We start from the raw sequence: 56,112 nt of genomic DNA, 5'->3' as shown, positions 1-56,112 counted from the left end.
CCCGTCCTCGAGCTCGACCCCTTCACGCAGCCGTTTGCCGACGTCACCCTTGACCGGGCCCCGGATCGTGGCCACGTAGGTCTTCAGCACGCCGTACGACGGGTGCTGCAGCCGGTGCGCGAGGTCGCCGTCGTTGGTGAGCAGCAGCAGGCCCTCGGTGTCGGCGTCGAGACGACCGACGTGGAAGAGCCGCTCCTCGCGGTTGCCGACGTAGTCCTCGAGCGAGATTCGCCCGAGCTCGTCGTGCATCGTGGTGACGACACCCTTGGGCTTGTTGAACGCGAGATAGACGCGATCCTCGTCGAGGTTGATGCGCACACCGTCGACGTGCACGGTCTGCGTCTTGGCGTCGATGCGCACACCGAGCTCGGTGATGACCTGCCCGTCGACCTCGACGCGACCGTCGGCGATGAGGTTCTCGCACACGCGCCTCGAACCCACGCCGGCAGCGGCCATCAGCTTCTGCAGGCGCACGCCGTCGGGGTCGTGCACGTCGACGGGTGGGGTCGACGAGGCTCGGCGCTCGGGCAGCCGGGTGGGCTGGCTCGGTTTGGTGGAACCGGCGAACCGGGGCCCGCTTCCGGCGCGTCCGGTCTGGCGGTCGGCGGGCTTGGCGTGTTTGCCGCCCGTGCGACCGCCCGTACCGCCGCCGGCTTGGCCGGGTCGACCTGCCTTGCGCGGTTGGCGGGGTGATCTCGAGTGCTCGCTCATGCGTGTCCTTCCTCGATGAGCTCGTCGATGACGTCGACGTCTGGCAGATAGGGAGCGAGGGCCGGGAGGTCGTCGAGCGAGTCCAGGCCCATGCGCTGCATGAAGTAGGTGGTGGTGCCGTAGAGCACGGCACCACTCTCCTCGGGCTCACCGACCTCCTCCACGAGGCCCCGCGAGAGGAGGGTGCGCACGACGCCGTCGACGTTGACGCCGCGCACGGCACTGACCCTCGAGCGTGACACGGGTTGCCGGTAGGCGATGACCGCCAACGTCTCGAGCGAGGCCTGGGTGAGCTTGGCCTGCTGCCCGTCGAGCACGAACTTCTCGACGACCGGTGCAAACTCCGAGCGGCTGTAGAAGCGCCAACCCCCCGCGACGTGCCGCAGGGTGAACCCGCGCAGCTGGGCGGCATACTCGCGCTCGAGAACCACGAGATGGTCGTGGATGTCGTCGACGGGCTGCTCGAGCACGGCGGCGAGCTCCACCTCGGCCACGGGTTCGTCGACCACCATCAGCACGGCCTCGAGCGCCGAGCGCACACCGCCCGGGAAGGCGTCGATGTCGAAGGCGAGCTGATCGTCGGGGTCGACCTCGCCGGACTGGGGTGACGCTTCAGTCACCGGCTGACGAACGGCTTCGGCCTGCTGTGCTGACTCAGTCATCAAGGCCCCTGCTCTGGTTGGTCGCGTCGTAGACCTGGTCATCTCCGGCGTCGCTGGGCTGGTCTCTCGCGTCGTCGCCCGTCTCGGTTCCGTCGTCGGCCTCGGTGCTGTCGTCGGCCTCGTCGCTGTCGTCGAACTCGTCGTCGATCGCGACCTCACCAGCGTCGGCGCCCGTCCAGCGGATGTCGAGCTCGCCCAGGGCCTCGGCCTGCTCGAACGCGATGGCCGACTCCTTGAACAGCTCGAGCACCGCCAGGAAGCGGGCCACGATCACCAAGGTGCTCTCGGCGTCGGCGACGAGGCTGCGGAAGGAGGCATGACCGCGAGAACGGAGCCGGTCGACGATGATGGTCGCCTGCTCGCGCACGCTGACCTGCGGAGCGTGCAGGTGGTCGAGCCCCACCGTCGGCGGAACGCGCGGCGTCATGGCGCGCGCTGCGATCATGGCGAACTGGTCGGGCGTCACGGCGATCACCAGCTCGGGCAGCAAGGTGGCGAACTGGGGCTCCAGCCCGACGCGTCGCGGCGTGAGCCGGCCGGCTGTCACCATCCGATCGGCGAAGGTCTTCGCGATGAGCTTGTAGGCGCGGTACTGCAGCAGGCGCGCGAAGAGCAGGTCGCGGGCCTCGATGAGCGCGAGGTCTTCGTCGTCCTGCGGGCCGGCGCCGGGCAGCAGGCGGGCGGCCTTGAGGTCGAGCAGGGTGGCCGCGACGAGGAGGAACTCAGAGGCCTGGCCGAGATCCCAGTCGTCGTCGATGGCCTGCGCCGCCTTGATGTGGGCGATGAACTCGTCGGTCACCTTGGCGAGAGCGATCTCGGTGATGTCGAGCTTGTGCTTGCTGATCAGGCCGAGCAGCAGGTCGAAGGGCCCGGAGAACACGTCGAGGTGCACCTCGAAGGGCGCGCCGGTGCGCCTCGTGATCACTCCCCCCGGCACCATCGGCGCTGCCTTCGGACCGTCTATGGGCCGGGGCGGGGCGCTGGAACCGTCGTCGAGGACACTCCGCTCGGCGACGGCCACGGGAGAGTCGGCGGCGTTCTGGCCCGGCATGAGGGTCAGGCCGCGCCACCACGCGCGATGAGCTCGCGCGCGAGCTGCCGGTAGGCAGCGGCCCCGGAGTGCTCGGAGGAGTAGGTGGTGATGGGTTCGGCGGCCAGAGTGGCGTCGGGGAACTTGACCGTGCGGCTGATGACGGTGTGGAACACCTGGTCGCTGAAGTGGTCGACGACCGAGCGCACCACCTCGCGGCTGTGCAGGGTGCGGCCGTCGTACATGGTCGCGAGGATGCCGTCGACCTGGAGCCGTGGGTTGAGCCGGTCGGTGATCTTCTCGATCGTGTCGACGAGCAGCGCCACGCCGCGCATCGCGAAGAACTCGCACTCGAGCGGGATGATCACGCCGTGCGACGCGGTCAGGGCGTTGACCGTGAGCAGCCCCAGCGACGGCTGGCAGTCGATGAGGATGACGTCGTAGTCGTCGACGACCGGGCGCAGCACCCGCGCGAGGATCTGCTCTCGGGCGACCTCGCCCACGAGCTGCACCTCGGCGGCCGACAGGTCGATGTTGGCGGGCACGAGGTCGAGGTTCGGCGTTCGGGTGTGCTGGATGACGTCGGTGATCGAGTGGCCGCGCTCGACCAGCAGGTTGTAGATCGTCAGGTCGAGCTCTTGCGCGTTGACCCCCAGGCCCACCGAGAGAGCGCCCTGGGGGTCGAAGTCGATGACGAGCACCCGCCGCCCCAGCTCGGCCAGCGCGGCACCGAGGTTGATCGTCGTGGTGGTCTTGCCGACCCCACCCTTCTGGTTGCACATTGCGATGATGCGGGCCGGCCCGTGGCTGCTCAGCGGAGCCGGCTGCGGGAAGTCGGGCAAGGGTCGACCGGTGGGCCCGTTGGCCCCGACCCCGGCTCGCTCGGTGCCCGGCAGGTGCGCCGACGGCGACTCACCGGTGAGGGTGGGTTGGTTCGACGCGGGCGCTGGAGTCGACGCGGCCATTGGAGTCGACCTGGTCGACGTCGTCGGCTCGGCCTCGGCCGGCACGCTGTCGCGCCCATCGGCATCCGTGACCGGGGAACCTGCGGGGACACCCTGCGGGTCGGGTCGGTGATCGTGCATGTTGTCGTGCGACTCCTCGTTCACCGGGTGCTCCAACTCCGTTCCGCCCAGGCACCGTCGTGCTCCGACCAGCCTCGCGCTGATCAGGTGCGACCTTATCAGCGGGCGCGCGGGTGGGCCTCGGCGTACACCTCGCGCAGGCGCCCGACCGAGACCATCGTGTAGATCTGGGTGGTCGTCACCGACGCGTGCCCCAGCAGCTCCTGCACGACGCGCACGTCGGCGCCGCCGTCGAGCAGGTGCGTCGCGAACGAGTGGCGCAGGGTGTGCGGCGAGACGTGCTGGCGCAGGTCGGCTCGCTCGGCGGCCTGCGAGATGACGGCCCACGCAGACTGTCTCGACAAGCGGGAACCACGAAGCCCGAGAAACAGGGCCGGGCCCCCAGGGCCCTTCGCCGCGAGGGCGGGTCTGCCCCGCACGAGGTAGTCGCTGACCGCCGACGTGGCGTAGCGCCCCACCGGAACGATGCGCTCCTTGTTGCCCTTTCCGCGCAGTCGCACCAGACCGGTTCGGCGGCGGTCCCCCGCCTCGGCGTCCGCCCCGCCGACCGGCTCGCGCTCGCGCTCGAGCTCGAGGTCGAGGTCGTCGACGTCGAGACCGACCGCCTCGCTGATGCGCGCCCCCACCCCGTAGAGCAGCTCGAGCAGGGCCCGGTCGCGCAGCGCCGACGGGGTGTCGCCGACCGAGGCCGCAGAGATCAGGCGCTCGACCGCCTGCACCGAGATGGCCTTCGGCAGCCGGGAGGGAGGCTTCGGCGGGGCGACGTTCGTGGCCGGGTCGCCGACGGTGTCGCCCTCGAGCGCGAGAAACCGGTGGAACCCACGCACGGCCACGAGGGTGCGCGCAGCCGAGGATGCCGCGAGCCCGCTCTCTCGCAGCCCGGCGAGGAAGTCGGCGACGTCGGCCTCGGTGACGTGGGTGGGATCGCCGACTCCGCGGCCGGCCAGGTGTGCCACGTAGCGCCGCAGATCGCGCTCGTACGCGCTCACCGTGTTCGCGGCCGCCCCCTTCTCGACCCGCACGTGCGCGATCCAACCGCGCACCGCGCGCTCCATGGCGCTGGGCGGGTCAGCTGCAGTGGACGGCGCCCGGCCTGGCCCGTCGGAAGTCGCGGCGTCGGTCAGGACAGTGCCTCCGCCAGGGTGATCGAGGTCATCCCGTGGGCCGCGGCCACCCCGTCGTAGGTGACCTGGCCTGCGTGGGTGTTGAGCCCGTAGCCCAGGGCCCGGTCGGCCGAGACGGCGTCGCGCCACCCCAGGTCGGCCAGGGCGACGGCGTACGGGAGGGTTGAGTTGGTCAGGGCGTAGGTCGAGGTGTGGGGCACGGCGCCCGGCATGTTGGCGACGCAGTAGAACACGGAGCCGTGCACCATGAAGGTCGGGTCGTCGTGGGTCGTGGGGTGCGAGTCCTCGAAGCAGCCGCCCTGGTCGATGGCGATGTCGACCAGCACCGAACCGGGCTTCATCTGCGAGACCAGCTCGTTGCTGACGAGCTTGGGCGAGGCGAACCCGGGGATGAGCACAGCGCCGATCACCAGGTCTGCCTCCTGCACCTGGTTGGCGATGGTCAGCTGCGAGGAGGCGAGCCCGTGCACCCGGTTGCCGTAGCGCCAGAACGACATTCGCAGCTTGTCGAGGTCGGTGTCGAGCAGGGTGACGTCGGCGCCCATGCCGAGCGCGATGTTCGCCGCATTCTGCCCCGAGACGCCGGCACCGATGATGACGACCTTGGCGTTCGCCACCCCACCGACGCCTCCCATCAGCACACCGCGCCCCCCCTGGGCCCGCATGAGCGAGTGCGCACCGACCTGCGGCGCCAGGCACCCGGCGACCTCTGACATCGGGTAGAGCAGCGGCAGGGCTCCGGAGGGCAGCTGCACCGTCTCGTAGGCGATCGCGGTGACCTTGCGCGCCAACAGCTCCTCGGTGAGAGGCTTGTCGGCCGCCAGGTGCAGGTAGGTGAACAGGGTCAGGCCCTCGCGCATTCGGTGGAACTCCTGCTCGACGGGCTCCTTGACCTTGAGCACCATCTCGGAGTCGGCCCAGACATCGTCGGCCGAGTCGACGATCGTCGCTCCCGCCGCCACGAAGTCGTCGTCGCTGATCTGCGAGCCGACGCCGGCATCCTTCTCCACGAGCACCTCGTGCCCGTGCTGTGTCAGCTCGTGAGCCCCTACCGGGGTGATGGCGACGCGGTACTCGTGGTTCTTGACCTCGCGAGGGATGCCGACCTTCATAGGATGCACTTCCTTGGCTCGAGTGACCGGTGCACGGCCCCGCCGGCTGCTGCGGGAGCGCCGCTGGATGATGCAGGGCCGGGCGACGGGCCCGATCCTGTTGCCACTGTAGCCACGCCAGGGGTGTGAATACTCAGGTCGCGAGGATCGCCCTCATGACATCGTGGGCGCATGCACCCCGTCCTGGTCGAGCTCGCCGGTCTGACCATCGGGACGCACGAGTTCTTCGTCGCTCTCGGCCTGGTCGTCGCCATCGGGGTGTTCGCCGCCGAACGGCGTCGACGTGGCGAGACCGACCCCCGACTCTGGGCGGTGGTCGCGGTCGGGCTCGCGTGGGGTGGCGTCTTCATGTACGCCGGCACCTGGTTCCAGCACCTCGATCTTCGGCAGAACGCGGGCTTCGTCGAGCAGTTCCTCTACGGCAACCGCAGCATCATCGGTGGCCTGGTCGGGGCCTATCTCGGAGTGCTGCTCGGCAAGCGTCTCACCGGCTACACCGCTCGTACCGGCGCCTACTTCGCGCCAGCGGTCGCGGCCGGGATGGCGGTTGGCCGGTTCGGCTGCCTCTTCACCGAGAACCCGGGCACCCCCACCGGGCACGGCTGGGGCGTCGTGCTCGACCAGGCGGCCGCTGACCGCACCGGCGCCGTGGCCGGCGTGGCGCTGCATCCGTCATTCGCCTACGAGATCGTCTTCCACCTCATCGCGCTGGCACTGCTGCTGCGCTGGCGCGACCGCCTCGCCGAGCCGGCCGGCTTGTTCACCCTGTACGTGGCCGGCTATGCCGTCTTCCGTTTCTTCGTAGAGTTCGTGCGAGGCAACGAGGTGGCCTGGCTGGGCCTCACCCGTCCTCAGCTGGTGCTGGCCGTGCTCGGCCCGCTCACCGTCTGGCGGGCGCTCGTGGTGCTGCGCAGCCCACGACCCGCTTCCGTGCTCCAGGAGGTCTCATGAGTCACCCCGTCATGGCCGCGCCGCCCTCGGCCGGATCTGGGCGCGCCCTGCGCGGCGATCGGATCCACCGCTACGTCAACGCCTTCTGCCCGCTGTGTCACGACGAGCAGCCCGAACGCGAGCTGGCTCAGGTGCCACGCCTCAGTGGTTGGCTCGTCGAGCGAGACGGCCGGGTGTGGCTCGAACGCGGATGCCGTGAGCACGGTCTGGTGCGCACGCTCTACGACGAGTCGCCCGAGATCCTCAGCTACCTCGAGCAGTGGACCGCGCCGACCAAGACGCACGGCCCCGATCGCACCGGCAACTTCCTGCCGGCTCCGGAGGCCTACGCGTACGGACTGCCGGCCATGCAGACCCAGCACACCTGCATCCTGGTGGAGGACATCACCGAGCACTGCAACCTGCGCTGCCCGACCTGCTTCGCCGACTCGGCGCCGTCGCTGTCGGGGGTGGCCTCGGTGCGTGACGTGCTGGCCAACGTCGACGCGCGGTTGGCGCGCGAGAACGGCCGGCTCGACGTGCTTATGCTTTCGGGAGGTGAGCCGACCCTGCACCCCGACCTGCCCGAGCTGCTCGAGCAGCTCGTCGCTCGCCCGATCGTGCGCATCCTGATCAACACCAACGGAATCAGCCTCTCTCGTGACGACGATCTGGTGGCCCTGCTGCACCGTCACCGCGAACGCGTGGAGGTCTACCTCCAGTACGACGGTGAGAGCGCCGAGGCGTCACGACACCACCGCGGCGCCGACCTGCGCCGGTTCAAAGACCTCACCATCGACCGGCTGGCGGCGGCCGAGGTGTTCATGACGCTCACCATGACCGCCGCTCTCGGGGTCAACGACCATGAGATCGGGCACGTGGTGCTGCGAGCCCTGCAGACGCCCTACATCGGGGGCATCTCCATCCAGCCGCAGTTCGGCAGCGGCCGAAGCGGAGCGATCGACCCGATGAACCGGCTGACCCACACCGGCGTGCTCGCCCGCCTCGACGAACAGACCGGCGGCGTGGTCACCTGGCGAGACCTCACGGCGCTGCCGTGCTCTCACCCGCACTGTGCGTCGGTCGGCTACCTGCTGCGTGACGACGCGGGCGACTGGACCTCCCTCACGCGGGCGGTCGGCCACGACCGGCTGCTCGACTGGCTCGACCTGGCCCCCGACCTGCTCGCCAACCGGGTCACCGACCAGGCCCTGCCCAAGGCGATGCGCGGCATCGTCAAGGAGTCGGTGCTCGGCCTGCTGAGTGAGCAGTCGTCGCTCTCACACCCGGTCGTGGGCGACCTCTGGAAGGGCATCTGCCAGAGCTGCGACCTCGGGGTGGGCACCCTGGCCACGCTCGCCGGCTCACGGCTGCCGGGTCAGCAGAAGCGGTTGCGCAAGCTGCTTGCCGAGCGCGTGGTGCGCATCACCGTCAAACCCTTCATGGACGTCTCGACGATGATCGAGGAGCGGCTCACGCAGTGCTGCGTCCACGTCGGAACCCGTGGGCCCGACGAGGCCGACCAGTGCGCGCCGTTCTGCGCCGTGCAGGCCTGGCCCCGGCTCGCGCGGCAACGTCTCTCCTCGAGTGCGGGGCGACAGCTACCGATCAGCGCCGTGCCGTCCGTGGCCCCCGCGGGTCCAGCGGGTCCAGCGGGTTCAGCGGGTTCGGTCGATTCGGGGACGCCGCCGGCCACGACACCTGCGCCGGAGGTGGCGACATGACCGTTCCTCCCCCCAACTATCCGCCACCGGGGTCACCGCCTCCGCCGCCGCAGGGACCACCGGTCGGTCCCCCGGGCAGCCCCTGGGGCGGTCCGCCGCCTCCCCCGCCGCGTCGACCGGGTCGACTCGTGGGTGGGGTGCTGGCCGTCGCGTTCGTGCTGCTCCTGTTCGTGGTCGCCACCAACACGGGCACGGTTCTGGAGGTGCTGATCGGTGGTCTGCTCCTCGGGGTGGTCGTCGCCACCGTGGGTGTCGCCTTCGAGAGGTACCGCCCGTACGCCACCGGCTTCCTGCTCGGCCTCGCGATCATCATCGTGGTCGGGGGTGGAGCCTGCATCGGGCTGATCGCCGCTCTGAGCTCGAGCCTATGAGCCCGGCGGGTGGCGAGGGTGACCACGATCCGACCAGCGGCGACGCCCACGACGGGTCCGTTCAGGATCAGCCGGTCGGTGCTGACCGCGCCGTCGACCTGACTCCGACGACCGGCACGGAGGGCGTGGCTGGTGGCGACGAGGCGCACCAGGGTTTCGATCCCCTCAGGCTGTGCATCTTCGCGACGATCGCGCTGCTCGCCTGGCTCGCCGGGCCGTGGGCTCTCGCCTTCTTCGCCGGCCTCGGCTTCGTCGGTTACTGGCGTGCCAGGCGGGCGGGTCTGCTGAGGTCGAGGTGCCTGCTCGGTGACACCCGCATCGTGCTCGTGTACCTAGCGGTGCTCTTCCTCGTGGCCGCTTGGGGTATCTGGAGCCGTCTCAGCGCCTAGTTTGGTCACCGTCGCGATGATCGGTCGAGTGAAAGGTATGGAGCCTACGGTGACCTTCTACGCACACAGCACGGCCAGGCGAACCCGTCAGATCCTCGCCGACGTGATGGCGGTGCTGTGGATCGGCGTCTGGGTCTGGGTCGGACGCCAGGTGCACGACACGGTGCTCGCACTGCGGTCGCCCGCCGACGCCATGACCTCGGCCGGGACCACCGTTCATGACTCGCTCACCGGTGCCGGAGACACCGCTCACGGCGTTCCACTGGTCGGCGACCAGCTCGAAGGCTGGCTCGACCAGGCGGCCGGCTCCGGCACCACTCTGCGTGAGGCCGGAACGTCGATGGCCGGCACCGTCGAGAATCTTGCGCTGACGCTGGGCCTCACGACGGCGCTGGTGCCGGTTCTGATCGTCGGCGGCGCCTGGCTCGTGCTGCGCGTGGGGTTCATCCGGCGGGCAACGTCCTCGCAGCGGTTCGTCGACGCCAGCGCCGACCTCGACCTCTTCGCCCTGCGCGCCATGGCGCGGCGTCCGATGACCCAGCTGGCTCGCATCGACCCCGATCCCGTCGGGGCCTGGCGCCGCGGAGACACCCAGGTGATCCACGCCTTGGCCACCCTGCAGCTTAAGGAGGAGGGCCTGCGGCCGCCCAGGCTCCACCAGACGCCGCAACACACCGAGTAGTCGCGAACCCACCGGGTAGCTACTCGGTGGGTTGGTGACTACTCGGTGTGTTGCGCAGGTGGCGGTTGGGCTGGGCGGCTCAGGAAGAGCGGGTGACCAGTGGCGTGAGGTCGGCGCTCGGCGGCATCCAGTCGTCGGCGTTCGCTGGTGTCTGCTCGCCCGAGCGGATGTCCTTGACCTCGTCACCAGACTCGCCGGCATCCGGGAACCACACCCACGGAATGCCGCGCCGCTCGGCGTAGCGGATCTGCTTGCCGAAGCGCGCAGCCGAGGGCGCCACCTCACACGCGATGCCGCGTCGGCGCAGGGCGGTGGCGGTGGCGACGGCCCGCTCACGGGCCGCGTCGTCGGGGAGGGCTACGAGCACGGCCGACGGAGTCGAACGTGAGGCCGAGACCAGGTCGTGGCCGATCAGCAGCCCGAGGATGCGGGTGACGCCGATCGAGATACCCACGCCGGGGTAGGTGTTCTTGCCGTCTGAGGCGAGGGCGTCGTAGCGACCGCCGGAGCAGAACGAGCCCCACGACTCGTGGCCCACGAACTGGGTCTCGTAGACGGTGCCCGTGTAGTAGTCGAGGCCGCGAGCGATGCGCAGGTCGGCCACCAGCTTGCCCGGGGCGTGCGCCATTCCGGTGCGGATGACGTTGGCGAGCGACTCGAGCCCCTCGTCGAGCAGGGGGTGCTCGACGCCGAGGGCGCGCACCTGGTCGACGAAGCCGAGGTCGTTCGACCGGATGCCGGCCAGCTCGAGGCACTGGTCGGCCTGCGCGGGTGTCGTGCCCGACTCGACCAGCAAGGTCTTGACCTTCTCGGGGCCGATCTTGTCGAGCTTGTCGACGATGCGCAGAGTGGCCATCACGTCGGTGATGCCGATGCCCTGGTAGAAGCCGTTGGGGATCTTGCGGTCGTTGACCTGGATGACGAAGTCACCGACCGGGAACCGGCTGAACACGTCGGCGATGACGAGCGGCATCTCGGCCTCGAAGTGCGGCGAGAGTGTGCCGACGTCGACGACGTCGATGTCGGCCTGGGTGAACTCGCGGTACCGGCCCTCCTGCGGCCGCTCACCCCGCCAGGCCTTCTGGATCTGGTAGCGGCGGAACGGGAAGGCGAGCTTGCCCGCGTTCTCGAGCACGTAGCGCGCGAAGGGCACAGTCATGTCGAAGTGCAGGCCCCAGCGAGCGTCGTCGCTGTCGCCCGCCAGCCGCGACACGGCGTAGATCTCCTTGTCGGCGTCCTCACCCTGCGCGCTCAGCCGTTCGATCGGCTCGATCGACCGCGTCTCGATCGAGCTGAAGCCGTGCAGCTCGAACGTCTCGCGGATCACGTCGAGAAAGCGCTGCTCGACGATGCGGCCCTCCGGCAGATACTCGGGGAAACCGCTGATCGGGGTCACTTTGCCGGTGGGGCGGGACTTCGGTGTGCTCACGTGGGCAAGTCTTTCAGGAACGGGTTGGTCGCTCGTTCGTGGGCCATCGTCGTGGCCGGGCCGTGGCCCGGGAGCACGAGCGTGGTGTCGGGCAGGGGCAGCACGACCTCGCGCAGGCTGCGCTGCATCGCGTCGTGGCTGCCGCCCGCCAGGTCGGTGCGGCCGATCGAGCCCGCGAAGAGCACGTCGCCGCTGATCATGGTGCGGTCGACCTCGACCTGCTCGCTGAGGCCGTCGGGCACGCGCTGGAGCCCGAACATGACCGATCCCTCCGTGTGGCCCGGGGCGTGCAGCACCTCGACGTCGAGGCCGGCGAGCGTCAGCTGCATGCGGTCGTGGATCTCGACGACGTTGGTCGGTTCGGTCCAGGTGGCCCGTTGCCCGAACTGCTGCTCCAGCATGGCGATCAGCCCGGGGTTGGTCTGGGCCAGCAGGTCGGTGAGGCGGTAGCGGTCGTCGGCGTGGATGTAGGCCGCCGTGTCTGACCCGCAGACCGGCGTGACGGAGTAGACGTGGTCGACGTGGCCGTGGGTGAGCAGCACCGCAGCGGGACGCAGCCGGTGCTCGGTGAGCACCTCGCGCAGGGTGTCCTCGACACCGATGCCCGGGTCGACGATCAGGCACTCCTCCCCCGCCGCCGGGGCCAGCACGTAGCAGTTCGTGTCGAAAGCCTGGGCCGGGAACGCGATCGTCAGCACGCGCCCGAGCCTAGCCGGGCTGCGCAGTGCGTCAGCGCCAGAATCGGGCCGCTGCAGGACCCCAGTCGGTAGAAGGAAGGGGAGTTGTCACGGACTCGTGACCGATCCCGTGACATGCTCCCTGTCGGCATTGCCTAAACTGACCGGACGCCCGGGGTCGCTCCCGCATGTTCTAGGAGAGGTTCGTTGACCAAAGAGCAGGAACGCGCTCGTGCGCGCCGTCGCCACGAGGCAGCGCAGAAGACCCAGAAGCCGCCCGTGGGTGACTCTGCCCGCGACAAGCAGGTCTTCGGCGTGATCCTCGCTGTCATCGTCATCGTGGCCGCGGTCATCGCGGTGCCGCACCTCATCGGCGGCCGCTCCGACGACTCCCCGACGCCGGCGGCCGCCTCGACGGCAGCGGCGACGGGTCAGGCGACCAACGCGGCTGGTCTTGCCGAGGGTCAGAAGCTGGCCGCGGGCTGCGTGAAGCCGCCAGCCCTGCAGGCGTCGCCGAAGCAGTTCGCCAAGGTGCCCGACAAGGCCGCTGCCGCCGGCAAGACGTTCACGGCCACGGTCACCACCACCTGCGGCGAGATCGACTTCGAGCTCGACGGGGTCAAAGCCCCGCAGACCGTCGCCTCCTTCAACAACCTCGCCACCGAGGGCTACTGGGCGCCGAGCCCGTGCCACCGGGTGACGAGCGAGGGCATCTACGTGCTCCAGTGCGGCGACCCCACCGGAAGCGGCTCGGGTGGCCCCGGCTATACCTTCGGCATCGAGAATGCCCCCAAGGACGGTGTCTACCCGGCCGGCTCGCTGGCCATGGCCCGGACCCAGGACCCCAACAGCAACGGCGGCCAGTTCTTCATCACCTACGAGCAGAGCAAGCTGCCCACCGACGGAGGCGGGTACACCATCTTCGGCAAGGTGACCAAAGGCCTCGACATCGTCAAGAAGATCGCCGCGAACAAGGCCACCGGCGAGAACCCGGCCGACGGGGCCCCCGTCTCGCCGATCAGCATCCTCAGTGTGAAGGTCACGGAGAAGAAATGACGGACAACACGACCACCGGTCCCGCCGAGACGATCGAGGTGCAGGCCCAGAACCCACAGGCCGACGCAGCACTCTCGGATGCCGTCGAATCGGTGGCCACACTTGAGGGGTCGACGGTGCCCGACGTCGAGCCTGTCACCTCCGAGCCTGTCACCTCCGAGCCTGCTGACGTCGAGCCTGCTGACGTCGAGGCCCCCGCGTCAGAGATCGACCCCGAGCCAGCACCGGTCGAGGCCACCGTCGAGGTCACTGGAGCCCCGATCGCTGCCGAGGTTCAGGTTCAGGTCGAGACGCTCGGCGCCGACGAGCAGGGCGAGCCGCAGCCCTCGGCTGCACCTGCTCACGACGAGCCACCGACAGCCGATACCCCACCCGCGGTCGAACCCGCTACCACCGAGCCGGATGCCGTCGCAACCGAACCCGCCGAGCCGGATGCCGTCGCAACCGAACCCGCCGAGCCGCCCGCCGTCCAGACAGCCGATGTAGAAGCGTCCGTGACCAGCGAGACCGGCTCGGAGGTCGACGCCTCCGCAGAGGTGACCCCGGCCACTGCTGACGCGCCGACCGAGTCCTCAGACACCAGCACGCCAGCCACCCTGCCAGCCACCCTGCCAGCCAGCACCCCTGGGCCCCCCAAGCCGAGTGCCGTGCCACGTCCGCCGATGCCGACACCGGCTGCGCTGGCCAAGGCTGCACCGCACCCGCCGGCCGTGGTCGCTCCGCCCACCATCACCACCGACCACTCGGCCTCGGCCGCCCACGGGCGGGTCGACGAGCAGGGTGTGGTCTACGTGCGCACGGCCGACGGTGAGGAGAAGGAGGTCGGCTCGTACCCGGGTGCGACCTCCGAACAGGCACTGACCTACTTCGCCCGCAAGTACGACGAGCTCTTCGCTTCGGCCGTGCTGCTCGAGCAGCGTCTGGCTCAGCCAGAGGTACCGTCGAAAGACGTGCAGGAGGGCCTGAAGACCCTCAGGGCCCAGACCGATGACGCCGCGGTCGTCGGTGACCTCGACGCCCTCGCGGCCAAGCTCGACGAGATCCAGTCGGGCATCGCCGCCAAGCGGGTCGTCGAGCAGCAGCACCGCGCCGAAGCGCGAGCGGCGGCCAAGGTGGAGCGCGAAGCCATCGTCGCCGAGGCGGAGTCGATCGCGGGGCAGCCCGAGAGCCGTATCCAGTGGAAGACGAGCGGGGCGCGCATGCGCGAGCTGCTCGATGACTGGAAGGCGCACCAGCGTGCCTCCACGCGACTCGACCGAGAGTCGGAGACCGCCCTGTGGCAGCGGTTCAGCACAGCCCGCAACGGCTTCGACAAAGCCCGCAGAACACACTTCGCTGGTCTGGATGCCGCTCACTCGGAGGCGAAGTCGGCCAAGGAGCGTCTTGTGGACGAGGCGGAGAAGCTGGCGACGAGCACCGACTGGGCTTCAACGGCCGGGGCGTTCAAACGTCTGATGGACGAGTGGCGTCAGGCTGGTCGCGCCAGCCGCAGCGACGACGACAAGCTGTGGGCGCGCTTCAAGGCCGCCCAAGACTCGTTCTTCGCCGCGAAGGACGCCCTGGTCGCGCAGGAGGAGGAGGGCTTCAGGGGCAACCTGACGGTCAAGGAGGCTCTGCTCAAGGAGGCCGAGGCCATCCTTCCCGTGACCGACCTCGAGAAGGCCAAGGGCCAGCTGCGCGCCGTGCAGGACAAGTGGGACGCGGCTGGCAAGGTGCCCCGCGCCGACATGGAGCGCATCGAGAAGACCCTTCGGCGCATCGAGCAGACCGTGCGCGACGCCGACGAGAAGCGCTGGAAGTCAAGCAACCCGGAGGCCGCTGCACGCGCCCAGGCCATGGTCGACCAGCTCGAGCGAACCGTCGCTGACCTTGAGGCCGACCTCACCAAGGCCGAAGCATCGGGCAACGCCTCGAAGGTCAAGAAGGCCACCGAGGCCCTCGAGGCCAGACGGGCCTGGCTCGACCAGGCCCGGGCCGGGGTCGCCGAGTTCGGCGGCTGACCTCGACCGGGCCCACCGTCAGTTCACCAACACCTCCTGACCCGGCACGAACTGGGTGGCCCAGGGGAAGACGATGGTGAACAGCATCAGTACGATCAGCGCCGCGATGGCGATCAGGGTGAGCGCCCTGACGGCGGTGGGCCCAGGCAGCATCCGCCACAGTGCGGCATACATCTAGCGGCCTTTCACGAGGGTGCCGACGACGATCAGCCGCCGTTCGTTGCCCCACCGCGGGTCGCAGGTGGTGAGCGTGAGCAGTCGACGGGTGGGCTTGGCCGTGGGTTCGCCTGGCACCGGGTCGAGCACACCCACATCGCTCGGGTCGGTGAGGAAGCTCTTGTCGACCCGGTAGGTCCACGCCCGGGCGCCGAACGAGAACCTGACGAGGTCACCCGGCAGCATCCGGTCGAGGTAGGCGAAGGGCTCACCGTGGGTGGAGCGGTGTGCGGCCACGGCGAAGTTACCGACCTCCCCGGGCCCGACCGTTCCCGGATAGTGCCCAGGACCCAGGGCCAGCTGGGTGAGGCCGACCCCCTGAACCACGACCCACCGCCAGTCGTCGCCCAGCCGTGGGATGGTCAGGTCGAGGTAGGGCTCTCCCGTGGCGGGCACGGGAGGTGGTGGGTCGATGCCGAGTGACGCAGCGAGACTGCCCGGAACCTTTGTCGGCGCCGGTGCGCTCGCCACTGCGCGACCGAGGTCGTTCGTGAGCCGTGACTGCGCGGCGCTGGTCTCGACCCCGGTCCACCACAACAGGTAGACGACGAAGAGCAGCACCACGACTCCGAGCGTCAGCAGCACCTCACCGGTCGCTCGCAGGGCCGTGCCGCTCGACCTACCGCGATGCAGCGCCCGATGCCGCCTCGCAGCGTCAGGCGGTCGACTTGCCACCGTTGACCCGGTAGACGTCGAACACCCCGTCGATCTTTCGCACGGCCTTGATGACGTGGTCGAGGTGCGCTGGATCGCCCATCTCGAAGGTGAACCGCGAGATGGCGACGCGCGCTCGGGAGGTCTGCACCGAGGCCGAGAGGATGTTGACGTGCTGGTCGCTCAGCACGCGCGTCACGTCGCTGAGCAGCCGGTTGCGGTCGAGCGCCTCGACCTGCAGCTGCACGAGGAACACGCTGGCCGAGCTGGGCGCCCACTCGACCTCGATGAGTCGGTCGGGGTTGGCGGTCAGCTGGTCGGCGTTGGTGCAGTCGACCCGGTGCACCGACACGCCGCTGCCCCGGGTGACGAAACCGAGGATCGGGTCGCCCGGCACCGGGGTACAGCACTTTGCCAGCTTGACCCAGACGTCGGCCGCGCCCACCACGACGACGCCAGGGTCGCCGTCCTGTCGGCGGGCCCGGCCCCGGTTCGGAACCGTGGCCTCGGCCAGGTCTTCGGTGGCGCCGTCGACCCCGCCCATCGACGCGACCACCTTGCCGACGACGTGCTGCGCCGAGACGTGGCCCTCGCCGACAGCGGCATACAGCGCCTCGATGTCGTGGTAGCGCAGATCGGTCGCGACGGCCGTCATCGACTCGTGGCTCATCAGCCGTTGCAGCGGCAGGTTCTGCTTGCGCAGGGCCTTGGCGATGCTCTCCTTTCCGGAGTCGATCGCCTCTTCTCGGCGCTCCTTCGAGAACCAGGCCTTGATCTTGTTGCGGGCCCGCGGGCTCTTGACGAACTGCAACCAGTCGCGGCTCGGTCCGGCCCCATCGGCCTTCGAGGTGAGCACCTCGACGAGATCGCCGTTCTCGAGCGTCGACTCGAGCGGAACCAGACGACCGTTGACCCTGGCGCCGATGCAGTGGTGCCCGACCTCGGTGTGCACGGCATAGGCGAAGTCGACGGGGGTTCCGCCGGCGGGCAGGGCCACCACCCCGCCCTTCGGGGTGAACACGTAGACCTCGCTGCTGCCCATCTCGAAGCGCAGCGAGTCGAGAAACTCGCCGGGGTCCTCGGTCTCGCGCTGCCAGTCGAGCAGCTGACGCAGCCAGGCCATGTCGTTCTGCGGGGTGATCTCACCGGGGCGGGCGACGCTGCCGCCGTTCTGGTCCTTGTACTTCCAGTGCGCCGCCACGCCGTACTCGGCGCGGCGGTGCATGGTGTGGGTGCGGATCTGGATCTCGACCGGCTTGCCCTCCGGGCCGATGACCGTGGTGTGCAGCGACTGGTACATGTTGAACTTCGGCATCGCGATGTAGTCCTTGAACCGGCCGGGCACCGGGTTCCAGCGCGAGTGCAGCGACCCGAGCGCGGCGTAGCAGTCGCGCACGGTGTCGACGAGCACCCGCACGGCGACGAGGTCGTAGATCTCCTCGAAGTCGCGGCCACGCACGATCATCTTCTGGTACACGGAGTAGTAGTGCTTGGGGCGACCGGTGACGGTGGCCTTGATCTTCGCGGCGCTCAGGTCGTCGGTCACCTGGGTACGCACCCCAGCGAGGTACTGCTCCCGCGCGGGAGCACGCTCGGCCACGAGGCGCACGATCTCGTCGTACACCTTGGGGTAGAGGGTCATGAAGCTGAGGTCCTCGAGCTCCCACTTGATGGTGTTCATGCCGAGCCGGTGCGCCAGCGGCGCGTAGATCTCGAGGGTCTCGTTGGCCTTGCGTTTGGCCGACTCGGGGCTCACGTAGCGCCAGGTGCGGGCGTTGTGCAGCCGGTCGGCCAGCTTGATGACGAGCACGCGAATGTCGCGGGCCATGGCGATGACCATCTTGCGTACGGTCTCGGCCTGCGCCGCCTCACCGTAGGTGACCTTGTCGAGCTTGGTCACCCCGTCGACGAGCATCGCGATCTCTTCACCGAAGTCGCGCCGCAGCTCATCGAGGGCGTAGGCCGTGTCTTCGACCGTGTCGTGCAACAGAGCCGCGGCCAGTGTCGGGGGGGTCATGCCGAGCTCGGCGAGAATGGTGGTGACCGCGAGCGGATGGGTGATGTAGGCATCGCCGCTCTTGCGCATCTGGCCCTCGTGGGCCGCCTCGGCCACCTCGTAGGCACGCTCGATCACCGACAGGTCGGCCTTGGGGTGGGCCTGGCGGACCGCAGTCATCAGCGGTTCGAGAACCGGGTTCCCCGCCGGCCTGGTGGCGCCGAAACGTGCGAAGCGCGCTCGAACCCGCGAGGGGGTCGACAGCTCGTTCCGCACGTCCTCACTCATGACGTGAGTCTAGGGCCTTCGCCTGAGTCCACGGCCGGAGGTCGGGCCGGTGCCGCCGTGCCTGACGCCGCACCACCGCACCACCGCACCACCGCACCACGATGGCGACCACGAGGCGCGACCGCGTCACCGGCCCGTTCGGTCGTTCAGGTCGAGGTTATGACCTCGCGGCCTGCTCGATCAGTGAGGTGACCGCCTTGGGGGCCGAGACCATGGGCAGGTGGCCGCTGCGCACCGTGCTGATGTGGGCGCCGGCCCGGTTGGCCATCGACCGTTGCACAGCAGGCGGTAGAACCTTGTCGATCGTGCCGATCTCGTACCACGAGGGGATCGTCTTCCAGGCGGGGGCCGTGGACGGCTCCGTCAAGGCTGCGAACGTGACCGGACGCTGGGTCGCGGCCAGCACCTGCCCGCGCCAGCGAGGTAGGTCGTTCGCGAAGTACTTCACGAACGCCTTCTGGTCGACGAACAGCTCGGTGGTCGGCGTGGGGGCGCCGAGCGGCACCGGGCTCAGCACCCCGGGCAGGTTGAGGGCCGAGTCGGGGCCGGCCAGGGCGATGGCGGGCTCACCCTCGTCTGGGGCGAACGCGTCGAGGTATACCAGGGCCTTGACCTGGCTGGAGCCGGCGGCCGCATCGGTGATGACGGCGCCGCCGTAGGAGTGGCCGACGAGAACGACGGGGCCAGAGATCGAGGCCAGCAGGTCGCGCAGTGAGCTGGAGTCGCCCGACAGACTTTGCAACGGCGTGGCGAAGGTAGTGACGGGGTAGCCGTCATGGATCAGTCGCCGTATCACGGCGTTCCAGCTGGAGCTGTCAGCCCAGGCACCGTGCACTAGCACGACCGTGGGCTTGGTGGTCGCGTGGGTCACCGACGAGGGGGATGCCGCTGACGCTGGCAGGGTGCTCGCCCCCGAGAGAAGCGCTGCGACCGTGACGACGATGGCGCCGACGCGGGCCGGACGTGACGACAGGATGGGCTGGGTGGGCACGAGGGGCTCCTTCAGGGGGTGGTTGTTCTCCCGAAGGCTAGGACGAAGCACGAGGCCGTGACTTCAGTCGGGTGACTGCTTGTCACCGGCAGTCCGGCAAGGCTCAGAGGGTCAGCACCGCGTTCACGACCCGGCCACGGAGGCGGTCTCGCCCCCCGAGAAACCCGAGTTCCAGTACGACCTCGACGGCGGCCACCTGGGCTCCCGCCCGCTCGATGAGCAGACAACAGGCGTGTGCCGTTCCGCCGGTGGCGAGCACGTCGTCGAGCACGAGCACGCGTTGACCGGGGGCGAACGCCTCGGTGTGCACCTCGATCTCGGCCGTGCCGTACTCGAGGGCGTAGCTCTCCTTGAGCACCTCGCCGGGCAGCTTGCCGGCCTTGCGCACGAGCACCATCCCGAGACCGAGCTCGTAGGCGACGGCTGCGGCGAGCACGAAGCCGCGCGCCTCGATGCCGACGACGACATCGACCAGCCCGTCGTAGCGGGTTGCGGTGTCGCGCACCAGCCTGGCGAACGCGGGGCCGTCGGCGAGCAGGGGGGTGAAGTCCTTGAACAGCACACCCGGCTTCGGGAAGTCGGGGATGTCGCGCAACCGGCTCGAGACCATCGCGGCCACAGACTCGACAGCGTCCTCTCGGCCTCCCGCCGTGAGGTCGGCACCGGCCTCGGTGTTCATCGACTCGGTCGGGTCGCTCATACCCTTCAGCGCTTCGACTTCGGTGGCCGCTTGGGCTGGTTGCGTGGACCGGGCTGCGCGTACTTGTGCACCGGGCGAACCTCGAGACCGGCAGCCCCGGTGTGATCTGCAGGAACCGCTGCCGCACCCGTCACGTCGGCGCCGACCCGCATCGGCACAGGCGCGCCTTCGAGCTCGCTCGCTCGAGCATTCTGGCGGTCGCCGTGCTTGGCCACGTACTTCTCCAGCTCGACCACCGCCTTCTCGCCACGGCGCAGGTCGACCAGCAGGGGCGTCGCGATGAAGATGGAGGAGTAGGCGCCCACCGCGATACCGATGAACAGGGCCAGCGAGAGGTCGAGAAGGGTCCCCGGTCCGAGCAGGGTGAAGCCGACTACCAGCACGGCGGCGATCGGCAGCAGCGCCACGACCGTGGTGTTGATCGAGCGCACCAGGGTCTGGTTGACCGCGAGGTTGGCGGCCGCGGAGTAGCTCATCCGCTTGGTGCGGAACGCGTCAGCTGTGTTCTCACGCACCTTGTCGAACACGACAACGGTGTCGTAGAGCGAGTAGCCGAGGATGGTGAGGAAGCCGATCATCGACGACGGGGTGATCTCGAACCCGAACAGGGCGTAGATGCCGACCGTGACGACGAGGTCGTGCAGCAGCGCGACGAGGCCGGCTACCGCCATCTTCCACGTTCGGAAGTAGAGCGCCATGACGATGGTCACGAGGATGAGGAACACGATGAGGCCCTGGATGGCCTGTTTACTGACCGACTCCCCCCAGCTCGGGCCGATGAGGGAGGCGCTGACGGCCGTGGGGGCGACCCCGAAGGCACTGCTCAGTGACTCCTTGGCGGCCTCGGTGCGTTCGCTGGCCGACTCGGTCTGCACGCGTACCGTGCTCTGGCCGATGACCGTCGACTCGACGTTCCCGCTGATGCCGGCCTTCGTGGCGGCCTGCTGGGCCCGCTGCTCGTAGTTCTGGGTGTTGTTCACGCCCGACACCCGGAACTCGGAGCCGCCGCTGAACTCGATGCCGAAGTTCAGACCGCGGGCGAAGATGCCGACGAGGGCGAGGGCGATGAGCACCGCCGACATCGCGTACCAGGTCTTCTGGCGCTTGATGAAGGCGACCGACCGCTTGCCGGTGTAGAGGTCGTTGCCGACCTGCGCGAAGTTGATCATGCCTTGGCCTTCCCCGCCGTGAATCCGGTGGTGCCCGTGACGGGTGCGCCTGAGCCCTTGCCGATGCCGAACTGTCCCCGACCGCGGTAGCGGGGGCTCTCCTTGGCGCCGAGACGCTCAGGGTCGAGCCCCGACCACTTGTGACCGTTGCCGAAGAACTCCGTGCGGGCCAACAGCTGCACCATGGGGTGGGTGAAGAGCACCACGACGACCAGGTCGATGAGCGTGGTCAGTCCGAGGGTGAAGGCGAAGCCGCGAACGTTGCTCGAGGCGAGGAAGTACAGCACGGCGGCCGCGATGAAGTTGACGGCGTCGGCCGCGATGATGGTGCGCCGAGCGCGCTTCCACCCGGCCTCAACCGCGGCGACCAGTGGCCGGCCGTCTCGCACCTCGTCGCGGATGCGTTCGAAGTAGACGATGAAGCTGTCGGCGGTGACACCGATGGCCACGATCAGGCCGGTGACGCCGGCCATCGTGAGCCGGAACCCGACGAGAGTGCCCAGCACGGTCACCGACAGGTAGGTCAAGGTGGCCGCCACGACGAGCGACAGCACCGTGACCAGACCGAGAGCCCGGTACTGGAAGAGGGAGTAGACCACGACGAGCAAGAGCCCGATGGCGCCCGCCAACAGGCCCAGCCCCAGCTGCTCGGCACCCAACTGGGGGGTGATGTCGTCCTGCGTCTGCAGCGCGAACGAGATCGGCAGGGCGCCGAACTTCAGCTGCTGAGCAAGAGCCTTCGCCGAGTCGGTGGTGAACGAGCCCGTTATCGATGCTCGACCGTCGGGGATCGCGGCCTGAGACCGAGGCGCCGAGATCACGACCTTGTCGAGCACGATGGCGAACTGGTCGAGGGGCGTCTGACCCTGCATGTCGAAGAGCCGCTTGGTGACCTCGGCGAACTTCTTCGCGCCGGTGGCGTTGAACGTGAGCGAGACTTCGACGATCGAGGTCGGCTGGCCGTTCGGGCCGGCTTGGAAGCCGCTGGAGGCGTCGGAGATCTCGCTGCCCTTGATCTCGACGGGGCCGAGAACATACTTCGTGACCCGGTCGTCGCCACAGGTGGCGATGGGCAGGGCAGGGTCGTCGACGATCTGGTCGACCGCGCCGGGCTTGCTGCAGTCGAGCTTCGCGTAGTCCTGAGCGACCTGCTTGGCGGCAGCGGGCGCCTTCGCCGCGGCGAAGCCCATGCCGGTGAGCGAGGTGGTGACCTGCTGCTCGATTGCTGCGGCTTCTTCCGCCGCAGTCGGGGCCGTGGGCTGGGGCGCTGGGGTCGTCGCGGCGGGAGCCGAGTTGGCTGGTGTCGACGTGCCCGTGGCTGTGGGGGTGGGGGTGGCCGGGGTGGTCGCGGCCTTGAAGGCATCGGGAACGACCCCGTTTGCGGCCGTCGAGCTCGGTGCCGGCGTGCCACTGGAACCCGTTGCCGTGCCCGATGCCGATGGAGTCGTTGCAGTTCCCGTCGCAGTTCCCGTCGGAGTGCTGCTCGAGGGCGCTGTCGGTGAGGTGGCCGGCGGGGTCACAGTGGCAGGGATGTTGCCGGCTGCTTCGACGAAGACCGCGCGGAAGCTGAGCTGGGACGGCTTACGGATCGCCTGAAGCTGCTCCGGGGTGGGTGTGCCCGGGATGGCGACCACGATGTTCTGCCCGCCGAGGGTGGAGATCTCGGCCTCGGCCACCCCGTTCGCGTCGATGCGCTGGCGGATGATGTCGACGGCCTGGTCGATCTGGCCCGGGCTGACCTGCTGGTTGCCCACGAGCACGGGTTCGAGCACGATCTCGGTTCCGCCCTCGAGGTCGAGGCCGAGACGTGGGGTCAGCTGTGCGCCGCCCCACAGTGCGAGACCTCCGGTGAGAGCCCCGAGGCCGATGATGAACGCCACGAGCAGCGCCAGGCTGCGGGTCGCGATGCGTTTGGTGGAGCTACCAGCCACGGGCGGGCCTCACTGACCGGCGGCGCGGTTCCCGAAGGGTCCTTCGCCGTTGGAGTCGTCGGCGACGTGGTCGCTCGTCTGGGTTTCGGTCACGGCGCTGGGCGTCTCGGTCTGCTTCATGGCCACGGCCCGCCGGTCGACACGAAGGGTCACGCCATCGGCGACCTCGAGCCACGCACTGCTGTCGTCCATGTGCCGGATGGTGCCGTACAGCCCCGACGAGGTGATGATCTGGTCGCCGACGTTGAGCGCCGACGCGAACGCCCGCATCTGCTTCTGACGACGGCTCGAGGTCAGGAAGAGCCAGCCGAGCAACAGCAGCGGCAGGATCAGGATGACGGCTTCCATCAGGCATTCCTTCGTGGTTCGTTCTGAGGATCGTGCGGGGCGTAGACACGCCGCCGGAGTCATGCTGGCGAGGTGCCCGGGACTGGTCATGACCAGAGATCGCTTGGCTGCTCGCATCAACGACCGAGGGCACGGGAAGGTGCCGCGGCAGCGGCGGGGGGTGCCGCACGGAGTCTACGGGTGCCTGCGTCGTTTGTCAGACCGGCACCGACACGGCGGGTCTCATGACTCGAACCGGCCTCCGCCCACGTCGTCGAGCGGCAGGGTCGATGACCAGACTCCTTGCGCGTCGATCGGTGGGGTGAGCCCGAGGTGGCGCCAGGCCAGAGCAGAGGCCGCCCTCCCCCGGGGCGTACGCACCATGAAGCCCTCCCGCACGAGGAAGGGCTCCGATACCGTCTCGACGGTGTCGGGCTCCTCGCCCACCGCCACCGCCAGCGTCGACAGCCCGACCGGGCCCCCGTTGAAGCGACGACAGAGGGCGTCGAGCACGGCACGGTCGAGGCGGTCGAGGCCGCGCTCGTCGACGTCGAACAGGGCGAGGGCCTCCCGGGCGGCGGCGTGGGTGACGCGCTGCTCACCGTGCACCTGGGCCCAGTCGCGCACCCGTCGCAGCAGGCGGTTGGCGATGCGCGGCGTGCCACGCGAGCGCACCGAGATCTCGGCGATGCCGTCGTCGTCGGCCTCGAGCCCGAGCAGCCGAGCCGACCTGTGCAGAATCGTGACGAGGTCGGACGGAGCGTAGAAGTCGAGGTGACCGGTGAAGCCGAAGCGGTCACGCAACGGCGGGGGCAGCAGACCCGCCCGGGTCGTGGCCCCGACGACCGTGAACGGCGGCAGCTCGAGCGGGATGGCGGTGGCGCCGGGGCCCTTGCCGATGATGACGTCGACGCGGAAGTCCTCCATCGCGAGATAGAGCATCTCCTCAGCCCCACGCGACATGCGGTGGATCTCGTCGAGGAAGAGCACCTCACCCTCGGCCAGAGACGACAGCACCGAAGCGAGGTCTCCCGCGTGCTGGATCGCCGGCCCGGACGTGATGCGGATCGGCTGCTCGAGCTCGCTGGCGACGATCATGGCCAGGCTCGTCTTGCCGAGACCGGGCGGGCCGGAGAGCAGCACGTGGTCAGGCGGAGTGCCGCGGCGCTTGGCCGCCTCGAGCACCAGGCCCAGCTGCTCGCGCACCCGGGTCTGACCGGGAAAGTCGTCGAGCCGCTTCGGCCGAAGTGCCGCCTCGACGTACCGTTCGTCGTCGTCGGCTCGGTCGGTGCTCGCATCGACGATGCGAGCTGTGGCGTCGAACGATCCGTCGTGCCAGGTGTCGGGGCCCTCCGGCCCACCGAACCGCCCCGCCTCGCGGGCGCCCGTCACCGGCCGAGCTCCTGCAGCGCCGCGCGCAGCAGCGCAGAGACCCCAGCGCCCTCGGCCGCTCTCGGGGCCACCTTGTCGAGCGCGACGTCAGCTTGACGCGCCGTCCAGCCGAGACCGACCAGGGCCTCGAGCACCTGCTCACGCCACTGCTCATGCTGCGGCTTCGGTTGCGGCACCGCGGCGTCGGTGGCGCCGGGCAGGGCGCCCAGCTTGTCGCGCAGCTCGAGCACCAGGCGTTCAGCGCCCTTCTTGCCGATGCCGGGCACCTTCGTCAACGTGGCGAGGTCGCCGCTGCCGAGGGCGAGGCGCACGGCATCCGGCGAGAGCACAGCCAGCAGTGCGAGGGCGAGCCGCGGGCCAACGCCCGAGACGGTCTGCACCGTCTCGAAGACGTGCTTCTCGGCCTCGGTGGCGAAGCCGTAGAGGGTGAGTGAGTCTTCGCGCACGACGAGCGTGGTGGCGAGCTCAGCCGGTTGACCGAGGTGCACCGAGGTGGCGGTGGCCGGCGTCGTGTGCACCAGCATGCCTACTCCGCCCACCCCCATCACGATGGAGTCGAGCCCCACCTTGAGCACGGTTCCGGACAGTGATGCGATCATCGGAGAGTGGCCTTCGTCGGAGTGCGTGGGACGCGCTTGGGGATGCGGCTGGGCCGGTCGGCCTGGGCCGCGGCCGCTTCAGCGAGACGGTTCTGGGTGCCACCACGCCAGACGTGGCAGATCGCGAGCGCGAGGGCGTCAGCGGCATCCGCCGGCTTGGGGGCGTGGTCGAGCTGAAGCAGGCGGGTGACCATGGTGGTGACCTGGGCCTTGTCGGCGCGCCCGTTGCCGCTGACGGCCGCCTTGACCTCGGTAGGAGTGTGCAGCGTCACGGGCAGGCCCCGCCGTTCGGCGAGGAGCATGACGATCCCCATGACTTGGGCGGTGCCCATGACCGTCGAGACGTTGGTGTCGGCGAAGACGCGCTCGATGGCGACCGACTCAGGGTGATGCCGCTCGAACCACCGCTGCAGCTCGTCTTCGACCGCCACCAGACGCCGCGGTGTCGAGTCGCTGGATGGGGTGCGGATGACGCCCACCTCGACGAGCGTGAGCCGGCGACCGGGGAGGCCGTCGACGACGCCCACCCCGCATCGGGTCAGCCCCGGGTCGACCGCGAGCACGCGCACGGCCTACCTCCTGTCGACGTCGGACGACTCTCACTGCGCGGGCACCACCGACCCGAACAGGTGTTCGGCTCAACGGTAACGAACCCGCTGCCTCGCCGTCGGAGGCGCGCCGATGCAGCCCGACCGGCTCAGGAGGTCACTCGTCGTCGTCGCCGAGCTGGGCCAGCACCTCGTCGGGCACATCGCCGTTGACGTAGACGTTCTGCACGTCGTCGCTGTCTTCGAGGGCGTCGATGACCCGGATCATCTTGCGCGCGCCGTCGAGGTCGAGCGGCACCTTCAGGTTCGGCACGAACGACGCCTCGGCCGAGTCGTAGTCGATACCGGCATCCTGGATGGCCTGGCGAACAGCGACGAAGTCGGTGGCCTCCGAGACGATCTCCCACGAGTCACCGTTATCGTTGACCTCTTCGGCTCCGGCGTCGAGCACGACCTCCAGAATGGAGTCCTCGCTGGCCTCGCCGTGGCTCTGTTCCTTCGGCACGATCACGATGCCCTTGCGGGTGAACACGTACGACACCGAGCCGGGGTCGGCGAGCTGGCCACCGTTGCGGGTCAGGGCGATGCGCACCTCGGCGGCGGCGCGGTTGCGGTTGTCGGTGAGGCACTCGATGAGCACCGCGACCCCACCGGGGGCGTAGCCCTCGTAGGTGATGTTCTGCCAGTCGGAGCCGCCGGCCTCGACCCCCGAGCCACGCTTGACGGCCCGGTCGATGTTGTCGTTGGGTACCGAGGTCTTCTTCGCCTTCTGCACGGCGTCGTAGAGGGTCGGGTTGCCGACCAGGTCACCGCCACCCTGACGGGCCGCGACCTCGATGTTCTTGATGAGCTTGGCGAAGAGCTTGCCGCGCCTGGCGTCGACGATGGCCTTCTTGTGCTTCGTGGTCGCCCATTTGGAGTGGCCGCTCATACGGATTCCTTCGCGTTCGAGGTGATCGTGACGAACTCGGCATGGATGCGGCGGTCGCTGCCCACCTCGGGGTGGAACGAGGTCGCCATCAGGTTGCCCTGCCGAACCGCGACGATCCTACCGGCGGCGGGCCCCTCCCCAACGCGGGCCAGCACCTCGACGGTGGGGCCGGTCTGCTCGACCCACGGCGCTCGGATGAACACGGCGTGCACGGGTGAGTCGAACCCGGCGAAGTCGAGCTGCTGCTCGAAGGAGTCGACCTGCCGACCGAACGCGTTGCGCCGCACCGTGATGTCAAGGCCGCCCAGGGTCTGCTGGTCGGGGCGCGCGTCCGCGATGCGGTCGGCGAGCAGGATCATTCCCGCACACGAGCCGTAGACCGGCATCCCCGCGGAAATGCGCTCGCGCAGGAGGGTCTGCAGCCCGAACGCGCGGAGCAGCTTGTCGATCACGGTCGACTCCCCGCCGGGGATGACGAGCCCGTCGATTCGCTCGACCTCTTCGGGCCGTCGCACGGTGACTGCGGTGGCGCCGAGCTCGGTGAGAGCAGCCAGGTGCTCGCGCACGTCACCCTGCACGGCGAGCACGCCGATCCGCGGGGCAGCTCCACTGGTCACCGTTCGAGCATAGGTGGCCTCGGTCCGCAGGCCGATCACCCCCGCGCAGACGAAGGGGGTACCTTTCCGGAATGACTGCTGCCGCTCTCGACCACCTGCTGGCGGATGCCGCCGAGCTCGACTCCGCCTCGTCCCTGGCTCACGTGCGCGAGCGGTTCAGGCTGCCGGAGGGCGTCATCTACCTCGACGGCAACTCGTTGGGCGCGCTGCCGAAGGCCGTACCTGCGGCCGTGGCCGACGTGGTCACGCGCCAGTGGGGAGAGCAGTTGATCCGCTCCTGGAACGACGAGGACTGGTGGGGTGCCCAGACCCGAGTCGGCGACCAGGTCGGCCGGTTGGTCGGAGCGGCACCGGGGCAGGTCGTGGTCACCGACTCGACCTCCATCAACCTGTTCAAGGCCATCGTCGGCGCGACCCGGCTGCGCCCCGGACGCCGCATCGTGCTCACCGACCCCGACTCGTTCCCGACCGACCTCTACATCACGGATGCCGCTGCCCGCCTCGCCGGCGTCGAGGTGCGTCGGGTGCACCCCGACGAGGCCCTCGCGGCGATCGCCGAGGCCGGCGACGAGCTCGCCGTCGCCTCGTACTCGCAGATCGACTACCGCACGGGTGAGAAGTGGGACCTCGTGGCCCTCACCGAGGCGGTCCATGCTGTCGGTGGTCTGATCTGCTGGGACCTGTGCCACTCGGCCGGGGCGATGGAGGTCGACCTCGACGCGGGGCAGGCCGACCTCGCGGTCGGTTGCGGGTACAAGTACCTCAACGGTGGTCCGGGCGCCCCCGCCTTCCTCTACGTCGCCGAGCGCCACCTGGCCGACTTCGACCAGCCCCTCACCGGGTGGCACGGCCACGCCCGACCGTTCGAGATGGGGCCGAGCTACGACCCGGCCCCCGGCATCACGCGGGGCCGGGTGGGCACCCCGCCGCTCATCTCGCTCCTGGCCCTGGAGGCCGCCCTCACCGCCTTCGAGGGCCTCTCCCCCGCCGACGTGCGCGCCCAGTCGCTGTCGGTGACCGGCACCTTCATCGCGGCCCTCGACACCCTCGGGGTCGACCTGCCCCTCGCCACCCCTCGCGAAGACGACCGCCGCGGCTCGCAGGTCTCGCTGCGGCATCCCGAAGCCTTCGCGGTGGTGTCGGCCCTCATCGCCCGCGGCGTGATCGGCGACTTCCGCGAGCCCGACATCATCCGTCTCGGCTTCGGACCGCTGTACGTCACCCATGCGGATGCCGTGAACGCCGCCGAGCACGTGCGTGCCGTGCTCGACTCGCGAGAGTTCGAACGCCCCGAGTTCGCCGAGCGCGGAGCCGTCACCTGACCGAGGCATCCGCGCGGCCACCGCCGGACCGCCGCCAGCCGCATCCTCGGCGCCCACCGTCACACCATTCTGCGCAACACACCGAGTAGTCCTCAACTCACCGGGTAGTTACTCGGTGAGTTGAGGACTACTCGGTGTGTTGCGGCGGGCCGGGCCGGGCGCGAGACGCACCGGGTCCGGTCCTGGCGGCGGGTCAAGGGGCGTGCACGAATGTGAGCACGTGCTCGGCCAGCACCGGGCCGGCATCCTCCTGCAGGAAGTGACCGGCACCCACGATCGTCGGGTGACCTCGACCCGCCGCACCGGGCAGCCGCTGCTCGAGCACCGGCCGCATCGCAGCGGTGATCGGGTCGGAGTCGGAGAAGGCGAGCAGCACCGGCAGGTCGAGACCTCCCAGCACCCGCCACGCGGCGCGGTTGGCCTCGGTGGCCGGGTCGTCGGGCGTGGTCGGCACGATGAGCGGCATCGCCCGCGGGCCCGCCTTGAAGGTCTCGGCCGGGAACGGCGCGTCGTAGGCGGCGCGCTCGTGCGCCGACAGCGGGTGCACGCACCCGCTCGCCACGAGCCTTCCCACATCGAGGCGCTCCGCCTTCTCGACGGCGCGACGAAACTGCCACCACACCGGCGGCATGTCGTGGTCGCCCGTCGGCAACCCGGTGTTCGAGGCGACGAGACGGCCGACGAGACCCGGCTCCTCGGCTGTGAGGCGCAACGCGATGAGGCCGCCCCAGTCCTGCCCGAACAGGGTCGCACCCGACAGCCCGAGCTGATCGACCAGCAGCGACCGCACCCAGCCGACGTGGCGAGCGAAGCTGTGGTCGGCGATCCTTGTCGGCTTGTCAGACCGGCCGAAGCCGATGAGGTCGGGCACGACGACGCGGCAGCCGCCGTCGGCCAGCACCGGGATCATGGTGCGGTAGAGGTAGCCCCACGTGGGCTCACCGTGCAGCAGCACCACGACCGGGCCGTCGTCGGGCCCGTGCTCCACCCACGCCATCTCGACCGCCGCGCCGTCGGGGGCGGTGACCGTGGCGCGCCGCACGTCATACGGGTAGTCGGTGAGCGAGTCGAAACGCTCGGGCGGAGTCTGCAACAGGTCCATCAGCCCATCATGGCGCGTGGGATGCCGGACGGCCCGCCCTGGGGGCGGGTCAGTCGTTGAGCGCGCTCCAGCGACGGAACGGCTCGGTGGGGTCGTCGGTCTCGCCCTGCACCAGGGGCAGGTTCTGCTCGTCGGTCGGCTTGCTGTACTCCGCGTAGAAGGTGGACAGGCTCATGTAGCGGTTGCCGTCGTCGTAGTGCTCGCCCTCCTGCTCGCGGGTGGCGGCGAACACGACGCGGTCGGGAGTCGCGTAGTAGAGCGCTCCGAGGCACATCGGGCACGGGTAGGCGGTCACGTACATCTCGTAACCCGTGAGGTCGGTGATGCCCTGCAGGGCGGCCGCCCGAAGAGCGGTGATCTCGGCGTGAGCCGTTACGTCACCGGTCTGCGACACCTGGTTGGCCGCCTCCACAACGACTGCGCCGTCTTTGACGATGAGGCAGGCGAAGGGCTTGCCGCCGGCATCGACGTTGGTGTTCGCGAGCTCGACCGTCCGCTCGAGGAGGGCCTGGTCGATTTTGGTGTCGTTGCTCATTCGGGGAACTTCTCCTGGTCTGCGAGCCCGGTCGGCGGTGTGGCTCGCGGTAGTGGACGTGGCGGTCATCAGCTCTCGAGAACCGATCGTCACCAGCCTCTCAGATCCGCGTTGCATCACGGTCACGCATCGGTGAGGCCCAGAATGCGAGAATCCGGCATTCGTGTCATATGTTCCGCTGGTGAACACCTCCCGCGGCCTGACCCGCCTCAGCGTGCTGGCCTTGGCCGCGCTGCTGTCCACCGCCTGCAGCGGCTCTCCGGAGGCCGGGCCGGGCCCCTCAGTCACCGCCGCCGGTCAGACGTCGCTGGGCACATCTTCGAGCGCGCCGGCCACGTCTTCCTCCTCCACTCCCACCCCTTCCTCGACGTCCAGCGCAGCGCCGGCCGCGGCTCCCCGCCGCACCGCCAAGGACCTGAAGAAGGCGCTCATCGGCGTCGACGACCTGCCCTCGGGATGGTCGGTCGAAGCGTCCTCCGGCAGCGGCGGCGACCAGCCCGCTTCGTCATCGAGCAACCCCCGCTGTGCGGGCCTGAACGCGCTTCTCAACACGAACGACCTCGCCGGGAGCCAGGCCACGGCCGAGACCAACTTCAGCGGCGGTGCCGACGGCCCGTTCGTGAGCCAGCGCATCGACGCGCTGGGATCCGCCGGTGCCGCGTCCGCGACCGTGCGAAAGATCAGCACCCTGGCTGCGGGCTGCGACTCCGTGACGCTGCGGCTACCCGGCCAGGGTTCGTCGAAGATGGCCATCAGCCAAGTGAGCGCGCCCAAGGTGGGAGGCAAGCCCTACGCCGTACGCCTGGCGGCCACCGGCGGCGCGCTCGACGGGCTCGAGGTGACCTTTCTCTGGGCTCCCGTCGGAGACGTCGTGCTTTCGCTCAACTTCATCAATGCCTACCCCGAGGAGTTCGACGGCATCTCCACCGACGCGCACTCGAAGCTCACCGACGTTCTCAAGGTCAGCTCACAGACGACCTGACCCACGGCGGGTCGTCGGGTCGTCGGGTCGTCGGGGCGGCTACCAGCCGATGCTGGTCAACATCGCCTTCGCGATGGGCCCGGGGTTGCGGATCGTCTCGCCCGACCCGATCGCCGGCGTCATGAGCGAGTTGGCGTTGCCGGCCCGGTAGGTGGCCTCGTCGAGGTGCGAGTAGCTGCTGCCACCCTGAAAGGTGCTGGGGGCGTAGAGCCGGGCGGGACGGTTGGCGTTGGCCGCCCGCACCTTGGCGGTGTCGAAGTAGACACTGTTGCTGCGCAAGGCGCTACCCAGGGCCGTCGAGTTGTCGGCGAGGCTCAACAGGCTCGTGCCGGCCCCCGTCTCGGTGTAGCGGTCGTACGAGAACGGGTACCCGCCGAGCCGCACACTGCCGGCCGAGCCGCTGACGTTGCCGACCCCGAGAAACCCGACCCCGTGACCCAGCTCGTGCAGCACCACACTCGTGAAGTCGTACTTTCCGGCCGGCACGGCACCGGTTCCGTAGTGCCAGTTGCTGAAGCTGCTGCTGAAGCGGGCCGTGATGTCGGCGGTAGGGCTCAGCTGAGACCCGGAGCGCTTGTTGGCGATCGCGTCGGCGTACCAGGTTCCCTTCAGGGGGGCTCCGGCGAAGTCGCGCCAGAGGTTGGTCGGGCCCGCTGCTCCGAGCACACCTGGCCCCAGCGGCTCGAAGCTGGCGCTGACGGTGATGGGCACGGGCGAGCTCAGCTGTTGCGACCAGATGTTGACCGCTCGCTGGAAGGCCGCCTTGGCAGCCGGCGTGAAACCCCGGTAGGTGACCGTGAAGGTTGCGGCGTTGACCCTGTTGCGCGACGCCTGCCCCGACGCATCGGCGGCGGGAACGATCGAGGGCACCGAGAGCGGCGTGCCGACCCGCACCTCGGTCAGGGCCCCGGGCCGCGAGCCCGGGGTGACGCCAGGCGCGGGTCGAGCCGACGCCGAGGTCGGGGCCATGGCGACCATCGCCCCGACGAGCGTCACGAGAGCAGGTGCGGCCAACGCTGAACGTACGGATCTCATCTTCGAGCCTCTCCCAGGGACGCCGCGGATGCGGCCCGGCCGCCCGGTGGCGGGCCGACCTGATGAGGCTAGCGATTCATCCCGTTCGCCGCACTTGGGAGATTTGGTGGGTTCGTCTACCAGCCGCGCTCGGCAAGCCGGTGCGGTTGCGGGATGTCGTCGACGTTGATGCCGACCATCGCCTCCCCGAGGCCGCGGGAGACCTTGGCGATCATGTCGGCATCGTCGTAGAAGGTGGTGGCCTTGACGATGGCCTCGGCACGTTGGGCGGGGTTGCCCGACTTGAAGATGCCAGACCCGACGAAGACGCCTTCGGCGCCCAGCTGCATCATCATGGCCGCATCAGCCGGGGTGGCGATGCCGCCGGCGGTGAAGAGCACCACGGGCAGCTTGCCGGCCTGGGCGACCTCCTTGACGAGGTCGTACGGTGCCTGCAGCTCCTTGGCGGCGACATACAGCTCGTCTTCGGGCAGGTTCTGCAGGCGGCGGATCTGCTGGCGGATCTGACGCATGTGCGTGGTGGCGTTGGACACGTCGCCGGTGCCGGCCTCCCCCTTCGAGCGGATCATGGCGGCGCCCTCACTGATGCGACGCAGGGCCTCGCCCAGGTTGGTGGCGCCGCAGACGAAGGGCGCCGTGAAGCGCCACTTGTCGATGTGGTTGGCGTAGTCGGCCGGGGTGAGCACCTCGGACTCGTCGATGTAGTCGACCCCGAGGCTCTGCAGCACCTGGGCCTCGACGAAGTGGCCGATGCGGGCCTTGGCCATCACGGGGATCGAGACGGTGGCGATGATGCTGTCGATCATGTCGGGGTCACTCATGCGCGAGACCCCGCCCTGGGCGCGAATGTCGGCCGGAACCCGCTCGAGGGCCATGACGGCCACGGCACCGGCATCCTCAGCGATCTTGGCCTGCTCGGCGGTGACGACGTCCATGATGACGCCTCCCTTGAGCATCTCGGCCATTCCGCGCTTCACGCGGGAGGTGCCGGTGCTGGTCGAGACGGTGTCGTCGGGCTGGTTGACGGAAGTGCTCACGCTGTCCTGCTTTCTCGGGGATGTCACCCCAAGGATAGAGCGGGATGCTGCTCAGCCCGCAGCCGGTTCCCGGCTGAGGTGCTCGGGCATCTCGTCGTCGAACTCGATCGTATGCGGCAGCGGCGTGTGGCCCGCCAGCCGGAAGAGCCGGACGGCCCATTTGGTTCGGACACGCCGCACGTCGGTGATGGCGTCGTTGTGGAAGCGCCTCGCCAGCTGCACCCGGTTGCACGCCGACACGATGCGCGCCAGATGCTCGTCACCCACGGCGCCCCGAGCCCGGAGGTCGTCAACGGTGTGGCGGCTGAGGGAGACGTCGAGGGCCTCCGTGAGGTCGTTCTCGGCGACCTCACGGGCCTCGCCGTACTCGTCCGGCGACTCGAGCGAGTCGACGGCCGCCCCCCCGAGGATCAGCGAGGTGGCACCATCGAGCAGGCCGCTGTTGGCCAGCTCGAGGGCGGCTTCGGCCCGGCGCACGAGGCGAGCATCGAGGGCCGCCAGCGTGCCGCTCAGCCGGACGTGCAGCCGATCCAGGCGGGCGGCGGTGTAGCTGAGGTACCACGCGGCCACGACGATGACGAAGAGAACCGCGAAGAACCAGGTGAGGAAGTGGATCACCAGCTCGGCCCACCGTGAAGGAGCCGGTTCCACCGGGTTCGGGGCTCGCTCCGAGCGGCCAGGCGCCCCTCGATCACCGTCTCGTACACCGCCATGATCTGGTCGGCCACGACCGACCAGTCGAACCGCGCGGCCCGGGCACGACCCGCCGCCGACAACGACTCGCGGCGGGCGGGGTCGCGTAACAGCGCGAGCAGCACCGCAGCGAGGTCGCCAGGCTGCTCGTTGCGGAACAGCGCCCCACTGCGCCCACCGTCGAGCACCCGCGAGAAGGCTCCGATGTCGCTCGCGAGCACGCAGGCGCCGGCCGACATGGCCTCGATGAGGATGATGCCGAAGCTCTCCCCGCCCGTGTTGGGCGCGACGTAGACGTCGACCGAAGCCAACAGCTCGGCCTTCTCCTCATCGCTCACCGCGCCGAGGAACTCCAAGGCGGCAACGACGTGCGCCGGCATCCCCTCGGTGATCTCGTCAGGGTCTCCGGGGCCGGCCACGAGCACCCGTAGCCCGGGCACCTGCGCCAGCACGGCAGGCAGGGCGGCCGCCAGCACGGGCAGGCCCTTGCGGGGCTCACCCATCCGGCCGAGGAAGGCGATGGTCGGGCGGGTCGGCGTGCCGGTCCACCGCGCGACGTGTCGAGCGTTCGCGAACCGCTCGACGAACACGCCATTGGGGATGACGACGGCGTCGCCACCGATGTGTGTCGTCACGGTGCGGCGAGCGTCTTCGCTGACCGCGATGCGCCCGGCGATCTTCTCCAGGCTCGAACGAAAGATCGGGAAGGCGGCCTGCATCGAGCGAGAGCGCACCATGGAGGTGTGGAAGGTGGCCACGATGGGGCCGTCGGCGGCCATCAGGGCCAGCACGCTGACGCTCGGGGTGACGGGCTCATGCAGGTGCAGCACGTCGAACTCACCGGCATCCAGCCAGCGGTTCACCTTGGCCGCGGCCACGGGCCCGAAGTTGAGGCGGGCGACCGACCCGTTGTAGCGCACGGCCGTGGCGCGGCCCGCGGAGACGACATAGCCGGGCAGCGTCGTCTCGCTGTCGGCCGGTGCGAGCACCGAGACCTGGTGGCCCTGGCCGATGAGGTACTCGGCGAGGTCACGCACGTGAAACTGCACCCCACCCGGAACGTCGAAGGAGTAGGGGCAGACGATACCGATCCTCACGTCGACTCCCCCTCGGTCACGGCCGCCGGGGCAGGGTCGCGAGCAGGGTCGCGAGCGGGGTCGAGGTCGTCGACGAAGATCTTCTGGAGCATGTGCCAGCTCGAGGTGTGGGCCCGGATGGTGACGGCGAGGTGGTCGGCGCACTGTTGGATGAGATCCTGGGCCTTGACGGCGCTGCTGCCGCCCACCCTAGGCACCAGCCGCGGCGAGAACTCGATCACGGTGCGATGACCGCCCAGGCCGGTGCCCTTCGGGGCCGGCTCGTAGTGGATCGCCGCGCAGTAGAGCGGAGCCCCGGTCATGAGCGAGAGCACCGCGGGCCCCTTGGCCATCCGCGCCGGGTGGCCGAGCAGGTCGACCTCGACGCCGTGCCGGGTCAGGTCGCGGTCGCTCGCCAGGGCGATGGCCCGGCCCCCGGCCCGAGCGGCCACCAGCAGGGAGGCGAACGGGTCGTCGCCACCGGTGAGAGGGATGATGTCCATGTCGATGCTGTTGCGGAAGGCCACGAACTCCTGGAAGACCTCTTCCGGCTTGAGCCGCTCGGCGACGGTCGTCACCGGCGCGAGGTTGCTGGCCGCCCAGGCGGCCGCGAGGTCGAAGTTGCCGAGGTGTCCGACGAAGACGACCACGGTCTCGCCCCGGCGCGCGAACTCGAGGGGACCCTCGAGGCCCGTCACGCGCACGGCGGCATCGATGCGGTCGCGACCGGTCGACGGCAACCGGAACGCCTCGCAGTAGTAGCGCATGTACGAGCGCATCCCCGCCCGCACGAGCTCGTCGAGCTCAGCGGCATCCAGCTCGGGGCGAGCTCGCGCGTAGTTCGAACGGAGCCGGGTGAGGCCCTTGCCTCCGCGAAGCACGGCGATGTCGGCGATGCGGTCGAAGAGGGCGTAGGCCACCGGCTCGGGCAACGCCTTGAGGCTCGACCAGCCGATCTTGAAGCCGAGCACCGAGACGGTGTCGGTCGCGCTGCGGCTGAGGCGGCCGAGGCGACCGAGGCCGGTCAACTCGATACCTCGCCGGCCGCCAGGGCCTGACGCCGCACGGTCAGCATCCGTTGGAGAACCGTGACGAAGCTGGCGACGGCGAGCAGCGCCAGCACCACCCCGAGCAACAGGGTCGAGTTCAGCAGGTCGGCGAAGAAGGTCGCCACGAGCACGGCGACCAAGCGGTCGGCCCGCTCGGCGATGCCGACGTTGGCGGTGTAGCCCAGGCCCTCGGCTCGCGCCTTCGCATAGGAGACCACACTGCCGAGGATGAGGCACGCGAGCGCCAGGCCGGCCATCCAGCGGTTGTCACCGGGGCCGGCGTAGTAGAGCACCAGCCCACCGAAGATGGCAGAGTCGCCCACCCGGTCGAGGGTGGAGTCGAGGTAGGCGCCCCACTTGCTCGAGCGGCCCGACTCGCGGGCCATGATGCCGTCGACCGTGTCGGAGAAGACGAACGCCGTGATGACCAGCACCCCGATCCACAGCTGACCGCGGGGGAAGAACGCCAGGGCACCGGCGCAGACCCCGACCGTGCCGATGACGGTCACCACGTCGGGGCTGATACCCAGACGCAGGAACAGATGGGCGATCGGCGACAGCAGCTTGGTCATCGACGCGCGTAGAAGTCTGTTGAGCATGGTGGGGACAGCCTACTGACCGACGAGACCGACCTTGACCGATCGTGACCGAACGAGGCGCACCGGGCGCTCGGCCTGGGGTCGGCGGCGCAGTTGGCGTCGTCAGCGGGGCCAGTGGGCGACGATGCGCTGCCGGGTGTCCTCGAGCAGCACCGGAAGCGCCTTGGTCTGCCCGACGATGGGCAGGAAGTTCGAGTCGCCGCCCCAGCGCGGCACGACGTGCTGGTGCAGGTGAGCGGCCACCCCGGCCCCGGCGACCGCGCCCTGGTTCATGCCGAGGTTGAACCCGTGGGGCTCGGAGGCGGCCTGCAGGGCCCGTACTGCCGCCTTGGTCAGGGCGGTGAACTCCGTCGTCTCGTCGTCGGTGAGGTCGACGTAGAGGGAGACGTGCCGGTAGGGGCAGACGAGCACGTGGCCAGGGTTGTACGGGAAGAGGTTCAGCACCACGTAGCAGTGCTCGCCGCGGTGCACGATGAGACCGTCCGCGTCGGTGCGGCCCGGGGCCCGGCAGAACGGGCAGCCATGGCCGGCCTCGTCGGTCGGTCGCTCGCCCTCGATGTAGGCCATCCGGTGAGGGGTCCACAGCCGCTCGAACCCGTCGTCGACGTGCGCGAAGGCATCGTGCGGTTCGAGGGTGACGTCGACGGCAGGGTCGTTCGCCTTCTCGGTCATGCCGCCGATCCTAGGCTGCGTGTCCACAGCCTCGTCACGCCCTTCCGTTCCGTTCGAGGTATTGCTCCGCGCTCGGGCGCGTCGGAGCACCCGATCCGACAGGATGGCTGTTGTGAACCGGCCCGACGACCTCGTTGGCACCTGGATCGAGGCCTTCGCCTCGACCTCGACCGGTTGGGACTTCTCATCGCTGTCCGGAGCGATGGACGAGCCCGAGCCGCCGTGGAGCTTCGACCGGCTCAGTGTCGATGCTCTGGCCGGCGACGATAGTGCGCTCGACATGGGCACCGGTGGAGGTGAGCAGCTGATCCGGCTTGTCGAGGCGCTGCGGTCTCGCGGCTTGCGCTGCCCGGCCCTCGTCGCGACCGAGGGGTGGCCGCCGAACGTGCCCGTGGCCACCGCGAACCTCGCGCCCTACGGCATCCCCGTGCAGGTGTACGACGCCGACACGGGCGAGCGGATGCCGTTCTGCGACGAGAGCTTCGCGGTGGTGTTGAACCGACACGAGGCCTACTCCCCCACCGAGGTGCACCGGGTGCTGCGGCCCCAAGGTCGCTTCCTCACCCAGCAGGTCGGGTCGCTGGACGCCCGCGAGACCACCGACTGGTTCGGCAGACACGCCCGGCCGGAGTGGACGCTCGACCGAGCATCGACCACGCTGCAGGATGCCGGGTTGACCGTGGTCGCCGCCGATGACTTCGTCGGGGCCTACCGTTTCGACTCTGTGACCACGCTGCTGCGCTACTTCGCCCTCGTGCCGTGGGACCTGCCCGATGGCTTCGCCGTGACCGACCACCTTCCGGCGCTGACCGCCCTGCACCTCGGCGTCGAGGCCGGGAAGCCTGTCGAGCTCACGCTGCACCGCTGGTACGTCGAGGCCCGTCGCTGACCGGCTCCGCGACCGACGGCGTGTCCTGCGCGGCTCCCGGCCCAGCCCGCGTTTGAATGAATCTGGCCCTGCGACGTATGAGATCGCAGGGCCTTTGGCCTGCCCTCTGGGCCGGATCCCGCCACGGTCCGACTCCCGCGGGCCAGCCCCGGCCGACACCGCCCCCAGCCAGCCACGGTCCGACTCCCGCGGGTCAGCCCCGGCCGACACCGCCCTCAGCCCGCCACGGTCCGATTCCCGCGGGCCAGCCCCGGCCGACACCGCCTTCAGCCCGCCACGGTCCGACTCCCGCGGGAGCATCTGCCCGGCAAAAGGTGAAGGCCCCGGGAAGTATGAGTTCCCGGGGCCTTCGGTCGACGCGGTGTGATGGCCCGTGTCGAACGAGTCCGCTCCGGCTCTCACTCGCCGCATCACCGGTAAGCCCGTGCAGGTTGCCCCGCTCGGAAGGAGTGCCTTCTTGGTCTCGATCCCCAGGCCGCCGAAGCGATCTGGTAAGAGATGTCTACGGTGAATCCGACTCGTTGGCAAGCCTTTTCGCAAAGTTCACGTAAACGTGGGCGTGTCGTCGGCGTGTCGTGTGACTGCTGGGTCAGATGAGCGCACACTCGGTTGGCGCCCTCCTGACGCAGCACTCACACCTGCACGTGCGCGTCGATCGCTGCGACGATCTCCGCGATCGCCTCCTCGATCGGCACCCCGTTGCGCTGCGATCCGTCGCGGAACCGGAACGACACGGCATCCGCGGCCCGGTCGTCCTCCCCGGCGATGAGCACGTACGGCACCTTCGACTTGCTGGCGTTGCGGATCTTCTTCGGAAAACGGTCGTCGCTGTCGTCGAGCTCGACGCGCACCCCTCGGCGCTTGAGCCGGTCGAGCACGCCCTGGAGGTAGTCGGCGTACTCGTCGGCAACCGGCACCGCGAGCACCTGCACCGGCGAGAGCCACACCGGGAACGCCCCCGCGTAGTGCTCGACCAGCACACCCAGAAAACGCTCGACCGAGCCGAACTTGGCCGAGTGGATCATCACCGGCTCCTGGCGGGTGCCGTCAGCCGCCTGGTACTCGAGACCGAACCGCTCGGGCTGGTTGAAGTCGTACTGGATCGTCGACATCTGCCACGTGCGCCCGATGGCGTCGCGGGCCTGAACCGAGATCTTCGGGCCGTAGAACGCCGCGCCGCCGGGGTCTGGCACCAGCTGCAGACCCGACTCGGTGGCCACCGCCTCGAGAATCGACGTCGCCTCGGCCCACTGCTCGTCGCTGCCGATGAACTTGTCCTTCTTCTCACCGTCGTCTCGCGTCGACAGCTCGAGGTAGAAGTCGTCGAGGCCGAAGTCGCGCAGCAACGACAGCACGAAGCCGAGCAGGTGCTTGATCTCGGCCGGTGCCTGTTCGCGCGTGACGTACGAGTGCGAGTCGTCCATCTCGAGGCCGCGAACCCGGGTCAGCCCGTGCACGACGCCCGACTTCTCGTAGCGGTACACCGAGCCGAGCTCGAACAGGCGCAACGGCAGCTCCCGGTAGCTGCGGCCCCGCGACCGGTAGATGAGGTTGTGCATCGGGCAGTTCATGGCCTTGAGCTGGTACTTCGCGCCCTCGAGCTCCATCGGCGGGAACATCGTGTCGGCGTAGTAGGGCAAGTGCCCCGAGGTGTGGAAGAGCCCGTCCTTGGTGATGTGGGGGGTGCCGACGTACTCGAACCCCTCCTCGATGTGGCGGCGCCGCGAGTAGTCCTCCATCTCGCGCTTGATGACTCCGCCCTTGGGGTGGAACACCGGCAGGCCGGAGCCGAGCTCGTCGGGAAAGGAGAAGAGGTCGAGCTCGGCGCCGAGGCGACGGTGGTCACGCCGCTCGGCCTCGGCGAGGCGCTCGAGGTGAGCTCTCAGGTCTTCCTTGCTCTGCCACGCCGTGCCGTAGATGCGTTGCAGCTGCGGGTTCTTCTCAGATCCGCGCCAGTAGGCCGCCGCTGACCGGGTCAGCTTGAACGCGTTGCCGATCATCTTCGTGCTCGGCACGTGCGGCCCCCGGCACAGGTCTCCCCACGCCCGGCTGCCATCGCGGCGCAGGTTGTCGTAGATGGTCAGCTCGCCGCCACCGACCTCGACGCTCGCGCCGTCCGCCGCGTCACCGGCATCCGGGCCCTTGAGACCCACCAGCTCGCACTTGTACGGCTCGGCGGCCAGCTCGGCCAATGCCTCTGCCTCGGTCACGACACGCCGCGCGAAGGTCTGTCCCTCGTTGATGATGCGCTGCATCGCCTTCTCGAGGGCCTTGAGGTCGTCGGGCTGGAACGGGGTCTCGACATCGAAGTCGTAGTAGAACCCGTCGCGGATGGGCGGGCCGATGCCGAGCTTGGCGTCGGCGTTGACCTGCTGCACGGCCTGGGCCAGCACGTGGGCGGCCGAGTGCCGCAGCACCGAGAGGCCTTCTTCGCTGTCGATCGTGACGGGCTCGACGATGTCACCGTCGGCCAGCACGTGAAACAGGTCTCGCAGCTCACCGTTGACGCGGGCCACCACGACCCGGCCGGCGGATGGGTCGCCCTCGAAGAGCTCGCCGGCCGTCGTCTGCTCGCCGACCGATCGCTCGCTTCCGGCGACGGTGACGGTGATCGGTGCAGACATGGGTGGTGACTCCTTGGGTGTGGGGCGGCAAGCCAGATGGTGGCGCCTCAATGGGATGCCGTGCGGTGGCGGCCCCGTCAGCGTATCGATCGTGGGTGAGCGGTCGCGACGGGCTTTAGCCGTGTCGGGATGCTCACCCAGAAGTTCACCGACATCTTCACCGAGATGTTCACCGAGATGTTCACCGGCGTCACGTACCCTGCAGTTTCTGTCGCGGCACCCCCTTCAACGGTCAGCGGCACGATCTCGGGAGGATCTGTGTTCGTTCGCCGCGTCGGCCTCGTAGTTGCCGTGTGCGCCGCCTTGGCCGTCGGTGGTTGCGCCACCGCGTCGCCGCCCGCACCGCCCCGCGTGGCCAAGCCGGGAAACGTCGGGGGTTCCGCTGCGGCCGGGGCGACCACCTCTGCAACGTCGTCACCGACCGGCGGTTCGGGGTCGAGTGCGACGGCCACGTCGGGGGCGGCACCAGCCACCCCTAGCGCCCCCTCCCTGCCGCAGCTGCCGCAGCTGCCGGGCGGGGGGCGCACCTTGCTGCCCGACTACCGCCTCGTCGGCTTCGCTGGGGTGCCCGGGTCGGCTGCGATGGGGCGGCTCGGCATCGGCAGTCTCGACGACCGGGCGAAGGAGCTCGTTCGGGTCGGCAAGCCCTACGCCGACGGCCGCAGGGTGATGCCGGTGCTCGAGCTGATCGCCACTATCGTGCAGCCGCAGCCCGGGCGTGACGGGAAGTGGCGCAGCCGGGTGTCACCGCAGGTCGTCGACGACTACTTGGCCGCGGCCCGCAAGGTGCACGGCATCCTGCTCATCGACATCCAGCCCGGTCGCGCCGACTTCCTCGACGAGGTGAAGTCGTACGAACGCTGGCTGACCCAACCCGACGTCGGCATCGCCCTCGACCCGGAGTGGGCGATGGGCCCCGGTCAGGTGCCGATGACGGTGTTCGGGCACACCACCGGCGCGAAGATCGACGAGGTGGCCGGCTACCTCGCAAGCATCGTCAAGGCTCATGACCTGCCCGAGAAGGCCCTCGTCTTTCATCAGCTACGGGTCTCGATCGTCAGTGACGAGAAAGCGATTCGTCGCCATCCTGGGGTCGCCATCATCAAGTCGGTCGATGGCATCGGCAACCGAGCCGAGAAGACCACGACCTGGACGTCTCTGACCAAGAACCTGCCCCCGGCTGTGAACCCCGGCTTCAAGCTCTTCTACGAGGAAGACGCTCGACACGGCCCGCTCATGACGCCCAAGCAGGTGCTCGCGCTGCGCCCCAAGCCCGACTACGTGCTGTACGAGTAGTGGTGGGTGGCTCACGAGGCAGGTCGGTGCCGCTCCGACTACCAGACCTGCTCGATGATCGCGTGCTCGACCTCAGCGTCGACGCTTTCGAGCCTGGAGAGCGTTCGACCGGGTGACACGCAGGAGCGGAGTCGCACCGTCGAGGGCAGGCGCACCGGCTTGCGGAACCACACCCGGCTGGTGACCCCGGCGTCGGGAAGCCTCGGGGCCAGCGCCGCGACCGCGCGCGCGTACGTGTACATCCCGTGGGCGATCGCTGAGCTGAACCCGAGCGGCCTCGCCGTGAGCGCGTGAACGTGAATCGGGTTCCAGTCACCCGACACGGCCGCGTATGACCGGCCAAGGTTCTCACCCAGGCGCCAGACCGGGCCTACGGCTGGCCCCGTCGACGTCTCGTCGCCGTCAAGGGGCGGCGCTGGGCTGGTCGGTGCCTCCGGATGCTCGGCGCCCCGGGCCAGGTAGGTGCTGACGCCGTGCCACGCCGGCTCGCCTTTCACAGAGACCTCGGTCACCAGATCGACCTGTCGCCCCCGACGGTGCGGACGTAGGTTCTGAGCGTGCACCACGAGGTCGAGCCGGTCGTCAGCCTGAAGAGGTCGGTGCACCGTGACCACGTTCTCGACGTGCACCGCCCCGATCAGTGGCAGCGGAAAGCCCTCTCCGGCCATCACCGCCATCTGGAGCGGGAAGCCCAACAGCTGTGGGTAGGTGAGTGGCAGGATGCCGGTCAGGCTGAAGCCGCAGAGGCGCGAGTAGTCGGCCAGGTCGGCCAGGTCGACGCGAACACCGGTGAGCGTGACCCGCTCGTCGGGTACCGTGTCACTGGCGTTGCCCCGGTGGAAGGCGGCCGTGGCGTAGAACCGACGAAGGTCTGGAACTGCTGAGAGAGCCGTCTCACGGGTCATCGCGCGTCACGCTCCCAACAGGCTCTGGCCGCAGATGCGAAGCACCTGTCCGGTGACGGCGGCGGAGCCGGGCTGAGCGAACCAAGCGATGGTCTCGGCGACGTCGACCGGGCGGCCACCTTGCTGCAGCGAGTTCATCCGGCGCCCGATCTCCCTGGTGGTGAACGGAATCCGAGCCGTCATCGCCGTCTCGATGAAGCCCGGGGCGACGGCGTTGACCGTGATGCCCCGCTCTCGCAGCTCATTCGAAAGGGCGCCCACGAGCCCGATGACCCCCGCCTTGCTCGCGCCGTAGTTGCTCTGACCTCGGTTGCCCGCGATGCCGGCGATGGAGGCGACGCAGACGATCCGACCGCCGTCGGCCATGCCGCCGTCGGCGAGAATCGCCGCGCTCATGCGCAGGATCGACCCGAGGTTGACATCGATAACGCTCTGCCAGCGGGACTCGTCCATGTTGACGAGCAGCTTGTCGCGGGTAATGCCGGCGTTGTGCACGACGATGTCGATCGAGCCGTGTCGGCCAGTGGCGTGTTCAACGATGCGGCGGCCCGCGTCGGGGGCGGTGACGTCGACCTGCAGCGCGGTGCCACCGATCTTGTTGGCGACCTCGGCGAGGGCGTCACCGGCACTGGGGATGTCGACGGCGACGACGGTGGCGCCATCGCGCGCGAGCACGGTGGCGATCTCTGCCCCGATGCCGCGTGCCGCACCGGTGACGACCGCAACCTTTCCGCTGAGCGGGCGGAGCGCATCGGGGTTCGTGGCGGTCGACTCCCCCACCCGCACCACCTGTCCGTCGACGTAGGCCGACCGGCCCGACAGAAAGAACTCCACCGCTGAACGCACGCCTCCCGAGCTGTCTCCCTGGGCCAGTACGAGGTTGGCGGTGGCCCCGGCCCTCAGCTCTTTGGCGATGGAGCGAACGGCACCCTCGAGCGCGCGCTGGGTGCTGACCTCGGCGAGGTCGGTCAGGGTGGCCGGGTCGGTGCCGATGACGACCAGGCGCCCGTTCTTCGCCAGCCTCTTGATCGCGGGCGCACCGATGACCCGCAGCTGGTCGAGATCGGTCGGGTCGGTCGCGGCACTCAGGTCGATGACGACGCCTCCCAGCCGGTCGGCGCTGTCGTCGGACTGCGCCTGCGTGGCGATCGCGAGAGTGGCGAGCCAGTCGGTGAGGCCCCCTTCGAAGCGGCCACCGCCGGCGACCAGCACCGGCCCTTCACAGAGTGCGACGCCGGGTTGGTAGCGGCGCAACCTCGTCGGCTGGGGCACCCCCGCCTTCTTGGCCACAGATGAGCTGATGAGCCTGGTGAACAGGTCGGTCATGATCAGGCCTCCAGGATGGCGACGACGCCCTGGCCGCCCGCAGCACAGATCGAGATCAGTCCGCGGCCGCCGCCGTTCTCGTGCAGACCCTTGGCCAGCGACGCGAGGATGCGTCCTCCGGTCGCGGCGAAGGGATGCCCGGCCGCCAGTGATGACCCGTTGACGTTGAGCTTCGCGGGGTCGATCGCGCCCAGGGCGCCCGCCAGGCCGAGGCGGTCGCGACAGAAGGCCGGGTCCTCCCACGCCTTGAGCGTGGTGAGCACCGTTGCCGCGAAGGCCTCGTGGATCTCGTAGAAGTCGAAGTCCTGCAGCGCGAGGCCGTTTCGGGCCAGCAAGCGTGGAACGGCATACGCCGGGGCCATCAACAGGCCTTCGTCGCCGTGCACATAGTCGACGGCAGCGGTCTCGGCGTCGACGAGCCACGCCAGCGGGGTCAGATGGTGCTCGCGTGACCACTCCTCGCTGGCGATGAGCACCGCCGAGGCGCCATCGGTGAGCGGGGTCGAGTTGCCGGCCGTCATCGTCGCGTGCTCGCCCTTGCCGAAGACGGGCTTCAGCTTCGCGAGCTTCTCCACGGTCGAGTCGGCTCGTAGATTGTTGTCGCGCGTGACATCGAGGTAGGGCGTGACGAGGTCGTCGTAGAAGCCTCGCTCGTAGGCGGCGGCCAGGTGCTGGTGGCTGGCCGCGGCCAGCTCGTCCTGGGCCTCGCGGGTGATGCCCCACCGCTCGGCGGTGATCGCCATGTGCTGGCCCATCGACAGGCCGGTGCGGGGCTCCACGTTCTGGGGGATCGACGGCAGCAGATCACCGGGCCGAAGACCCGCCAGGGCCTTGGCTCGCTGTGCGACCGTCTTTGCCCGGTTGGCGGCCAGCAGGGTGTGACGCAGGCCCTCGCTGACCGCGATGGGTGCGTCACTGGCCGAGTCGACACCACCGGCGATGCCCACCTCGATCTGGCCGAGAGCCACCTTGTTGGCCACCAGGATCGCGGCCTCGAGGCCGGTGCCGCAGGCCTGTTGCACGTCGTAGGCTGGCGTCGTCGGATCGAGCCGACTGCCGAGCACGGTCTCGCGGGTGAGGTTGAAGTCTCGGCTGTGCTTCAGCACGGCTCCCGCCACCACCTCCCCCAGACGCTCGCCCGCGAGGCCGTAGCGGGCCACGAGCCCGTCGAGCGTGGCTGTGAGCATGTCCTGGTTGGAGGCCTTGGCGTAGGCCCCGTTCGCACGGGCGAACGGGATGCGGTTGCCACCGAGAACCGCGGCACGCCGCGTCTTGCGTGGGGTGGGCTTCGTAGCCATCGGTCACTCCTGCTTTCGGCCGGCTCCTGCCCTCGAAGCACCTGAGGTGTCACGAGGATCTGTCGCGGCGAGGTGTTGCGGGCGTACCGTCCGCTGGCACCAAGATAACCGACACTGCCAGTAGTCGATACACGACGTACCTGTTACTTTCGCGGTATGGACATCTCGGGTCAAGGGTCGTCCGCCGCCGGTCCTACGCCGCGGGTCGCCGCCCGCGACGGACGGGACTCCCGTTGGCAGCCACATCGGGAACAGCGACGGAAGTCGTTGGTCGACGCCACCATCAAAGCCATCCGGCGACATGGCGCCACGGTCGGGTTGGACGACATCGCCGCCGAAGCCGGAACGAGCAGGACGGTCATCTACCGGCACTTCGACGACAAAGCCGGTCTCTACCGTGCTGTGGCCCAGCGCATCGACGCGCGGGTGGTCGGCGACGTCAGCGCCGCCCTGCTGGCGTCGAACACCACCCCACCAGACCCGCGCACGTTGATCTCATCGACCGTGGAGGCTTACCTGTCCCTCGTCGAGAGCGATACCGAGGTGTACCGCTTCGTCGTGAACCGTCCGCTGGTCGACCGGCCCCTCGCCGACGACCCCGTCGAGGGCACAGCCGGGCAGGTTGCCGACCAGCTGACCGACCATCTCACCCGAGCGCTCCGAGGCTCGCTCGGTGGCCACGACATCCGCCACGGCATCCACGGTGACGCGTTGTACTGCCGTGCGCGGGTCTGGGCGGTTGCGCTCGTGGGATCGGTGCAGGCCGTGGCCGACGACTGGCTCGCAGCATCCGACCGTCTTCCTCGGGACGAGCTCGTCGAGACGCTCACCGACCTCGCCTGGCACGGCTTGGCGCCACAGCTCACCCTTCAGACGGAGTCTCCCCCACCGAGACCCTGGTCCGCTCACCCTGAGTGACCCCGAGAAGACGCCACCGACGTGCGCAGCTTCCGCTCTACCCGCCCTCATCGACCCCTCCGCGCTCACGGCACCTCGCACTGAGCGGTCACGCAGGAGGGTCCGCTCCAACGCAGGTTCAGCCGGATGCCGGGCGAACGTAGCGGCCTCGCCGGTGCACGAGCGGGTCGCCCTCCTCGCCCACCTCGACGCGCTCGACCTCGGCCTCGACGAGTACTGACCACCCCGCGTCGCGCTGAGTGGTCGGGTCGAGCCGGAGGCCGGCCCAGGTCGTCATCGTGGTGAGACGCGGGCCCCACTCGGTCTGCTCCCAGTCGCCGAGCCGGAACGGCCCCCCGGGCGAGGGCATCAGACCGGCGAAGACGTCAGCGAGCTCCCTGTCGCGCCAGTCGAGCAGAGCCATGACGGCGGTGCCGGTCTCCTGAAGGCGGTCGAGCAGATCCGAGTCTGGGTGCAGCAGCGCCACCACCCGGCTCGGGTCACCCGATGCGACGAGGTACGACGAGACCGTCAGACCGACCCGTTCGATCCCCACCCCGGCGGTCCACAGCGAGACCGTGGAGCCGACCCGGCCTCGCAGTCGACGCACCTGGTCGCGTTCACCCTCGGGTGGGTCGAAAGGGTGTTCCGAGTGAATGGTCACTCTGCGCCTCAGGCGTCGTCGGCAACGAGGAGGCGGTCGTCGACGCTGACGCTGCCGGGCGTCACGACATCCGCGTAGACACCGGCACAGCTCGACGGGCGTCGGGTGACGTTCAGCGTGCAGTCACCCAGCCGCACGACCCGGCCGACGAGGTCGGCGAGCACAGCGGCATCCATGTCGAGAACGATGTTCGCCTTCGGGTGGTCGGCGACGTACTCGCCGGCCGTCACCAGGTGCACCGCGTGCTTCTTGGAGCGGTTCCCCTCCGGGCCTTCGAGCGTGACCGCCACGGTAGAGAGCTGCTGGCCGGGTGAGGTCGAGTCGGGGTAGATGAAAAGGCTCGACACGATGGCATCCATGGAACTGACGCTATCGCTTGGCTCCCCGCTCTGAGCAGCTGCCCGGCATCCGACGGACGAAACCCGACTCGACCGCCCTCAGCGGATCGCGTGCCCCCCGTCGACCAGCGGGTCCGCACCGTTGATCATGTCCGAGACGTTGGAGCGCAGGAACAGGAAGGCGGCGGCGATCTCCTCGGGGAAAGCGTCTCGACCCCTACCGCGAGCTCGTCGAACTGCTCTGAAGGGCGCACAGCGGTCGACGTCTCCCACGCACGGACACGGTTTCGGCCGTGTGTGAGACCTCCATCGTCAGGGTCGGTCGGACGCCGCTCAGGCAGCAGAGCGAGAGGGCACCACGCCGCCCACCGACTCGCATGAGGCGCCGCCTTCCCCGGACGGTGGTGTTCAGGTCGTCACTGCCCGGGGTGCGTCGTGGGCGTTCGGGTTACCTTGAGAGCATCTCGACCACATCCGGCGAGCACTCAAGAGCTCGGGACAAGACCGGGGTGACGGTCCAGAGAAGACGCGGGCCCGCAGCATCGTGCTGCGGGAAAGGGGATCAGAGATCATGAAAAAGGTACTCAAGACAGCAGCGGCCGTGTTGCTGGCGGCAGCGGTATCGGCCGTGGGCGGCTCGCCCGCCCAGGCCGCGCAGGGCGGTGCACACTGCTGGCTCAACGTGAGCACCGGCGCCCACGTCTGCCACCGCAGCTTTGCTGAGGTGATCTCCGACCTCAGCGGTGACCGCGTCAGACTGGGCGCGAGTGCGGCCACCGTGACCGATCAGGAACGAGCCGAGATCGCCCAACCCGCCCGCACTACCCACGGCGCCAGTGCGGGCAGTGGGACATACGTGTTGGCCACCGTCTACGCGGACGCCGGCCACGCCGCCTCGGGCGGCACCTACACGTTCACCGGCAGCTCGGACTGTGACACCAACCCGGACGTGGACTTCCAGGTGGCGGTGATGCCGGCGGGGTGGAACGACCGCATCTCCTCGTTCACCTCGTACGGCCGCTGCGCCACCAAGCTGTGGGACAACACCTTCAGCGGAATCTCGTACGGCTACGCCGGGAGCAGCGCCTACGTCGGCGGCGCCATCAACGACCGCACCTCTTCGATCCAGTTCAACTAGCGACACCACCACGACAAGCACCGCTGGTGGTGGTCGGGGCTGGGTGGTGTGGGGATGCCGACCCCGTGTGCGGCACCCCCACACCGGCTCAGTTGGGTTCCGCCGCCGGAACCTTCAGCTGCCCGCAGACTCCGGGCCCGCCGGGGTAGATCACGAGCTGGTCGTCGACCACACACGCCACCAGGCCCGGCACCCGGTAGGTGCCCGACGGGCTGGGCCGCGCTCCAGGCTCATGCACGACCCCGGCGCGCCACAGCCCCGCGCAGACCTCGAGCGCGTTCAGGCGGTCCTGCTTACCCGTGTCGGCGTTGACCGCAGTTCCGACCCCGTGCAGAGCCCACACGTCCCGGTCCGTGCTCGCTTCCGAAGAGCAGTACGCGTTGTTGGGGTCATCGGGCCGCGACACCGCGACCCACGCCGCGGCGGTGCCGCCGACGACGAGCACGCTCGTCGTCGCGACCGCCGCGACCGCCAACGGCCGCCGGCCGCGGCCGTTACTGATGCGGGTCTCAGCCATGATGGCCGCCCGCAGCTGCCTGGTTCGGTCGGCGCTCATCCGAGGCGCGGACGGTCCGGTGCTGGTCATGACGGTGGTCCTTCCTGCGAGCTGGTGATTCCTGCCTCGAGCAGGGCTGCTTTGACGCTCTCCCGCGATCGCATGAGCCGCGAGCGGACGGCGGCGTGACTGATCCCCAGTGCCTGGGCCGCTTCCGCGTAGCTCAGCTCGGCGATCAGGCACAGCGACACGACCTGGCGGTCCATCGGACGCAGATCCGAGAGCGCCTGCGCCAACGCCCGCCCGGTCTGCTCGAAGGTGGCCGCGGCCGCGACATCCTCGGCGTGGTCGGGGCTGGCCCGCGGCGCCGGAATCCGGGCCAGCGCGGCCCGGTACCGACGGGCGGAGCGGCGGTAGTTTCGGGCCACGTTGGTGGCCGTCACCAACAGCCACGGCAGCACCGAACCGTTCACGGCCCGGATCCGGTACCGCGACCGCCACGCCTCGAGGAACACGATCGCCGTCAGGTCATCGGCGTCCTGAATGGTGCCCAGCTGTCGGGCGCAGTGCGCGAACACCGCCCCCACGTGCCGGTCGTACAACGCGCCGAACGCATCCCGGTCGTTTCGGGTCACCTGCTCGAGCAGGCCCTCCTCCGCCGAGACGTCAATCACGCTGCGCATAACCAGTAGTGTCCGCAGCCGTCGAACCGTCGCAAACCCGCGGCGAGGGTCGGGCGCTCGGCAGCGGGATGACGGTGCACCAGCGCGCGAGCTCCCCGACCTCACCCGGCCCGAGCCGGCGGCTGTCCGGGCTGAACGTCACCCGCGCGGGTCGGGGCAGTAACCCGGCTGGCTCACCTGCACCGCCGGCCCACGTGCCAGCACCTCGGGCAGCAAACACCAGGCCAGGAACGATCCACAGGCGCCTGATCGGTCATGACCCCATTGCACCACCGCAGAGGCAGCGCCGGTCATCCTGCGCCGAGAAGGTCCCCGGAGACGCGCTCGACCATGGAGGCTGAAAAGGAGAGTTCAGGCACTGAGGTCGACCCGCAGTCCAACTCCTTGGTCGAGGGCCGCGTCGTACAGCAGACGTCCAATGGCCAGGTCTTGCAGCCCCAACCCCACAGAGTCGTACAGGGTGATCTCGGATGGGTACTGCCTGCCCGGGGCGGATTCGATGATCACTGCCCCAAGTTCGACAGGCGCGTAGCCCGGCCCCAGGGCGCCCTCCTTGATGGCACCGAGCAAGTCGCCCGACTTCGCCAGTGCGGTAGGCAGGCTGTCGACGAAGACACTGGATCGCACCATCGTCTCAGCGTCGACCTCTCGATGGTCCGGCCTAGGCCGTGCGCCCACCACGTTGAGGTGCTGACCTGAATGCAGCCACGCCCCCCGGACTAGCGGCTCGACCGACGGCGTCAGCGTGCAGACCACCTCTGCGCGCTCAACCACCTCCTGTGGCGAAGTGAGCCCCATTGCTCTGACCCCGAAACCGGCGACCGCTTCGCGGAACCTCACCGCGGAACGCTCACTGCGGGTCCAGAACATCACTTCTTCGAGGGGCATCACGTGGGACAGGGCTTCGACGTGCGCCACCGCGAGCGCCCCCGCGCCGATGAGCCCGAGGCTTCGCGCGTCTGGCGCCGCCAGGTGTCGAGTTGCGACGGCCGACGTCGCCGCGGTACGCACCCGGGTGGGCACCATCCCGTCAAGGATCGCGAGCGTCTCCCCTGTCTCGACATCTGCGAGCATCAGCGTGGAACGCTGCCCGGGCAGCCCACGTGCGGAGTTACCGGGCAGGTCCGCGAGCAGTTTGACGCAGGCAAGGCCGGACGGGCGCGAGAGGGCGGCCATCGGGAGGAAAACTCCGTCGCTGCCGGGATCAGTCATCCCCTGGGGAGTGGGCTGACGGGCGTGATTGCGTTCGAGGTCAGCCATGGCACGCTGAACCGCCTCGATGGTGGTAGCCATGTCGGTCAGGGCGGTCAGGTCCGACCGCGTCAAGAGCAGCGTCAACGTGTCACCGCCGAGCTCAGCGGGGGGAACGCTGGCGGGAACAGCTGGTCAACCGACCTGCCCCGGTGGTCACGTTCGCTGTAGGCGGCCCTCATCTTCTCGAAAAGGCGCTGCCCGCTGTGCCGCAAGGCCTCAAGGTCGACTCCTGGAATACGACCATCGACTACTACGGCCCGCCCCGCCACGAAGGAATGCGTGACCTGTCGCGCCGCACCGTTGAGCAAGAGTGTCCGGATGGGGTCATCGACGACACCGTCGCGGATGTCGTTCAACGAGAAGGCAACCAGGTCGGCCTGCGCCCCCGGCGCAAGCCGACCAAGGTCCGCCCGGCCCAGCGCCCGGGCTCCGCCCAGCGTGGCCGCCTCGACGTACCACTCCACCGGAGCGGCATCCTGGCGGCCATCGACGTACTTGGCTAGATGCACACCGACGTCCATCCCGCGCACCAGATCTGGCGGAAACGAGTCCGTGCCCAAAGCCAGGTTCACCCCGGCCTGGCGGTACGCGCGGAAGGAATGCAGCACGGAGCCGTATCGCAGTGACGTGAGTGGACAGTGGATGACCGTCACCCCAGCGTCGGCAAGAAGTGCGAGGTCCCCTCGGTCTTCACCATGTACCTGCGGGTCACGGTCGGTGAATATCGCATGCGGAATCAACGTCGTCGGGCCGAGCAGGCCCACCTCCTTGATGAGCTCCAAGGGTGTCATTCCGTGCTTCGCCAAGATGAGCTCGCGCTCGAACAGGCCCTGCAAGGCGTGCAACCGCACCAGGACGCCACGATCTCGGGCCTGCGTCGCAACCGACTCGAGGAGGGCCCGCGTCATGGTCTCGATTCGGCAGGGCAGCAACACTCCTGTGAGGAGCGGGTCATGTCGACTTTGCGCCCAGTCGAGGAAGCGCAGGGCCTCCTCCAGACCTCTCTCGCCCTGCTGCTCCTCGAAAAGCACGTCGCGGGCACCATCGTCGTGGACCACGTTCACACCACTGCGGAAGGCCGGACCCACAAAGCCGCGCAGCCCGAGCCGGCTCGCCTGCTCGGCGATGGACACGGCTTCCTCGTACGACTCCGCCCACTGACTGTGCGTCTCGGCGGAGATCGGCATGAATGTGGTGATCCCGTGCAAGGCCAGCTGCACGAGTGCGTACTCGCGCACTTGGGCGCGCTCTTCGACCGAGAAGACATCATGACGCCGCGTCCGGAAATAGTCCTCGGACCACTGCAGACCGCTCTCGGTGTCGGGGTCAGCCCAGGAGTCGAGGATGACATGGTCGATGTCGCACAAGGCGTCGAGATCGATGAGCCCGGGCAGGATGAGTGACTCCCCCAGGTCGAGGTGCTCGTCCACGGGGCCGTCAAGCCGGGTCCCCACGTAAACGACCGTGTCGCCCTCAAACACCACACTGGCGTCTCTGAGCAGCTGGTGCCGCCCGTCCTGGTGGCCCAACAGGTACTTGGCCGTGACCTGAGTCCTCACTTTTTGTCCCCCCCGCCTTTTGGTGTCGTCATGGTGTGGACAGCAACTCCAGCCCCCTCGTTTCGCCGTCGACGAGGAGCAGCTCAGCCGGGTCGCGGATCTCAAGACCCCGTCGATGGGCGGTCCCGCGCAGGCGACGGCCGGCGGGCTCCAGCACAGCCGGACCCCCGATGGCGGTAGCGGCGCGGCCGTGCTCGATCAGTTCATTGCGGCGGAATTCGTTGGTGAACGCCAGCTGCCAGGTGCGGTCCAGCATGTCGGTATGGCCGTGTGGCGACGCGTAGTCACGCTGACCGTGCTCGCCGAGGCCGATCTGCACGCCGTCCTGCGTTGCGGCTGTCCGTGGCGGCCGACCAGGCACCGACGGCGCAACTGCGGCTATCGGAAAGTGGAGCTCGAGCACTGACTCGTGACTCGGCAGACACTGGCTCACGAGGCATCCTCACATCCGGGCACACACCAGACCCTGGCGATCCTGGATACCAGACTATCCCGAAGCCCGTACGAAACGCCACAGTTGAGCGTGTCAATATTCGGTCAGGCTTACCCTGGTCTACCAAGACGCCGCCGCCTTGCGAGTCTACGAACCGCCTCCGCCATGGCCCCGGCCCACTCGCTCACGCAGCGCCCCTGATGGGTGGGGGTCCCGAGCTCGTTGTCGAGCACGGCTGCGAGACGAGCTTGTCCTTCTCGGTGGCCCGTGCAACGCTACCGAAACGAAAGGCCGTTTCCACATCGTGGAAACCGCTGGCGGGTCCACAACCCAGGACCACCCCCGAGCACCATTCATCAGCGCTCAACGCAGCGCGCTGGACACGATTGGAAAAATACCCATGGGTGTATCACCCTCTGACCTTGAGCCCAACGGCTCGGCCCGGCCGCCCGGACCTTTGGCCGTAAGCCCTCGGTTGTCTAACCCTGACATCCAGCCTGTGACCAACCAGACCTGGGGGATCTACAACCTCTTTGCAATGTGGATGTCGAACGTCCACAGCGTGGCAGGTTACGTTTTTGCGGCGAGTCTTTTCACACTCGGACTTGCCGGCTGGCAAGTATTCTCAGCGTTGCTGGTCGGGATTACGCTCATCTACTTCTTTACGAACCTCGCGGGAACTGCCGGCCAGAAGTACGGAATTGCCTTCGCCGCATTCTGCCGGGCAAGCTTCGGAGTATTTGGGGCCAACATCCCGAGCATGATCAAGGCAGCCACTGCCACCGTTTGGTACGGGATCCAGACATGGGTCGCGTCTACTGCCCTAGTCGTCGTTGTCCTGCGCTTCTTCCCGGATCTAACACCCCTGGCCAAGAACTCAATCCTAGGATTGTCGACACTCGGCTGGGTTTGCTTCGCCTTCATGTGGTTTGCGCAGTTGCTGGTCTTCTTCTACGGATGGGAGGCCATCCGCCGGTTCACCGACTGGGCGGGCCCGGCAATCTACGTAATTATGTTCCTGCTCGCGGGCTGGATCGTCTGGAAAGCAGGTGGCTTCAGCGAGATCAGCTTCACTCTTCACTCTGAAACACTCTCCAACTCCGCGGCCGTTGGGATGTGGTTCACTGCAGTAGCCTTCACGACGGCATGGTTCGCTGGCACCACGCTCAACTTTGCGGACTTTGCTCGCTTCTTGAAATCCCCAACAGCCATGCGGCGCGCCAACTTCCTGGGGCTACCCATCAACTTCACCTTGTTCGCCTTTGCAGCTGTCGTGACCACGTCCGGAGGCCTCAAAGTATTCGGCGAACTCATCACTGATCCAGTTGAGCTGGTTGCCCGCATAGATAACACAACTGCTGTGCTTCTCGGCGCACTGACGTTCATGACTGCCACCATTGCTACGAACATCGTCGCCAACTTCGTCTCCAGCGCAATGGATCTCGCGAACCTGGCTCCGAGAGTGCTCAGCTTCCGGCGCGCCGGCATAGTTGCCTCGCTTGCTTCGGTCGCCGTGACACCCTGGAACCTCTACTCGAACCCAGAGATGGTCCAATACACTCTAGGCACCCTAGGGGCTTTCATCGGCCCCATCTTCGGCATCGTCGTAGTGGACTACTTCTTTCTCCGCCGACAGGAGATCGATATTGAGCACCTCTTCAGCGACGATCCACGAGGAAAGTACTGGTACCGTCGCGGTTTCAACCCACGAGCAATCGTGGCACTCGTCGCGGCAGGAACGCTCTCGACCCTCATCGCCCAGCTTCCCGTCCTTCACAACCTGGCTGCCTTCTCGTGGTACTTCGGGTGCGCCTTCGGCATCATCTTCTACCTGCTTCTGAACAGGCGCCCTGCCAGAGCCGTTGAACCTGCAACTGATCTGAATCGGACAGACTCACAAATGCAGGCGGCTCCACGATGAGAGATCCGGTCACGCTCGGGAGCAACCCTGGCCTCTCAGATGCGCTCGAGGAAGCACAGGCGGGCATAGCGGAAGGAGGTATGCCATTCGGCGCCTCACTCGTGGTCGCAGGCCGAGTCGTCGCTCGTGGACGAAACCGCCAAGTTCAGAGAGGCGACTACTTCGCTCACGCGGAGACAGAAGCCCTTCGCGCATACCTCGACGAAAACGACACTCCGCCGACGAAGGTGACCCTCGTTGCCACCGAGTCGCCTTGCCCAATGTGCGCGGGCGCCGCATTCATCACTGGAGTCCGTCGTTTTGTCATCGGTGAAGACACCCACTATTCGGGAGCGCTCGACTGGCTCCGACGAGAGGGGGCGGATGTACTAGTGGCCAACGACCCCGCCTGCATATCCATGGTCTCAGAGTTTCGCGAAAACAACGCCCATCTATGGCAGCGCTACTCCGCCGGTTGAACGCAGTCCACTCATCTCGAACGGACGCCTGCAGAATTCATCGGGGCGAGTCTTAGAGTTGTAGTCGAGTCCAAGCCCGTATCGTTCACGTGTCGACGACATGTGAACGATACGGGCTGCTCGGTGTGCGAAGGTGAAAGTGCTGGCCAACGGGCTCTTCGTCCTTTACGGGCTCTTGGGACTTGAGTGTGGGGTGAGCGCGGCGCCTGGTGTGCCCGCGACCCGCACGGTCGCGGCTCACGACCCGGCCGCGGGAGAAGATCGGTTCCGCGATCGCGTCGGGCAACTGCGCGGTCAGCGAGGTCGCCACCGAGTACCGGGTGGCGCCCGGTCGGTGCGCTGGGTCCTCGATGAGGCGGGGTGGAGACGCTCAGACCCGTGGATGACGTCGTTCGTGAACACGACCCGGCCGCGCCAGAAGCGGCGGCTCGGGCTCAAGCCGGGACGCTCCGGCGCCTGCGTGAGCTCGTGGCTGGCGCCTCAGACCCCG

57 protein-coding genes (1 of these 57 cut by a window edge) are annotated in these 56,112 nt (G+C 68.8%); 15 read left to right on the top strand and 42 right to left on the bottom strand.

What is annotated here, in order from left to right; translation table 11 throughout:
• The 6 genes from BA895_RS21905 to ald form a co-directional block, all read right to left on the bottom strand.
• Positions 1-711: the 5' portion of a pseudouridine synthase gene (locus tag BA895_RS21905; protein ID WP_070193990.1), read on the bottom strand. The gene continues 243 nt to the left of window position 1, outside the view; 711 of the gene's 954 nt are visible here — the first part of the coding sequence; the start codon lies at positions 709-711; its stop codon lies beyond the left edge, outside the window.
• Positions 708-1,373 carry an SMC-Scp complex subunit ScpB gene (gene scpB, locus BA895_RS21900; RefSeq protein ID WP_070193989.1) on the bottom strand — a complete coding sequence of 222 codons (666 nt, stop codon included), beginning with the start codon at positions 1,371-1,373 and terminating at the stop codon, positions 708-710. Before scpB ends, BA895_RS21905 begins: the two co-directional genes overlap by 4 nt.
• Entirely contained in the window at positions 1,366-2,313 is a 948-nt protein-coding gene (locus BA895_RS21895; protein ID WP_070194060.1) for a ScpA family protein, read from the bottom strand. Before BA895_RS21895 ends, scpB begins: the two co-directional genes overlap by 8 nt.
• A gap of 116 nt (positions 2,314-2,429) precedes the next feature.
• The gene (locus BA895_RS21890; RefSeq protein ID WP_371327744.1) at positions 2,430-3,512 is read right to left on the bottom strand and encodes an AAA family ATPase; all 1,083 of its coding nucleotides are present in this window, start codon (positions 3,510-3,512) and stop codon (positions 2,430-2,432) included.
• 74 nt (positions 3,513-3,586) lie between these two features.
• On the bottom strand, positions 3,587-4,543 hold the full coding sequence (locus BA895_RS21885) for a site-specific tyrosine recombinase XerD (RefSeq protein ID WP_070193988.1): 957 nt from the start codon (positions 4,541-4,543) through the stop codon (positions 3,587-3,589).
• 65 nt (positions 4,544-4,608) lie between these two features.
• Positions 4,609-5,724 (bottom strand): alanine dehydrogenase, encoded by a 1,116-nt coding sequence (gene ald / locus BA895_RS21880; protein ID WP_070193987.1) that lies wholly within the window; start codon positions 5,722-5,724, stop codon positions 4,609-4,611.
• A 171-nt stretch (positions 5,725-5,895) separates the two neighbouring features.
• Here ald and BA895_RS21875 point away from each other — a divergent pair, with 171 nt between their 5' ends.
• The 5 genes from BA895_RS21875 to BA895_RS21855 are packed head-to-tail and all read left to right on the top strand — an operon-like array spanning position 5,896 to position 9,820.
• Positions 5,896-6,675: a prolipoprotein diacylglyceryl transferase gene (locus BA895_RS21875; RefSeq protein ID WP_070193986.1), complete on the top strand. Its 780-nt coding sequence runs from the start codon at positions 5,896-5,898 to the stop codon at positions 6,673-6,675.
• Positions 6,672-8,378 (top strand): radical SAM protein, encoded by a 1,707-nt coding sequence (locus tag BA895_RS21870; protein WP_083283655.1) that lies wholly within the window; start codon positions 6,672-6,674, stop codon positions 8,376-8,378. Before BA895_RS21875 ends, BA895_RS21870 begins: the two co-directional genes overlap by 4 nt.
• On the top strand, positions 8,375-8,749 hold the full coding sequence (locus tag BA895_RS24080; RefSeq protein ID WP_175442413.1) for a hypothetical protein: 375 nt from the start codon (positions 8,375-8,377) through the stop codon (positions 8,747-8,749). Before BA895_RS21870 ends, BA895_RS24080 begins: the two co-directional genes overlap by 4 nt.
• On the top strand, positions 8,746-9,138 hold the full coding sequence (locus BA895_RS21860; RefSeq protein WP_254666604.1) for a hypothetical protein: 393 nt from the start codon (positions 8,746-8,748) through the stop codon (positions 9,136-9,138). The genes BA895_RS24080 and BA895_RS21860 overlap by 4 nt, the downstream gene beginning before the upstream one ends.
• A 49-nt stretch (positions 9,139-9,187) precedes the next feature.
• A complete protein-coding gene (locus BA895_RS21855) occupies positions 9,188-9,820 on the top strand; it encodes a hypothetical protein (RefSeq protein WP_139142829.1) in 633 nt (210 codons plus the stop codon).
• Between the two features lie 79 nt (positions 9,821-9,899).
• On the opposite strand, the gene hisS is transcribed toward BA895_RS21855, so the two are convergent.
• Positions 9,900-11,249 carry a histidine--tRNA ligase gene (gene hisS / locus BA895_RS21850; protein ID WP_070193983.1) on the bottom strand — a complete coding sequence of 450 codons (1,350 nt, stop codon included), beginning with the start codon at positions 11,247-11,249 and terminating at the stop codon, positions 9,900-9,902.
• On the bottom strand, positions 11,246-11,947 hold the full coding sequence (locus BA895_RS21845) for an MBL fold metallo-hydrolase (protein ID WP_070193982.1): 702 nt from the start codon (positions 11,945-11,947) through the stop codon (positions 11,246-11,248). The genes hisS and BA895_RS21845 overlap by 4 nt, the downstream gene beginning before the upstream one ends.
• Before the next feature lie 186 nt (positions 11,948-12,133).
• Here BA895_RS21845 and BA895_RS21840 point away from each other — a divergent pair, with 186 nt between their 5' ends.
• Together BA895_RS21840 and BA895_RS21835 are read left to right on the top strand one after the other, a co-directional pair.
• Positions 12,134-12,982 carry a peptidylprolyl isomerase gene (locus BA895_RS21840; protein ID WP_070193981.1) on the top strand — a complete coding sequence of 283 codons (849 nt, stop codon included), beginning with the start codon at positions 12,134-12,136 and terminating at the stop codon, positions 12,980-12,982.
• Entirely contained in the window at positions 12,979-14,982 is a 2,004-nt protein-coding gene (locus tag BA895_RS21835; RefSeq protein WP_254666603.1) for a DUF349 domain-containing protein, read from the top strand. Before BA895_RS21840 ends, BA895_RS21835 begins: the two co-directional genes overlap by 4 nt.
• Before the next feature lie 18 nt (positions 14,983-15,000).
• Here the strand turns inward: BA895_RS21835 and BA895_RS24075 are convergent, their stop codons facing one another.
• From BA895_RS24075 to pdxT, 13 genes are all read right to left on the bottom strand, one after another.
• Positions 15,001-15,156 carry a hypothetical protein gene (locus tag BA895_RS24075; protein ID WP_175442412.1) on the bottom strand — a complete coding sequence of 52 codons (156 nt, stop codon included), beginning with the start codon at positions 15,154-15,156 and terminating at the stop codon, positions 15,001-15,003.
• Positions 15,157-15,873, bottom strand: a complete 717-nt coding sequence (locus tag BA895_RS21830) for a class E sortase (RefSeq protein WP_083283653.1) — start codon at positions 15,871-15,873, stop codon at positions 15,157-15,159.
• Positions 15,854-18,136, bottom strand: a complete 2,283-nt coding sequence (locus tag BA895_RS21825) for a bifunctional (p)ppGpp synthetase/guanosine-3',5'-bis(diphosphate) 3'-pyrophosphohydrolase (protein ID WP_070193979.1) — start codon at positions 18,134-18,136, stop codon at positions 15,854-15,856. The genes BA895_RS21830 and BA895_RS21825 overlap by 20 nt, the downstream gene beginning before the upstream one ends.
• A 157-nt stretch (positions 18,137-18,293) precedes the next feature.
• Positions 18,294-19,127 carry an alpha/beta fold hydrolase gene (locus BA895_RS21820; RefSeq protein ID WP_254666602.1) on the bottom strand — a complete coding sequence of 278 codons (834 nt, stop codon included), beginning with the start codon at positions 19,125-19,127 and terminating at the stop codon, positions 18,294-18,296.
• A 103-nt stretch (positions 19,128-19,230) separates the two neighbouring features.
• The gene (locus tag BA895_RS21815; RefSeq protein ID WP_371327745.1) at positions 19,231-19,737 is read right to left on the bottom strand and encodes an adenine phosphoribosyltransferase; all 507 of its coding nucleotides are present in this window, start codon (positions 19,735-19,737) and stop codon (positions 19,231-19,233) included.
• A gap of 95 nt (positions 19,738-19,832) precedes the next feature.
• Positions 19,833-20,996 (bottom strand): protein translocase subunit SecF, encoded by a 1,164-nt coding sequence (gene secF, locus BA895_RS21810; protein ID WP_070193978.1) that lies wholly within the window; start codon positions 20,994-20,996, stop codon positions 19,833-19,835.
• The gene (gene secD, locus BA895_RS21805) at positions 20,993-22,927 is read right to left on the bottom strand and encodes a protein translocase subunit SecD (protein WP_070193977.1); all 1,935 of its coding nucleotides are present in this window, start codon (positions 22,925-22,927) and stop codon (positions 20,993-20,995) included. The genes secF and secD overlap by 4 nt, the downstream gene beginning before the upstream one ends.
• Before the next feature lie 9 nt (positions 22,928-22,936).
• On the bottom strand, positions 22,937-23,275 hold the full coding sequence (gene yajC, locus BA895_RS21800) for a preprotein translocase subunit YajC (protein WP_070193976.1): 339 nt from the start codon (positions 23,273-23,275) through the stop codon (positions 22,937-22,939).
• 222 nt (positions 23,276-23,497) lie between these two features.
• Positions 23,498-24,646, bottom strand: a complete 1,149-nt coding sequence (gene ruvB, locus BA895_RS21795) for a Holliday junction branch migration DNA helicase RuvB (RefSeq protein ID WP_070193975.1) — start codon at positions 24,644-24,646, stop codon at positions 23,498-23,500.
• Positions 24,643-25,245, bottom strand: a complete 603-nt coding sequence (gene ruvA, locus BA895_RS21790) for a Holliday junction branch migration protein RuvA (RefSeq protein WP_070193974.1) — start codon at positions 25,243-25,245, stop codon at positions 24,643-24,645. Before ruvA ends, ruvB begins: the two co-directional genes overlap by 4 nt.
• Entirely contained in the window at positions 25,242-25,814 is a 573-nt protein-coding gene (gene ruvC, locus BA895_RS21785; RefSeq protein WP_070193973.1) for a crossover junction endodeoxyribonuclease RuvC, read from the bottom strand. The genes ruvA and ruvC overlap by 4 nt, the downstream gene beginning before the upstream one ends.
• Before the next feature lie 136 nt (positions 25,815-25,950).
• Positions 25,951-26,724 carry a YebC/PmpR family DNA-binding transcriptional regulator gene (locus BA895_RS21780; protein ID WP_070193972.1) on the bottom strand — a complete coding sequence of 258 codons (774 nt, stop codon included), beginning with the start codon at positions 26,722-26,724 and terminating at the stop codon, positions 25,951-25,953.
• Positions 26,721-27,341 (bottom strand): pyridoxal 5'-phosphate synthase glutaminase subunit PdxT, encoded by a 621-nt coding sequence (gene pdxT / locus BA895_RS21775; RefSeq protein ID WP_070194054.1) that lies wholly within the window; start codon positions 27,339-27,341, stop codon positions 26,721-26,723. The genes BA895_RS21780 and pdxT overlap by 4 nt, the downstream gene beginning before the upstream one ends.
• A 71-nt stretch (positions 27,342-27,412) precedes the next feature.
• On the opposite strand from pdxT, the gene kynU reads away from it, so the two are divergent.
• The gene (gene kynU / locus BA895_RS21770) at positions 27,413-28,663 is read left to right on the top strand and encodes a kynureninase (RefSeq protein ID WP_070193971.1); all 1,251 of its coding nucleotides are present in this window, start codon (positions 27,413-27,415) and stop codon (positions 28,661-28,663) included.
• A 193-nt stretch (positions 28,664-28,856) separates the two neighbouring features.
• Here the strand turns inward: kynU and BA895_RS21765 are convergent, their stop codons facing one another.
• Together BA895_RS21765 and BA895_RS21760 are read right to left on the bottom strand one after the other, a co-directional pair.
• A complete protein-coding gene (locus BA895_RS21765; RefSeq protein WP_070193970.1) occupies positions 28,857-29,765 on the bottom strand; it encodes a haloalkane dehalogenase in 909 nt (302 codons plus the stop codon).
• Positions 29,766-29,814: 49 nt separating this feature from the next.
• Positions 29,815-30,300, bottom strand: a complete 486-nt coding sequence (locus BA895_RS21760) for a nucleoside deaminase (protein ID WP_070193969.1) — start codon at positions 30,298-30,300, stop codon at positions 29,815-29,817.
• A 181-nt stretch (positions 30,301-30,481) separates the two neighbouring features.
• On the opposite strand from BA895_RS21760, the gene BA895_RS21755 reads away from it, so the two are divergent.
• Entirely contained in the window at positions 30,482-31,282 is an 801-nt protein-coding gene (locus tag BA895_RS21755; protein WP_070193968.1) for a sensor domain-containing protein, read from the top strand.
• Between the two features lie 39 nt (positions 31,283-31,321).
• Here the strand turns inward: BA895_RS21755 and BA895_RS21750 are convergent, their stop codons facing one another.
• The 7 genes from BA895_RS21750 to BA895_RS21720 all read right to left on the bottom strand — a co-directional run bounded on the left by BA895_RS21750 (position 31,322) and on the right by BA895_RS21720 (position 37,443).
• The gene (locus BA895_RS21750) at positions 31,322-32,317 is read right to left on the bottom strand and encodes a hypothetical protein (protein ID WP_139142826.1); all 996 of its coding nucleotides are present in this window, start codon (positions 32,315-32,317) and stop codon (positions 31,322-31,324) included.
• Between the two features lie 116 nt (positions 32,318-32,433).
• Positions 32,434-33,354, bottom strand: coding sequence for a pyridoxal 5'-phosphate synthase lyase subunit PdxS (gene pdxS, locus BA895_RS21745; protein WP_070193966.1), 921 nt, complete (start codon positions 33,352-33,354; stop codon positions 32,434-32,436).
• 51 nt (positions 33,355-33,405) lie between these two features.
• Complete coding sequence (locus BA895_RS21740; protein WP_139142825.1) at positions 33,406-33,972, bottom strand: hypothetical protein; 567 nt, start codon at positions 33,970-33,972, stop codon at positions 33,406-33,408.
• Positions 33,969-35,144 carry a glycosyltransferase family 4 protein gene (locus BA895_RS21735; RefSeq protein ID WP_070193965.1) on the bottom strand — a complete coding sequence of 392 codons (1,176 nt, stop codon included), beginning with the start codon at positions 35,142-35,144 and terminating at the stop codon, positions 33,969-33,971. Before BA895_RS21735 ends, BA895_RS21740 begins: the two co-directional genes overlap by 4 nt.
• Positions 35,141-36,151, bottom strand: coding sequence for a phosphatidylinositol mannoside acyltransferase (locus BA895_RS21730; RefSeq protein WP_083283651.1), 1,011 nt, complete (start codon positions 36,149-36,151; stop codon positions 35,141-35,143). The genes BA895_RS21735 and BA895_RS21730 overlap by 4 nt, the downstream gene beginning before the upstream one ends.
• On the bottom strand, positions 36,148-36,771 hold the full coding sequence (gene pgsA / locus BA895_RS21725; RefSeq protein WP_070193964.1) for a phosphatidylinositol phosphate synthase: 624 nt from the start codon (positions 36,769-36,771) through the stop codon (positions 36,148-36,150). The genes BA895_RS21730 and pgsA overlap by 4 nt, the downstream gene beginning before the upstream one ends.
• Before the next feature lie 102 nt (positions 36,772-36,873).
• Positions 36,874-37,443, bottom strand: a complete 570-nt coding sequence (locus tag BA895_RS21720; protein WP_070193963.1) for an HIT domain-containing protein — start codon at positions 37,441-37,443, stop codon at positions 36,874-36,876.
• Positions 37,444-37,555: 112 nt separating this feature from the next.
• Here BA895_RS21720 and BA895_RS21715 point away from each other — a divergent pair, with 112 nt between their 5' ends.
• On the top strand, positions 37,556-38,332 hold the full coding sequence (locus BA895_RS21715) for a class I SAM-dependent methyltransferase (RefSeq protein ID WP_083283650.1): 777 nt from the start codon (positions 37,556-37,558) through the stop codon (positions 38,330-38,332).
• 632 nt (positions 38,333-38,964) lie between these two features.
• On the opposite strand, the gene thrS is transcribed toward BA895_RS21715, so the two are convergent.
• Positions 38,965-40,956: a threonine--tRNA ligase gene (gene thrS, locus BA895_RS21710; RefSeq protein WP_070193961.1), complete on the bottom strand. Its 1,992-nt coding sequence runs from the start codon at positions 40,954-40,956 to the stop codon at positions 38,965-38,967.
• Positions 40,957-41,085: 129 nt separating this feature from the next.
• On the opposite strand from thrS, the gene BA895_RS21705 reads away from it, so the two are divergent.
• Positions 41,086-42,252: a hypothetical protein gene (locus BA895_RS21705; protein ID WP_070193960.1), complete on the top strand. Its 1,167-nt coding sequence runs from the start codon at positions 41,086-41,088 to the stop codon at positions 42,250-42,252.
• Positions 42,253-42,290: 38 nt separating this feature from the next.
• On the opposite strand, the gene BA895_RS21700 is transcribed toward BA895_RS21705, so the two are convergent.
• From BA895_RS21700 to BA895_RS21690, 3 genes are read right to left on the bottom strand one after another with little or no spacing between them, the layout of a single operon-like run.
• On the bottom strand, positions 42,291-43,157 hold the full coding sequence (locus BA895_RS21700; protein ID WP_070193959.1) for a MaoC/PaaZ C-terminal domain-containing protein: 867 nt from the start codon (positions 43,155-43,157) through the stop codon (positions 42,291-42,293).
• Between the two features lie 6 nt (positions 43,158-43,163).
• Positions 43,164-44,483, bottom strand: a complete 1,320-nt coding sequence (locus BA895_RS21695; RefSeq protein ID WP_070193958.1) for a 3-oxoacyl-ACP reductase — start codon at positions 44,481-44,483, stop codon at positions 43,164-43,166.
• A gap of 2 nt (positions 44,484-44,485) precedes the next feature.
• Entirely contained in the window at positions 44,486-45,781 is a 1,296-nt protein-coding gene (locus BA895_RS21690; RefSeq protein ID WP_070193957.1) for an acetyl-CoA C-acetyltransferase, read from the bottom strand.
• 156 nt (positions 45,782-45,937) lie between these two features.
• On the opposite strand from BA895_RS21690, the gene BA895_RS21685 reads away from it, so the two are divergent.
• Complete coding sequence (locus BA895_RS21685) at positions 45,938-46,699, top strand: TetR/AcrR family transcriptional regulator (protein ID WP_070193956.1); 762 nt, start codon at positions 45,938-45,940, stop codon at positions 46,697-46,699.
• Positions 46,700-46,817: 118 nt separating this feature from the next.
• On the opposite strand, the gene BA895_RS21680 is transcribed toward BA895_RS21685, so the two are convergent.
• From BA895_RS21680 to BA895_RS23765, 3 genes are all read right to left on the bottom strand, one after another.
• Positions 46,818-47,342: a flavin reductase family protein gene (locus tag BA895_RS21680; RefSeq protein ID WP_070193955.1), complete on the bottom strand. Its 525-nt coding sequence runs from the start codon at positions 47,340-47,342 to the stop codon at positions 46,818-46,820.
• A gap of 8 nt (positions 47,343-47,350) precedes the next feature.
• Entirely contained in the window at positions 47,351-47,701 is a 351-nt protein-coding gene (locus BA895_RS21675) for a hypothetical protein (protein WP_070193954.1), read from the bottom strand.
• Positions 47,702-47,779: 78 nt separating this feature from the next.
• Positions 47,780-47,953, bottom strand: coding sequence for a hypothetical protein (locus BA895_RS23765; RefSeq protein ID WP_217493966.1), 174 nt, complete (start codon positions 47,951-47,953; stop codon positions 47,780-47,782).
• Positions 47,954-48,251: 298 nt separating this feature from the next.
• Between BA895_RS23765 and BA895_RS21670 the strand changes: the two genes are divergently transcribed.
• The gene (locus BA895_RS21670; RefSeq protein WP_139142824.1) at positions 48,252-48,818 is read left to right on the top strand and encodes a hypothetical protein; all 567 of its coding nucleotides are present in this window, start codon (positions 48,252-48,254) and stop codon (positions 48,816-48,818) included.
• 88 nt (positions 48,819-48,906) lie between these two features.
• Here the strand turns inward: BA895_RS21670 and BA895_RS21665 are convergent, their stop codons facing one another.
• The 5 genes from BA895_RS21665 to BA895_RS21645 form a co-directional block, all read right to left on the bottom strand.
• Entirely contained in the window at positions 48,907-49,404 is a 498-nt protein-coding gene (locus tag BA895_RS21665) for a hypothetical protein (protein ID WP_139142823.1), read from the bottom strand.
• On the bottom strand, positions 49,401-49,997 hold the full coding sequence (locus tag BA895_RS21660) for an RNA polymerase sigma factor (protein WP_083283649.1): 597 nt from the start codon (positions 49,995-49,997) through the stop codon (positions 49,401-49,403). The genes BA895_RS21665 and BA895_RS21660 overlap by 4 nt, the downstream gene beginning before the upstream one ends.
• Before the next feature lie 351 nt (positions 49,998-50,348).
• Complete coding sequence (locus tag BA895_RS21655) at positions 50,349-51,323, bottom strand: ornithine cyclodeaminase family protein (protein ID WP_256388468.1); 975 nt, start codon at positions 51,321-51,323, stop codon at positions 50,349-50,351.
• Positions 51,324-51,331: 8 nt separating this feature from the next.
• The gene (locus BA895_RS21650; RefSeq protein ID WP_070193950.1) at positions 51,332-52,810 is read right to left on the bottom strand and encodes a chlorohydrolase family protein; all 1,479 of its coding nucleotides are present in this window, start codon (positions 52,808-52,810) and stop codon (positions 51,332-51,334) included.
• 28 nt (positions 52,811-52,838) lie between these two features.
• The gene (locus BA895_RS21645) at positions 52,839-53,129 is read right to left on the bottom strand and encodes a hypothetical protein (RefSeq protein WP_070193949.1); all 291 of its coding nucleotides are present in this window, start codon (positions 53,127-53,129) and stop codon (positions 52,839-52,841) included.
• A 613-nt stretch (positions 53,130-53,742) separates the two neighbouring features.
• On the opposite strand from BA895_RS21645, the gene BA895_RS21640 reads away from it, so the two are divergent.
• Positions 53,743-55,164: an NCS1 family nucleobase:cation symporter-1 gene (locus tag BA895_RS21640; protein WP_217493965.1), complete on the top strand. Its 1,422-nt coding sequence runs from the start codon at positions 53,743-53,745 to the stop codon at positions 55,162-55,164.
• Positions 55,161-55,622, top strand: a complete 462-nt coding sequence (locus BA895_RS25005) for a nucleoside deaminase (RefSeq protein ID WP_083283648.1) — start codon at positions 55,161-55,163, stop codon at positions 55,620-55,622. The genes BA895_RS21640 and BA895_RS25005 overlap by 4 nt, the downstream gene beginning before the upstream one ends.
• The last annotated feature ends 490 nt before the right edge of the window (positions 55,623-56,112 follow it).

Origin of the sequence: Humibacillus sp. DSM 29435, assembly GCF_001758225.1 — a bacterium.
Taxonomy (GTDB): domain Bacteria; phylum Actinomycetota; class Actinomycetes; order Actinomycetales; family Dermatophilaceae; genus DSM-29435.
The sequence above is the reverse complement of the archived record's forward strand: the minus strand, read 5'-3'. Positions and strand labels throughout refer to the sequence as shown.

What these genes read in the sequence shown, in the direction of transcription:
- BA895_RS21765 (WP_070193970.1), bottom strand. Translation starts at nt 29,765, where the DNA reads ATGGACCTGTTGCAGACTCCGCCCGAGCGTTTCGACTCGCTCACCGAC.
- BA895_RS21825 (WP_070193979.1), bottom strand. Translation starts at nt 18,136, where the DNA reads ATGAGTGAGGACGTGCGGAACGAGCTGTCGACCCCCTCGCGGGTTCGA.
- BA895_RS21860 (WP_254666604.1), top strand. Translation starts at nt 8,746, where the DNA reads ATGAGCCCGGCGGGTGGCGAGGGTGACCACGATCCGACCAGCGGCGAC.
- BA895_RS21750 (WP_139142826.1), bottom strand. Translation starts at nt 32,317, where the DNA reads ATGAGATCCGTACGTTCAGCGTTGGCCGCACCTGCTCTCGTGACGCTC.
- BA895_RS21670 (WP_139142824.1), top strand. Translation starts at nt 48,252, where the DNA reads ATGAAAAAGGTACTCAAGACAGCAGCGGCCGTGTTGCTGGCGGCAGCG.
- BA895_RS21690 (WP_070193957.1), bottom strand. Translation starts at nt 45,781, where the DNA reads ATGGCTACGAAGCCCACCCCACGCAAGACGCGGCGTGCCGCGGTTCTC.
- ruvA (WP_070193974.1), bottom strand. Translation starts at nt 25,245, where the DNA reads ATGATCGCATCACTGTCCGGAACCGTGCTCAAGGTGGGGCTCGACTCC.
- pgsA (WP_070193964.1), bottom strand. Translation starts at nt 36,771, where the DNA reads ATGCTCAACAGACTTCTACGCGCGTCGATGACCAAGCTGCTGTCGCCG.
- BA895_RS21780 (WP_070193972.1), bottom strand. Translation starts at nt 26,724, where the DNA reads ATGAGCGGCCACTCCAAATGGGCGACCACGAAGCACAAGAAGGCCATC.
- BA895_RS24075 (WP_175442412.1), bottom strand. Translation starts at nt 15,156, where the DNA reads ATGTATGCCGCACTGTGGCGGATGCTGCCTGGGCCCACCGCCGTCAGG.
- BA895_RS21675 (WP_070193954.1), bottom strand. Translation starts at nt 47,701, where the DNA reads ATGGATGCCATCGTGTCGAGCCTTTTCATCTACCCCGACTCGACCTCA.
- kynU (WP_070193971.1), top strand. Translation starts at nt 27,413, where the DNA reads ATGACTGCTGCCGCTCTCGACCACCTGCTGGCGGATGCCGCCGAGCTC.
- ald (WP_070193987.1), bottom strand. Translation starts at nt 5,724, where the DNA reads ATGAAGGTCGGCATCCCTCGCGAGGTCAAGAACCACGAGTACCGCGTC.
- BA895_RS21665 (WP_139142823.1), bottom strand. Translation starts at nt 49,404, where the DNA reads ATGACCAGCACCGGACCGTCCGCGCCTCGGATGAGCGCCGACCGAACC.
- scpB (WP_070193989.1), bottom strand. Translation starts at nt 1,373, where the DNA reads ATGACTGAGTCAGCACAGCAGGCCGAAGCCGTTCGTCAGCCGGTGACT.
- BA895_RS21720 (WP_070193963.1), bottom strand. Translation starts at nt 37,443, where the DNA reads ATGACCGAGAAGGCGAACGACCCTGCCGTCGACGTCACCCTCGAACCG.
- BA895_RS21685 (WP_070193956.1), top strand. Translation starts at nt 45,938, where the DNA reads ATGGACATCTCGGGTCAAGGGTCGTCCGCCGCCGGTCCTACGCCGCGG.
- BA895_RS21895 (WP_070194060.1), bottom strand. Translation starts at nt 2,313, where the DNA reads ATGGTGCCGGGGGGAGTGATCACGAGGCGCACCGGCGCGCCCTTCGAG.
- BA895_RS21700 (WP_070193959.1), bottom strand. Translation starts at nt 43,157, where the DNA reads ATGACCCGTGAGACGGCTCTCTCAGCAGTTCCAGACCTTCGTCGGTTC.
- BA895_RS25005 (WP_083283648.1), top strand. Translation starts at nt 55,161, where the DNA reads ATGAGAGATCCGGTCACGCTCGGGAGCAACCCTGGCCTCTCAGATGCG.
- BA895_RS21885 (WP_070193988.1), bottom strand. Translation starts at nt 4,543, where the DNA reads ATGGAGCGCGCGGTGCGCGGTTGGATCGCGCACGTGCGGGTCGAGAAG.
- thrS (WP_070193961.1), bottom strand. Translation starts at nt 40,956, where the DNA reads ATGTCTGCACCGATCACCGTCACCGTCGCCGGAAGCGAGCGATCGGTC.
- BA895_RS21875 (WP_070193986.1), top strand. Translation starts at nt 5,896, where the DNA reads ATGCACCCCGTCCTGGTCGAGCTCGCCGGTCTGACCATCGGGACGCAC.
- BA895_RS21835 (WP_254666603.1), top strand. Translation starts at nt 12,979, where the DNA reads ATGACGGACAACACGACCACCGGTCCCGCCGAGACGATCGAGGTGCAG.
- BA895_RS21705 (WP_070193960.1), top strand. Translation starts at nt 41,086, where the DNA reads ATGCTCACCCAGAAGTTCACCGACATCTTCACCGAGATGTTCACCGAG.
- yajC (WP_070193976.1), bottom strand. Translation starts at nt 23,275, where the DNA reads ATGGAAGCCGTCATCCTGATCCTGCCGCTGCTGTTGCTCGGCTGGCTC.
- BA895_RS24080 (WP_175442413.1), top strand. Translation starts at nt 8,375, where the DNA reads ATGACCGTTCCTCCCCCCAACTATCCGCCACCGGGGTCACCGCCTCCG.
- secF (WP_070193978.1), bottom strand. Translation starts at nt 20,996, where the DNA reads ATGATCAACTTCGCGCAGGTCGGCAACGACCTCTACACCGGCAAGCGG.
- BA895_RS21870 (WP_083283655.1), top strand. Translation starts at nt 6,672, where the DNA reads ATGAGTCACCCCGTCATGGCCGCGCCGCCCTCGGCCGGATCTGGGCGC.
- BA895_RS21815 (WP_371327745.1), bottom strand. Translation starts at nt 19,737, where the DNA reads ATGGTCTCGAGCCGGTTGCGCGACATCCCCGACTTCCCGAAGCCGGGT.
- BA895_RS21660 (WP_083283649.1), bottom strand. Translation starts at nt 49,997, where the DNA reads ATGCGCAGCGTGATTGACGTCTCGGCGGAGGAGGGCCTGCTCGAGCAG.
- BA895_RS21760 (WP_070193969.1), bottom strand. Translation starts at nt 30,300, where the DNA reads ATGAGCAACGACACCAAAATCGACCAGGCCCTCCTCGAGCGGACGGTC.
- BA895_RS21695 (WP_070193958.1), bottom strand. Translation starts at nt 44,483, where the DNA reads ATGACCGACCTGTTCACCAGGCTCATCAGCTCATCTGTGGCCAAGAAG.